This window comes from Teichococcus wenyumeiae, from assembly GCF_003696345.1.
In the GTDB taxonomy this organism is placed as follows: Bacteria; Pseudomonadota; Alphaproteobacteria; order Acetobacterales; family Acetobacteraceae; genus Pseudoroseomonas; species Pseudoroseomonas wenyumeiae.
On record NZ_RFLX01000010.1, the window covers coordinates 112,378 to 168,658 of the forward strand.

The window sequence follows — 56,281 nt, forward strand, 5'->3', positions numbered from 1 at the left end:
TCTGCAGGGGCGCCATATCAACGAGCCCGGCGCCAAGGGTGCCTCGCTGGTCACGGTGCGGGGCGGCCGGGTGGCGGATGTGGCGCACCAGCCGCTGGATGCCGTGCGCTGGGCGCGGCTGACGGTGGATTGCAGCGGCGCCGCCGACCTGCCCGCCGTGCTGGACCGCGCGCGGGATGCCATGGGCGCCGCCCTGGATGCCGCCGACGGCCGGCTGCTGGTGCTGCGCGTGGTGCTGGAAGGCGCCTGCCCCGCCCATGCCGAACTCAGCCGCGACCGCGCCGCGACGCGCGAGAATATCCGCGCCACCGGGCTGGAGCTGACGGAGGACGACCTCTGGATCGAGGCGGTGCGGATCGACACCCGCCCGGCCCTGGCGCCCGAAGCGCTGCGCAGCCGCGCCGATGCGGTGGGCAAGCTGGTCGGCGCCATCGAGGCCCTGGCCGCCCAGCCGGATGCGCCGCTCTCCGCCGCCATCCGCGATTATGCCACCGAGATGCTGAACCGCGCCCCGCGCGATGCCCTGCCCGCCGACCACCACGCCACGCTGGCGGCCGGCGGCGCCATCCCGCCCGAGCTGCTGGAGCGTGCCCGGGCCCTGCTGCTGGCCCGGCTGGCGGAAGGCTGATGCGCCTTACCCGCCTGACGCTGCGCCAATATGGCAGCTTCGCCGATGCCTCGCTGCGGCTCGACCCGGCGCCGGGGCGGATCAACCTGGTGCTGGCACCCAATGGCGCCGGCAAGTCGGTGCTGCGCCAGGCCTTCGGCGACCTGTTCTTCGGCATCGGCGGGCAGACGCCCATGGCCTTCCGCCATGGCTATTCCGGCATGCAGGTGCTGGCGGAAGGCATCGGGCCGGATGGCGCCTCCTTTGTGCTGGACCGCCGCAAGAAGGTCGGCGCCGCCGCGCTGCTGGGCGCCGACGGCCAGCCCCTGCCCCCAGCATCCCTGACGCGGCTGACAGGCCCCGCCGACCGGGCGCTGCTGGACCGGCTGTTTGCCCTGGACACCGAGAAGCTGCGCGCCGGCGGGCAGGCATTGCTGGCTTCCGGCGGCGCGCTGGCCGAGGCGCTGTTGCAGGCGGCGGGCGGCATGCGGCAGGCGCGCGACCTGCGGCAGGCGCTGGAGGGTGAGCGGGACCGCCTCGCCCCGCGCCGCAAATCGGCGCAGCGGCCTTTCTATCTGGCGCTGGACCGCCTCGCCGCCAGCCGCCGGCTGCTGAAGGAGAAGCTGGTGCGGCCCGAGGCCTGGCTGCAACGGGACGAAGCCCTGGCCGAAGCCACCCGGCGGCACGAGGCGGCGCATCAGGCATCGCGCGACGCCGCCGCCGCCATCCACCGCATGGAGCGCGCCCGCCGCATCCGCCCGCTGCTGGCCCGGCTGGACATGGCCCAGGCCTGGCTGGCCGCGCATCCGGGCGCACCGCACCTGCCGGCGGACCTGCGGGACAGGCTTTCGGCCGCGCTCCGTAGCGCCGAGCAGGCCGCCGAGGCGCTGAATGGCCTGCAGCGGCGGCATGCGGACCTGCTGCAACAGGCTTCCGCCCTGCGGCCCGACGCGGCGCTTCTGGCGGCAGCCGAGGCCATCCGCGCCTTGCAGGAAACCGCCGGCGCCGCGGCCCGGGCGCAGAAGGATCTGCCGGGGGCCGAGGCCGCGCTGCGGGCGGTCGAGGCGCGGGTCGAGGAACATCTCGCCGCCCTTGGCCTGCCCGGCCCCACTGCCGGGGCCGCTGCCCGGCTGCCTGCGCCGCTGCCGTTGCAGCAGGCCAGGCGGCTGGCGGAAGCCCATGCCCGCCACGCGGCGCTGCTGGCGGAACTCCCGGGCCGCATCGCATCGCAGGAAGCCGTGCTGGCCACCGCCCTGCGGGAGCTGGAGCAACTGCCCCCGCTGGGTGCGGCGGAGGACCTTTCCGTCCTGCTCACCGCCATCATGGCTGAAGGCGACCCGGTGCGCCTCACCACCGCCGCCGCGACACGACTGGCCCAGGCACGGGCAAAGCTGGATGCGGAGGTGGCGCGGCTGCCAGCGCCGCTGCGGGATCCGGCGACCCTGCGCGCCCTTTCGCTGCCTGGGCGGGCGGAACTGGAACGGCTTTCCCAGGCGCGCGACGCGGCGGTGGAAGCGGCGCGGCGCGCCGAGGCCGAATGCTCCCGCCTGGAAGCCGATGGCCGGCAGGTGATGGGTGAGCGCGCGGCGCTGGAAGGACAAGGCGCCCTGCCGGACGAAGCGGCCTTGCAGCGCGCCCGCGCCCGGCGGGATGAGGGCTGGCATCTGGTTTATCGCCGCGCCTTCATGCCGGGCGCGGCGGACGAAGCGGCGGAACGCGCCTTCGCGGGGGCGGAGCCCTTGCCCCTGGCCTATGCCCGCGCGGTGGCCGAGGCCGATGCCCTGGCCGACCAACGGCTGCTGGAAACCGCGCGGCTGGCACGGGCGGCAGAGATGGATCGCGCCATCGCCCGCCATCGTGCCGAAGCGGAAATCACCGCCACCGCCGCCGAGGCTGCCCGCCGTGCCGCTGCCGAAGGTGCTGCGCGCTGGGAAGCCACTATTCGCCCCGCTGGCCTCGGCGCCGGGACCCGCTGGCCGGAGGTGGAAGCCCTTCTTGCCCACCGGGAGACAGTGCTGGAAGCCGCCCTGTCGGTGGAGAATGCCGCGGCGGAGGTGGCCCAGGTCGAAGCCCGCCAGCGGGCTGAGGCGGAGCGGCTGGCGCGGGCCATGCGGCTGGAGGATGCCGTCGGCGCCGATCTGCGCGCCCTGCTGGACATGGCCGAAGCCCGCCAGCGGGCCGCCCGCCGCGACCTGACGGCGCGGGCCGACCTCACCGCCCGCCGCGATGCGGCTGCCCGGGCGCTGGAGGAAGCCCGGCGGGACCAGCAACAGGCGGAGGAACGCCTCGGCGCCTGGCAGGCCGAGTGGCGGGGGGCCTGGCAGGCCCTGGGCCATGATGCCGCGCCCTCGGCGGAAGACGGCCTGGCGCTGCTGGAGCTTTACGAGTCCCTGCGGGGGCTGGTTGCCCAGTCAGGCGAGGCGCGGGAACGCCTGGAAGCGATGCGGGCGGAAATCGCCGGCTTCGGCACTGCCTGCCTTGGCCTGTGCCAGTCGCTAGGGGTGGATGCCCAGGTGGAGGACACCTTCGTCGCGGCCCGCGCCCTGGCCCAGCGGCTGGAGCGGGAGGCGCAGGAGCAATCCCGCCTCCGCCTGCTGCGGCAGCAGGCGGAACAGGCGGCGCAGCAGGTGGCCGAGGCCCAGCAGGCCGCCGCCACCGCCGCCGCCGCGCTACGCGCCACGCTTGCCGAAGCCGGCGCTGCCACCGTGGCCGAAGCCGATGAGCGTCTGGCCCTGGCTGCCGAGCGCCACCGGCAGGAGGCCGAGGCCGCCGCCGCCGCGCAGGCGCTGGCACAGGAGGGTGATGGCCTGAGGCTGGAAAACCTTCGCGCCGAGGCCGCCAGCTACCCCGCCGAATCCCTGGAAGCCGCGCTGGCGGAAGCCCGGGCGGAGCAGCAGGCGATGACGCAGCAGATTTCCGAGGCCGCCACCGAGGCCGCGCGCCTGCGCGCCGAGCGGGACGCGCTGCATGCCGATGACGGCGTGGCCCAGGCGGCACAGGACCAGCAGGCCGCCATGGCCCAGCTTGGCCAGACGCTGGAGGATGCGCTGCTGGCACAGGTGGCCGCCAGCCTGCTGGATGCCGCCATGGGCCAGTTGCAGGAAGCGGGAGACGACGCGCTGCTGCGCCGCATCGGCGCCGTTTTCGCGGCGCTGACGGAAGGCGCCTATCCCGCCGTGCAGTCGCGCGAGGATGAGAAGGGGCTTGCCCATCTGGTCATCCGCCGCCGGGACTTTCCGGAGGAGGATACGGCGGTGGAAGCCCTCTCCGAAGGCACGCGGGACCAGCTCTTCCTGGCGCTGCGGCTGGTGGCGATCGAAGACCAGGTGGCCGGGGGCACCACCCTGCCCTTCCTGGGCGACGACGTCCTGCAAAGCTTCGACGACGGCCGCGCCGCCGCCGCCTTCCGCACGCTGCTGGACTTCAGCGGGACTACCCAGATCATCCTGCTGAGCCACCACCGGCACCTGGCGGAACTGGCCGCCGCCACCCTGCCGCCCGGCGCGCTGCACCTGCAAAGCCTGGAATCCGCGCTGCCCCTGCCGGCCTGACTGCCCCTGGGGGCGGAACGTTGCTACATGGCGCCGCCAAGCCACCCCGCGGCGCATCAACACGGAGCCACCACCCCATGCCATCCTTCTTCCCAAGCTGGCCGCTCTCCCGCGGCGGCGTTGTCGCGCCCGATGAGCGCCTGCCCTGGGGCACCACGGGGGTCATGGGGGTGCAGCACCTGGTGGCCATGTCGGGCTCCACCATCCTCGGCCCGCTGCTGATGGGCTTCGACCCCAACCTGGCCATCCTGTTCTCCGGCATCGGCACGCTGGTCTTCTTTCTGCTGACCGGCGGGCGGGTGCCGAGCTATCTCGGCTCCTCCTTCTCCTTCATCGCGGTGGTCATCGCCGTCACCGGCTATGCCGGGTCAGGGGCCAACCCCAATATCGGGCCGGCGCTGGGCGGCATCATCGCCTGCGGCGCGCTCTACGCCGCCATCGGCGTGCTGGTGATGTTCACCGGCTCCGGCTGGATCGAGCGGCTGATGCCGCCGGCGGTTACCGGCGCGGTGGGCGCCTCCATCGGCCTCAACCTCGCCCCCGTGGCGGTGCGCGGCATCGAGGGCACCGGGCCGCATCTGCTGGTGGCGCTGGGTACCCTGCTGGCGACGGCGCTGATCGCGGTCTATGCGCCGCTGCGCATCCGCCGCGTCTCCATCCTGGTGGGCATCGCGGCGGGCTATTTCATCTATCTGCTGCTGGGCAATGGCTTCGGGCTGCTGCCGCCGATCTCCTTCGTGGAAATCTCGGCCGCGCCCTGGCTTGGCCTGCCGCAGTTCCATACGCCGACCTTCGAGACCGGCGCGATGCTGCTGATCGCCCCCGTCGCCTTCATCCTGGTCGCGGAGAACCTCGGCCACATCAAGGCCATCGGCGCCATGACGGGCCGCAACCTCGACCCCTATGTGGGGCGCGGCTTCCTGGGCGATGGCATCGCCACCATGATCTCGGGCGCCGGCGGCGGCACCGGCGTCACCACCTATGTCGAGAACATGGGCGTGATGGCCGTCACGCGCGTCTATTCCACGCTGATCTTCGTGGTGGCGGCGGTGGCCGCCATCGCGCTGGGCTTCTCGCCCAAGTTCGGCGCGTTGCTGCGCACCATCCCCGGCCCGGTGCTGGGCGGGCTGGCCGTGGTGGTCTTCGGGCTGATCGCCTCGGCCATGATCCGGCTCTGGGTCGATAACCGCGTGGACTTCTCGGACCCGCGCAACCTGCTGACGGTGGGCGTGGCGCTGGTGATGGGCGCGGGCAACTTCTCCGTCACCATCGGCGGCTTCTCCATCGCGGGCATCGGCACGGCGACGATCGCGGCCATCGGGCTCTACCAGTTGCTCGGCATCGGGCGGCGGGAGCCGGTGGGCGTGGTCTCCGGCCTTTCCGAGACCGAGACCCGCCCGCCGCACTGAGCGGGCCGCTGGCCGGGGCGCATCCCGCTATGGGATGCGCCCTCAGCGCAGCGTCGGGTCCAGCCGGTCCCGCAGCCAGTCGCCCAGCATCGAGACCGCCAGCGTCGTCAGCACGATGACGACCGAAGGCGCCAGCAGGATCCAGGGCGCGCGCGTCAGGTATTCCCGCCCATAGCCGACCATGTTGCCCAGCGAGGTGCCCGGCGGCTGCACGCCCAGGCCCAGGAAGGACAGCCCGCTTTCTAGCAGGATTATTTCCGGGAAGGCCAACGTCATTGAGACGATCAGGGTGGAAGCGATATTCGGCAGCACATGCCGCCCATAGACCCGCCAGGGCGAGGCGCCGAGCTGTTGCACCGCCGCCGCATAGCCCTGCGCGGCGGCACTGATGGCCAGGCCGCGCGCGATGCGGGCATAGCGTTCCCAGCCATTGAGGCCGAGCAGGCAGACAAACAGCAGCAGCGAATTGCCGAAGAAGGCCAGCACCGCCAGCGCCAGGATCAGGAAGGGCATGGCGGCCTGGAAATCCACCAGCGCCATCACCGCCTGTTCCACGAAGCCGCGGAAATGCGCGGCCAGGAAGCCGAGCGTCACGCCCAGCACCGCCGAGATCACCGTGGCGCCGAAGGCGATCAGCAGCGACATGCGGATGGAGACGATCAGCCGGCTCAGCACATCGCGCCCAAGTTCGTCGGTGCCCAGCGGATGCGACCAGGGCCCGCCCATGAAGACCGGCACCGCCAGGCGGTTGCGCAGGTCCATGGCGGTATAGGCGTAGGGATTGATCCAGTCCGCCGCCAGGGCAACGAAGAGCATCAGACCCACCCAGCCCAGCGCCAGGATGATGGCCAGCGGCACCCTGGCGCGCTTGCGCTTCGGCGCGGCGACGGCGGGCGCGGCGGCCTCGATGGTGATATCGGACATCAGGCTTTCCCCGCCGAGATGCGAAGGCGCGGGTCGAGCACGCCGTAGAGCAGATCAACCAGCAGGTTGGCGGTGACCATGGTGGCGGCCACCAGCAGCAGGATGCATTGCACCACCGCGAGGTCGCGGTTGGCCACGGCCACCACCAGCAGGCGCCCGACGCCGGGCCAGGAGAAGACGCTCTCCACCACCACCGCGCCCGCCAGCAGAGAGCCCACCATGAAGCCGACGATGGTGACGGTGGGGATGGCGGCATTCGGCAGCGCGTGCCGGCGCACCGCGACATGCCAGGGCACGCCCTTGGCCAGCGCGGTACGCATATAGGGCTGCCCCAGCACTTCCAGCATGGCGGAACGGGTGAAGCGCGCCAGCACGGCGGCACCGCCCATGCCCAGGGTGATGACCGGCAGCACCGCATGCCGCCAGCTTTCCTGCCCGCCAGACGGCAGCCAACCCAGTTGCACCGCAAACAGCAGCACCAGCAGCAGGCCAAGCACGAAGGAGGGCACGGTGAAGCCCGCCACGGCCAGGAACATCACGGCGCGGTCGATCCAGGAATTGCGGTGCAGCGCCGCCTGCACGCCGGCCGGGATGCCGAGGCCGACCTTGATCAGCAGCGCAGGGATGGTCAGCGCCAGGGTGGCGGGCACACGCTCCGCCACCAGGTCGATGGCGCTGCGGCCGTCGCGCATGGATTGGCCGAGGTCGCCATGCAGGATGGCGCCGAAATAGCGCAGGTATTGCACCCAGAGCGGATCATCCAGCCCCCAGGCGCGGCGGAAGGCGGCGATGGCTTCCGGCGGCGCGTCGGCGGACATGATCAGCAACGCCGGGTCGCCGGACAGGCGAAGCACCACGAAGGCGAAGGTGACGACCAGCACCAGCGTCAGCAGCGCGCGCGCCAGGCGGGTGCCAAGGAAACGCAGCATGTCAGGCAGCCTTTCGCATCGGCGCGACATCGCCCTGGGCGACGTGGCAGGCGACCATGCGGCCATCGCCGGGGCGCGGCTTCAGCGCCGGCGCCTGTTGCGCGCAGAGCGGCACGGCCAGCGGGCAACGCGGGTGGAAGGCGCAGCCGGAAGGCCGCGCGGCGGGGTTGGGCGGGTCGCCCTGCAGCACGATGCGGTTGCCGCGCCGGGAGGGGTCGGGAATGGCGGAAACCAGCGCCTGGGCATAGGGATGCGCGGGCTCGTGCAGCACGGCGTCCGGCTCCCCTTCCTCGACGATGCGGCCGAGATACATGACGGCGACGCGGTGGCTCATCTGCCGCACGGCGCGCAGATCGTGGCTGATGAACAGCAGGGCGATGCCGCGCTGCTGCTGCAAATCCACCAGCAGGTTCATCACCTGCGCCTGGATGGACACATCCAGCGCGCTGATCGGCTCATCACAGACCAGCAGCACCGGGTCGGTGGCCAGGGCGCGGGCCAGCACGGAGCGCTGCCGCTGGCCGCCGGAGAGTTCGTGCGGATAACGCTCCGCCTGGTCCGGTCGCAAACCGACCTGGCGCAGCAGGGCGTGCACCCGGGCATCGTCGGCCGGAAGGCCATGGATCTGCAACGGCTCGGCCACCTGGGCGCCGATGGTCAGGCGGCGGTCCAGCGCACCAAGCGGGTCCTGGTAGACCATCTGCATCCGCGCGCGCTGGCGGCGCCAGGGCAGGCTGCCGGGGGGCGGCATCGGCGCGCCCTCGAACTGCACGTCGCCCTCATCCGGCGCTTCCAGGCCCAGCACCATGCGGCCGGTGGTGGATTTGCCGCAGCCGGATTCACCGACCAGTCCCAGCGTCTTGCCGGCCTCCAGCCGCAGCGTCACGCCATCCACGGCGCGCACCTCGACCGGGCGGCCCAGCATGCCCCGCCGCATGGAGTAGCGGCGCACCAGGTCGCGGGCTTCCAACAAGGGCGTCATGCGGGCAGCAGCTCCGGCGAGAGGGGCGCGCGGGCGGAAGCCGCGCCGGGGCGGATGCAGGCGGCGCAATGGCCAGGCGTGACCGCCACCAGCGGCGGCGGCGCGGCATCGCAGGCGGCGACATGGCGCGGGCAGCGCGGGGCGAAGGCGCAGCCGGGCGGCATGGCCCAGGGCTCCGGCACCGAGCCTGGGATGGCGGCCAGCGGGCGGCGTGGCCCGTGGATCGGCGGCAGCGCGGCCATCAGGCCCTGGGCATAGGGATGGGAGGGCGCCGCGAAGAGCCGCTCCGTCCGCGTTTCCTCGACGATGCGGCCGGCATACATGACGCAGACCCGCTCGCAGGTCTCGGCGATGACGCCAAGGTCGTGCGAGATCAGCACCAGGGCCATGCCGGTATCCCGCCGGATCTCAGCCAGCAGCGTCAGGATCTGCGCCTGGATGGTGACATCCAGCGCCGTGGTGGGCTCATCCGCCACCAGCAGCTCGGGCTGGCCGGCCAGGGCGATGGCGATCATCACCCGCTGGTTCTGCCCGCCCGAGAGTTCATGCGGATAGGCATCCAGCCGCCGGAGCGCATCGGGCATGCCGACCTGCTCCAGCAGCCGCCGCGCTTCCTCCCGCGCCGCGGCGCCGGAGAGGCCACGATGCAGTTGCAGCGCCTCGGTGATCTGGCGGCCGATGCGGTGCACCGGGTTCAGGCTGCTGGCGGGGTCCTGGAAGATCATGGCGACACGGCCGCCGCGCACGCGGTCCAGCGTGGCGGGCGGGGCGTGCAGGATCTCCTGCCCCGCCAGTTGCACGCTGCCGGTGACGCGGGCCTTGCGCGGCAGCAGCCCCAGCGCCGCCAGCCAGGTGACGGACTTGCCGCAGCCGCTCTCCCCCACCAGCCCGAGTGATTCACCCTTGCCGATGGAGAGCGAGACGCCGCGCAAGGCCGGCGTCCCGTCGAAAGCGACGGCGAGGTCGCGGATCTCGACCAGCGCGGCGCCGGCCATGCTCAGCCGCCCCAGTTGTTGGCGCGGAATTCCATCGCGAAGGCGGGCGCGGCCTTCCACTTGATGTCGCGCCGCTTGGCGGTGAAGGTCGCGTTCTGGTGCAGCACCTGATACACGGGGTCCTCGCGCTCGCAGATCTCCAGCATGCGGCGGAAGGCCTGCTTGCGCTGGGCGTGGTCGGTGCTGGTTTCCAGCACCACCGCCATGCGGTTGCTTTCCTCGTTGCTCCAGAGCCCGACCTGCTGCACCTGCCCATTGGCGCCGAACTGATTGACGATGCAGGAGACAGGATCGTTGAAGGGCGCGCTGGCCGACCAGTCGTAGACGCCGCGCTCGCCATTGCGGTCGAGGATCTGCGTCCAGTTCTCCTTCATCTCGATCTGGACGTTCAGGCCCACGGCCTTCCACATCTCCACCAGCACCTGCGCCGTCGGCGTCTGGTTGGTGTAGTAGTTGTTCAGCAGGCGGTAGGGGATCGGGTCGCCCTTGTAGCCGGCCTGCTTCAGCAGGTTCTGCGCTTCCTTCGGGTCATACTTCGGCGCGGCCCAGTCGGCGACCATCATATCGCCGTAGTAGTCCCACTGAAGGCCCTTCGGCACCAAGGTGCGGCCGGCCCAGAGGCTCTCCACGATCGCCTGCCGGTCGAGGGCATGGGTCATGGCGCGGCGCACCCGCGCATCCCTCAGCACCGCGTGGCTCTGGTTGAAGACGCTGATGCGGTGGTTCAGGATCGTGCCGCCCTGTACCTCGTATTTCGCGTCACCCTCGATGGCGCCGATCTGGTCGGGCGGGATGTCGCAGGCGAATTGCACTTCGCCGGAGCGCAGCATGTTGATGCGCGCCGGCACTTCCGGCACCTCGATGAAGCGGATGCGCTTCAGCGGCGGGCGGCCGCCCCAGTATTCGTCATGCGCTTCCAGCACCAGAAGTTGGTCCGGGCGGAATTCCACTACCTTGTAGGGGCCGGTGGTGACGGGCTTGCGCGCCCAATCGAACCAGGTCTCGGCTTCGGTGAAGGCGCGGCGGCTGATGATCTCGCTGCCATAGCGCGCGAGGCGGCCTTCCAGCGTCACGTCCGGCGTCGCGTTGTGGAAGCGCACCGTGTACTTGTCCACGACCTCCACCCGCGCCAGCGCCGGCCAGGAGCGGCGGGCGACGGCGGGTATCTCCGGCGGCAGTTCCCGCCCGGCGCGGGTGGGAATGCCATCGCCCCGCACGGGAATGGTGCGGCCCTGGGCCGTGGCCGGCGTGTCCCCGAACATGCGGCCGGAACCGAAGGAGAAGGCGACGTCCTCGGCCGTCATCTCATCGCCATTGTGGAACTTCACGCCCTCGCGCAGCTTCAGCTCGATGACGCTGTCGCTAACGCGCTTCCATTCGGTGGATAGCAGCGGGATGGATTTCAACTCATCCAGCCAGGCGCGGCCGATCAGCCCTTCCCAGAGCGAGGAAAAGAAGATCCGCTCGCCCACATTGGACTGTTCGCGCAGCACTTCCAGGGTGTTGGAGTTGCTGATCTTCTGCACGGCGATGCTGATGGTGGGCCGGTTGTCGGCCTGCGCGATGGCGAAGCGCGGCAGCAGGGCCGCGCCGGCACCGGCGCCCAGCAGCGCGCGGCGGGACAGGTTCATCATGGCTGTCTCTCCTCAAGGCCTTGTGGCGTGGAGCGGAAATGGGTCAGCGTGCGCTCCGCGTGCTTCATACGGTGTGACAGGGCACGCTGCGCGTAGCGGGCGACGATCTCGGCATAGGCCGGGTCTTCCGCCAGGTTTTGAAGCTGCGCCGGGTCTGCTTCCAGGTTGAAGAGCAGCGGCGGCAGCGCCGCGAAGTGCACGTATTTCCACTGCGCGTCCTGCACGACGCAGAGCGAGCTGTCGTCCATGCCGAGACCGAGCACGCCTTCCGGCTTGGAATAATGCACGTCGCGGAAATCGTATTCATAGAACAGGTGCTTCCGCCAATCGTCCGGGGCGCCGTCCCGCACCACCGGCAGCATCGAGCGGCCGTCGCAGGCGCGCGGCGGCGTGCCGCCCAGCCAGTCCAGGATGGTGGGCAGCACGTCCACGCTTTCGGTGAAGCAATCCTCGATCTGTCCGGCGGAGTCTGGCGCGTCGGGGTCCTTGATGACCAGCGGGATGCGAAAGCTTTCGTCGTGATAGCCGATCTTGCCGAGCAGGTAATGGTCGCCCAGCTGCTCGCCATGGTCGCTGGTGAAGATCACCAGCGTGTTCTTCCACTGGTCGGTCTCGTCCAGATAGTCGAAGACCTCACCCAGCGCCTGGTCGACTTCCGAGATCATGCCGGCATAGGTGGCGCGCATCTGCGCCACGGTGGCCTCATCCAGCTCGGAGGCCGCACCGCCGGCGCCGTGGAAGAAGGAACCCTGGCTGATACCGTTGAGGTAGAAGGAATGCAGCGGGTGCTGCTTGGCTTCCTCCTGCCAGGTCGGGCCGCGCACCAGCTTCGGCATCTCCGCCGGGTCGTACATGGTGTTGAAGGGCGCTGGCGCGATGAAGGGCGGGTGCGGCCGCCAATAGCCCAGATGCAGGAACCAGGGCTTCTCGCCCTTGCCCTTCAGGTAGGTCAGGGCGCGCTCGGTGAAATAGGCGGTGTCGGAGAGTTCCGCCGGGATGCGGCTGGGGCGCTGCGTGGCGCCGGGGACGGAATCCTCGCCTTCCGGCAGCCAGATATCCTCGCGGTTCTCCGGCAGATCGAAACCCTTCTGCGCCAGCCAGCCGAAATAGCCGTCCATGCTGGGCTCGAAGGCGCCGACGCTGCGGAAGCCTTCCATCAGGTCGCCCAGCAGGGTGAAGCGGAAGTCCTTGTCCGTGGTGCCGCGCGGGTCCGGCGTGGTGGTGGTGTAGCCGATCAGCGCCGGGTCGTAGCCGATACCCCGCAGCGCCTTGCCTAGGTTCATATGTCGGGAATCCAGCGGCACGGTGTTCTGCACCGCGCGGTGGTTCATCAGGTAGAGGCCGGTCAACAGGCTGGCGCGGGCCGGGCCGCAGGGCACGGCGGTGGTGACGTGGTTGCGGAAAGTCACGCCCTCCCGGCACAGCCGGTCGAGGTTCGGGGTCTTGAGGAAATCCGCGCCAAGCGCGGGCACGAAGTCGGCCCGCCACTGGTCCACCACGATCAGAAGGACATTACGTCTTTGCGCCACGCTCATCCGGCCCTCGCTTGTCTGCTGGCCGATTAGCGGCGCAGCGCGACAGGCGAATGACGGCCGTATGACAGATCCGGGACGTCAGGCCCGGCGATGCAACCTCAGACGTGCTGGCCGCCATTGATGTGGATCTCGGCGCCGTTGATGTAGGACGACTGCGCGGAGCAGAGGAAGAGGATGGTATTGGCCACCTCCGCCGGCTCCCCCAGCCGGTGCAGCGGGATCAGGCGCTGGATGATGTCCTCGGTGCCGGGGGACAGGATGGCGGTGTCGATCTCGCCGGGCGCGATCGCGTTCACCCGGATGCCGTGCGGGCCGAATTCATGCGCCATCTCCCGTGTCAGCGCCGCCAGCGCGGCCTTGGAGCAGGCATAGGCCGGCCCGGCGAAGGGATGGACGCGGGAGCCGACGATGGAGGTGACGTTCACGATGGTCCCCCCTGCCTCCTTCAGCGGCCCGAACAGCCCCTTGGCCAGCGCGGCGGTGGAGAAGAGGTTGACGTTGAAGACGCTCATCCAGGTCGAGGGGTCGGTGTCCAGCAGCCCCATGCGGCCGCCGCCGGGCAGCTTGGGGGAGATGCCGGCGTTGTTCACCAGCGCGTGCAGCCGGCCATCCGGCAGGCGGCGCTTCACCTCCTCCACCAGCGGGGCGATGGAGACAGGGTCGGCCAGGTCGGCCTGAAGGTGGCTCTCCCGCGCCTCCGGCCAGCGGCACTCCTCCGAGAAGGGCTGGCGGGAGACGGTGAGGATGCGCCAGCCCTCCGCCTGGAAGCGCTTCACCGTGGCATGCCCGATGCCGCGGCTGGCGCCGGTCAGCAGCATGATGGGTCGGCTGGGGGCCATGGGATCATCTCCGGCGGGTTCGGCTGCTTTCTGTGTGCCAGCCCTGGGCGGGCGGCGCCAGAGACCATGGAGGCGCCCGGGCGGGTGAAAACTCTCTCCACGGTTGCGGCTTTTATGGGGGAGGATTGGCAGGAGTGCGCGGCATGCAGTGCAGGCTGGACGGTCAGGTGGCGGTGGTAACGGGCGGCAGCTCGGGGTTGGGACGGGGCATCGCGCTGCAATTCGGGCAGGCCGGAGCCTCGGTGGTGGTGAATTATTTCAGCGGCGAGGAGAAGGCGAAGGAGGTCGTGCGGGAGATCGAGTCCGGCGGTGGCCGCGCCATCGCCGTGAAGGCCGATGTCGCCCAGCAGGAGGAGGTGAATGCCCTCTTCGCCAGGGCGGTGGAGCAGTTCGGCGCCGTGGACATCCTGGTGGCCAACTCCGGCATCCAGAAAGACGCCGCCTTCACCGACCTGACGCTGGACGAGTGGCGGAAGGTGATCGACACCAATCTCACCGGCCAGTTCCTCTGCGCCCAGACCGCCGTGCGGCAGTTCCGGAAGCAGGGCGACCGGGGGGTTTCCCGGGCACGCGGCAAGATCCTGCACATGAGCTCGGTGCATGAGGCCATCCCCTGGGCCGGGCATGCGAATTACGCGGCCTCCAAGGGCGGGGTCTCACTGCTGATGCGGACCCTGGCGCAGGAGGTGGCGGAGGAAGGCATTCGCGTGAACGGCATCGCCCCCGGTGCCATCCGAACCGCCATCAATGCCGATGCGCTGCAGGGCGAAGGCGAAAAGGAAGTGCTGAAGCTGATCCCCTACCATCGCGTCGGCGACCCGGAGGATGTGGCGCGCGCGGCGCTCTTCCTGGTCTCCGACATGGCGGATTACGTGGTGGGGGCCACGCTCTTCGTGGATGGCGGCATGACGCTCTATCCTGGCTTCCGCGACAATGGCTGATGGTGGGATGAAGGCGGGCTCCGAAGCAGCATCGGCGCCCGAGATGGCCGGGACCAGGGCTGAGATCCCCCGGCGGATCGAGGATCACTCGGCCATCGGCGACCTTTCCACGGTCGCGCTGGTCGGGCTGGATGGCACGATCGACTTCCTGTGCTGGCCCTGCTTCGATAGCCCCAGCATCTTCGCGGCGCTGCTGGACCCGGAGCGCGGCGGCCATTTCGCCCTGGCGCCGGATATCCCCGACGCCACCATCCGGCAGATGTACCTGCCGGACACCAATGTGCTGCTGACCCGCTGGCTGGGCGAGACGGCCAGCGCCGAGCTGCTGGACCTGATGCCGGTGGTTGAGGAGGATTGCGCCGCCGGCACCCGGCTGGTCCGGCGCATCCGCGCCACCCGCGGCCGTGTCACCTTCCGCCTGCGCTGCGCGCCGCGTTTCGACTACGGCCGCGTGGCTTCCACCGCCTCCGTCGAGGACGGGCATGGCTGGATGCGCCCGGAGCAGGGCGACCCCCTGCGCCTGAGCGGCCCCGCCACCTTCCGGGCCGAGGGCGGCGACCTAGTGGCGGAGATCGTGCTGGAAGCCGGGCAGCAGGCCGACTTCGTGCTGGACAGCAGCGGGGCCACCCTGGCCAGCACAGACGAGATCAGCGAGCTGCTGCGCCGCACCATCGAGCATTGGCAGGCCTGGGTGGACCATTCCACCTATCGCGGCCGCTGGCGGGACATGGTCATCCGCTCGGCGCTGGTGCTGAAGCTGCTGACCTCGCGCAAGGACGGCTCGGTGCTGGCGGCGGCCACCTTCGGCCTGCCGGAGGCACCAGGCGGCAGCCGCAACTGGGATTACCGCGCCTGCTGGATCCGCGATGCCTCCTTCACCGTCTATGCATTGATGCGCCTGGGCTATGCGCGGGAGGCGGATGCCTTCAACCACTGGGTGAATGACCGGGCGCGGGAAGCCGGGCCGGATGGGCGCCTGCGCATCATGTACGGCGTCAACGGCCATACCCGGCTGGAGGAGCAGGAGCTGGACCACTTGGCCGGCTATGGCGGCGCCCGTCCCGTCCGCATCGGCAACGAGGCCTTCGAGCAGGAGCAGCTCGATATCTATGGCGAGCTGATGGACTCCATCTACCTGAGCAACAAATACGGCCGCGCCATTTCCTACGATGACTGGCAGGGCGTGCGGCGCGTCATCGACCATGTCTGCGAAAGCTGGCACCTGCCCGATGCCGGCATCTGGGAGATCCGTGACAAGCCGCGTGAATTCCTTCATTCCCGCCTGATGTGCTGGGTGGCGGTGGACCGCGCCGTGCGGCTGGCGCTCAAGCGCTCCCTGGCCGCGCCTTTCGACCGCTGGATCGCCGTCCGCAATGCCATCCAGGACGATATCTGGACGAATTTCTGGAACGAGGAGCGCGGCCATTTCGTCCGCAGCAAGGGTGGCACGACCCTGGACGGGTCCATGCTGATGATGCCCCTGGTGCGCTTCGTCGCCGCCACCGACCCGCGCTGGCTGGCGACGCTGGACGCCATCGGCGAACAACTGGGCGACGAGGGCCTGATCTACCGCTACCGCGAGCCCGATGGGCTGGATGGGGAGGAAGGCGCCTTCGCCGCCTGTTCCTTCTGGTACGTGGAATGCCTGGCCCGGGCGGGGCGGATCGCCGAGGCGCGCTTCTGCTTCGAGAAGATCCTGCACCACGCCAACCACGTCGGGCTTTATGCTGAACAATTCTCCATGCGCGGCACATTCCTGGGCAATTTCCCGCAGGCCTTCACCCATCTGGCGCTGATCAGTGCCGCCGTTTACCTCGACCGCGAAGTGAGCGGAGGCAAGCCCGCGGAATGGCGGCCCTGATATCAGCCTCCGGCAGGGAGTTTGTTCCTGGCGCGATCCTGGCTAGGCTGTCCCTGAATGCGCCGAAGGGCGGCCGCAACGAGGAAACGGGGAAAAGCACCGATGTCAAACGGGCTGCGCAAGGGACTTACCAGCTACGGCGATGCCGGCTTCTCGCTCTTCCTGCGGAAGGCCTTCATCAAGGCCGCCGGCTATTCGGACGACGCGCTGGACCGGCCCATCATCGGCATCGCGGATACGGCCAGTGACTTCAACCCCTGCCACGGCAATGCGCCGCAGCTGGTGGAAGCGGTGCGGCGCGGCGTGATGCTCTCGGGCGGGCTGCCGATGGCCTTCCCGACCATCAGCATCCACGAGTCCTTCGCCCATCCGACCAGCATGTACCTGCGCAACCTGATGGCCATGGATACGGAGGAGATGATCCGTGCCCAGCCGATGGATGCCGTGGTGCTGATCGGCGGCTGCGACAAGACGCTGCCGGCGCAGGTGATGGGCGCCGCCAGCGCCGGCATCCCCGCCGTGGTGCTGCCGGTGGGGCCGATGGTGGTTGGCCACCACCGTGGCGAGGTGCTGGGCGCCTGCACCGATTGCCGCCGCCTCTGGGGCCAGCACCGCGCCGGCAAGATCGACGAGGCGGAGATCGAGGTGATCAGCGGCCGCCTCGCCCCCTCCGTCGGCACCTGCATGGTGATGGGCACGGCCAGCACCATGGCCTGCATGCTGGAGGCCATGGGCCTTTCCCTGCCCCATAGCGCCGCCATTCCAGCCCCCCATGCCGAGCGCCTGCGCTGCGCCGAGGCCACCGGCCGCGTGGCGGTGGAGATGGCCCGGCGCGGCGGCCCGGCCCCCGGGAAGCTGCTGACCAAGGGCTCGCTCCGCAATGCCATGGTGGTGTTGCAGGCGATTGGCGGCTCCACCAACGGGCTGGTGCATCTGGCCGCCATCGCCGGGCGGCTGGGGCTGGCGCTGGACCTGGAGGAATTCGACCGCATCGGCCGCGAGGTGCCAGTGCTGGTGGACCTGAAGCCCAGCGGCGACCACTACATGGAACACCTGCACCATGCCGGCGCCGTACCGCGCCTGTTGCAGGAACTGGAGCCGCATCTGGACCTGGATGCCCCCACGGTGCTGGGCGGCACGCTGCGCGACTACCTCGCCCTGGCCGAGGACGTGCCGGGACAGACCGTGATCCGCCCGCGCAGCAATCCGCTGAAATCCACCGGCGGCATGGCGGTGCTGCGCGGCAATCTCTGCCCCGGTGGCGCCGTCATCAAGCATGCCGCCGCCACCCCTGCCCTGCTGCGCCATACCGGCCGCGCCGTGGTCTTCGACAGTGTCGAGGACATGACCGACCGCATCGACGACCCGGACCTGGAAGTCTCGGCGGAGGATGTGCTGGTGCTGCGCAATGCCGGACCCAAGGGTGCGCCGGGCATGCCGGAAGCGGGCTACCTGCCCATTCCGAGGAAGCTGGCGCAGCAGGGCGTGAAGGACATGGTGCGGATCTCCGACGCCCGCATGTCCGGCACCGCCTTCGGCACCATCGTGCTGCACATCACGCCCGAGTCCGCCATCGGCGGGCCGCTTGCGCTGGTCCGTACCGGGGACCGCATCGCGCTGGATGTGGAGGCACGCAGCCTGGAACTGCTGGTGGAGGCGGAGGAGCTCGCCCGCCGCGCCACCGAGGCACCGCCGCCCCGCCCGGCGCCGCGTCGTGGCTATGCCAAGCTCTTCCACGACACTGTCTTGCAGGCCGACCAGGGCTGCGACTTCGACTTCCTGACCGGCCCGCCGGAGGAGCCCGGCGCCTAGTTCAGCACTGCCCGAGGCGGTCGAAGACCACTTCGCCGCCCCGGATCGTGATGTCGCAGTGGGCCTCCGAGCGCAGTTGCTCGGGGTCAATCGTGAAAAGGTCGTGCGACATCACGGCGATATCGGCGAAATGGCCGGGCACCAGCCGGCCCATCCGGTCCTCGGCGAACTGGGTATAGGCGCCGCAGGCGGTATAGGTGTGCAGCGCCTCGGCCATCGAAAGGCGCTGCTCCGGCCCCAGCAGTGTGCCGGCGCGGCTGCGGCGCGTGGTCATGGCATAAAGGTTCTTGAAGGGATCCGTGGCGCAGACCGGCGCATCGGTGCTGGCGGCCGGATGCAGCCCGGCCTCCAGCCAGCGGCGCATGGGGTGCGAGGCGTCCGTGCGGTCCGCGCCCAGGTTGCGGAGGTAAAGGTCACCGAAGTCATAGAGGAAGACCGGCTGCGGCACCGGGTCGATGCCCGCCGCCACCATGCGGCGAAGCTGGCTGTCGTTGAGGAAGCCGCAATGCTCGATGCGGTGGCGCCGGCCCAGCACCGGCTGTTCTGCCGTGCCGGCGCGCTCGATGCCCGAAAGCACCTGCTCGATCGCCGCGTCACCGATGGCGTGGATGGCGAGCTGGTAGCCCATGGCATGGTAATGGGCGAGATACTGGTGCATCTCCCGCTCCGGCAGGCAGAGCACGCCGTGGTTGCCAGCCTCGCCCACCAGATAGGGCTGGCTCATGGCGGCGGTGAGGCCGCCGGCGCTGCCATCGGCGAAGACCTTTATGGCGCCGTAGCGCAGCAGCCCCACCTCCCGCCCGAAGCGGTAGCCGGCGGCATGCGCTTCCTCGGCAATGCCATCCGGATTGCCGTAGAGGCAGGTCCAGGTGCGCAGCGGCAGGCGGCCGGTGCCGGCAGCTTCCTCGAAGGCCGCGATCTCCTCCATGCCGCCATTCATGCCGGCGGCGGCTTCCATGGTGCTGGTGATGCCCTGGGCCAGCATGCTGGTGCCGGCACGCTCGATGGCGGCGACCAGTTGCTCCCGCCCCGGCTCCGGCATGACGCGGGAGACCAGCCGCATGGCGCCTTCCGCCAGCAGGCCGGTCAGGGCGCCGTCGCGCCGCTCGATGAGCCCGCCCTCGGGCACCGGCGTCTCGAGGTCGATGCCGGCCGCCTGCAAGGCGCGGCTATTGGTGATGGCGATATGGGAGCAGGTGCGCTTCACATAGACAGGATGGTCCGGCGCCACGGCGTCCAGTTCCCGCACAGTGGGGTGGCGCTTCTCCGCCAGCTCGTTGTGGTCATAGCCACTGGCGACGATCCAGCTTCCAGGCGGCACCTGCCGCGCGGCGGTGGCGATGCGCTCCAGGATCACTGCGATGCTGTTGGCGCCGGTATCCGCGCGCAGCCCAACCTCCAGCATGCCGAGGCCCAGCGGCACCAGATGCATATGGGCGTCGTTCAGCCCCGGCACCGCCAGGCGTCCCGCGAGGTCGATGGTCCGGGTGCCTGGCCCGGCCAGGGTCGCGATCTCGGCGGCGCTGCCGGCCGCCAGCACCTTTCCGCCGGAGATGGCCAGCGCCTCCGTGAAGCCCACCGCGAGGCCGCGGAAGATACGGCCGCCGGTCAGGATCAGATCCGCAGAACTCATGCATCGCTCCTGTTGCGGGCGCCGCGCTTGGCGGCGGCCCGGGGCTTGCCGGCCCTGGCCGGCCCGCGCTTCAACGCCTCAAGCTGTGACACGCCGCTCGGCTGCGGCGGATCGTCGGCGAACTGGATCTCCGCCAGGAGAAAATCGGTGGTGCTCTCGATCTCGTCGCGGATGGCGGCACCGGCCGCCACGCCGTCGCCCGCGCGCAGCGCCGCCACGGCGGCCTTGTGGCGGGTGAAAGGCGCCTTCCAGCGCAGCAGTGCGGCGCGCGCGCCCCAGTACATCGGCCCGCGCCGCAGCCAGAGCGTCTCGATGATGCCCAGCAGCATCGGTGCGCGCGCAGCCCGGTAGATATCGAACATGAAGTGCTGGTTCTGCGTCAGCACCGCTTCCATGTCGCCGCGCGCCAGCGAGGCTTCCAGCGAATCGATCCATGTCTCCAGCCGCCGCAGGCCCGGCTTGTCCATGTTCGGGGCGGCGAGGCTGGCGGCCAAAGGCTCGAGCTGCGCGCGGATGGCCCGCAGCTCGATAAAGGAGGTGCGGGTCAGCAGCGGCACCACCGCGGTGCCGGAGGGCAGCACTTCCAGCACCTGCTCCGCCACCAGGCGTTGCAGTGCCGCGCGCGCCGGCATGGGGCTGGTGCCCAGTGCCGCCGCCACCTGCCGTATGGAGAGCCGGTCCCCGGGCACGAAGGTCCCGCCCATCAGCGCGCGGCGGATGCTGTCATAGGCGCGCTCCTCCAGCGAAGGTGCGGATTCTGTGACATCCGTGATTGCACTTGCAGGCATTTTGTTATCACATTATCAGCGTCAGCACGCCTTGTATCAGATGAAGGATACGAGCGCGACACTGAAGCCAGGCTTGACGGATATCTTTCGCGCGACCGCCCTGCGCCATGCCGGCGAGGCCGGCGCCAAGGGGGTGGTGTGGCCGAGAGCATTTTCTACGTCGTCGAAGTATCGCTTCCCGACAAGGACCTTCCCGAATTCGCGGAATGGTACGCGACGGTGCATGCACCGCACCTGTTCCAGGCCGGCTTCAACAACTGCACCTCCTATCTCGCCGTCTCCGGCGGCATGTCGGTGGTCGATATCTATCAGGCGGACGACTGGAGCATGTTCGAGGCCCCGGCCTTCGAACGCTACCGCGGCATCGTCTTCACCGAGCCCTACCGCCCCAAGGTGCTGGCGGAGGTGGAGAATACCCGCACCGTCTACGTCCACCACGCGCGGACTCCATTGCCCTCCCGCGCCCCGGATGCCCCCCTGGATGCCGACTGGATCACGATCTGGCGCTTCGCCGGGGATGAGGGCAGCGAAGCGAGGCTCGCCGCGTGGCTGGAGGAATCCGGCGCGGCGGCCCTGGGTGCGGCGCAGGTGCGGTTGCTGCACCGGGGCAAGGATGCGCCGACCGGCACGTCCTTCCGCCCACCGCTGGCGCTGGTGCTGGAATGGCCAGACCGGCCGCCAGAGGAGCAGGCCTTGCTGAACGCCCTGCCCGACTGGCTGCGCGCGGATATCGACACGGCGCAGGGCTTCACAGGATGCCGCCTCTACCCTTGGGCGAATAACCCGGCGCTTAAGGCGGAAGTCGCCCGCCGCGTCGCAGCAGCGGGACGTTGATGACCATGGCCAGCCAGCTTTTCTCTCCCATCCAGTTGCGCGGGCTGACGCTGCCCAACCGCATCGTCATCGCGCCCATGTGCGAGTTCAGCGCCGAGAACGGCAATGCCACGGACTGGCACCTGATCCATCTGGGCCATCTGGCACTCTCCGGCGCCGGCCTGCTGATCATCGAGGCGACGGGCGTGGAGCCGCGCGGCCGCATCACCCCGGAATGCCTCGGCCTTTACAATGACGAGAACGAGGCAGCACTGGCCCGCGTGCTGGAGGTGGCGCGCAAATACAGCAAGATGCCGATCGGGCTGCAGCTTGGCCATGCCGGCCGCAAGGGCTCCCTGCGCAACCCGGCCGATGGCCAGGGGCGCGGCCATGCCACGGAAGCCGAGGGCGGCTGGCAGACCATCGGCCCCTCGCCCCTGCCCTTCGCGGCCGATTGGCCCGCGCCAAAGGAAATGGACCGGCAGGACATGGACGAGGTCAGCGCCGCCTTTGTCCAGGCCACGGTGCGTTGCGAGAGGCTGGGCATCGACCTGTTGGAGATCCATGGCGCGCACGGCTACCTGATCAGCAGCTTCCTTTCCCCGCTCGCCAACCAGCGCCACGATTCCTATGGCGGCAGCCTCGAGAACCGCATGCGCTTCCCGCTGGAGGTGTTCGAGGCGGTCCGCGCTGCATGGCCGGAGCACAAGCCCCTGGGCGTGCGCTTCAACGGCACCGACTGGGACGAGCGCGGCATCAGCACCGAGGAAGCCGTGCTCTTCGGCCAGGCGCTGGCGGCGCGCGGCTGCGACTATGCGGATATCTCCTCAGGCGGCAATGGCTTCGCGAAGATCCCTAGCGGCCCGGGCTATCAGGTGCGCTTCGCCAGCAGGGTCAAGGATGGCGCGGTGATGCCCACCATGGCCGTCGGGCTGATCCGCGAGCCCGCGCATGCGGAGGCCATCATCGCCTCCGGCCAGGCCGATATGGTGGCCATCGGGCGCGGCTTCCTCAACGATCCGCGCTGGCCCTGGCACGCGGCCGAGGAACTGGGCGTGAGGATCGAGGTGCCCTTCCCCTATTCGCGCGCCGCCACCCGCGCCGACATCCCCTCCTACGCACGGTGAATGCCGCCATGGACTTCGCAGCCCGCAAGCAGCTCGACCCCGCCCGGCGACTGCAGATGCTGGAGGACGCGGAAGAGATCCGCTGGATGAAGGCCTATTACGCGCAGGTCTGCGACGATAAGTTCACCAAGGACCATGTGGCCAGGCCGCAGGAGGAGATCGACGCCGCCGTGCGCCCGATGGTGGAGCGCGTCTTCGCCGAGGACGCGGTCTGGGGTGGTTCCCCCAATGGCGAGCCGCCGATCCAGGGACGCGAGGCCATTTTCCAGCGGCTGCGCATCAGCACCTGGACCTTCGCCATGCACTACTACGTCAACCCGGTGATCGAGGTCGACGGCGACCGCGCCCATGCCCGCTGGATGCTCTGGGAGCCCTGCACGGCCGTGGACACCAACACCGCCATGTGGATGTCGGCCGTCAGCGAGGATGACTACATCCGCACGCCCGCCGGCTGGCGCCTGAAGAACTATGTTGTCCATTACAAGTTCCTGACGCCTTTCGACCGCCCCTGGACGCACCGCTGAAGCCCCCCTCCCTCTGACGCAAAGGCATCGTCATGAAGCGCCGTACGCTGCTGACAGGACTTTCCGCCGCCATCGCCGCGCCCCGGATCGGGCGCGCGCAGGGCAGCCGGGTGCTGCGCTTCATTCCGCAGACCGACCTGACGGTGCTGGACCCGATCTGGACCACCGTCTACGCCACGCGCGAACACGCCAACATGGTGTTCGACACGCTCTATGGCACCGACAGCCAGTACCGCGCTTCGCCGCAGATGGTGGATGGGCATGTCGTCGAGAACGACGGCAAGCTCTGGAAGCTGACGCTGCGCGAAGGGCTGAAGTGGCATGATGGGGAGCGCGTGCTGGCGCGGGACTGCGTGGCGAGCATCCAGCGCTGGGCCAAGCGCGACCCGTTCGGGCAGGCGCTGCTGGACGCCACGGACGAGCTTTCGGCGCCAGATGACAGGACCATCCAGTTCCGCCTGAAACGCCCCTTCCCGATGCTGCCGGCGGCGCTGGGCAAGCTGCCCTCGCTGATCCCGGCGATGATGCCGGAGCGGCTGGCGAAGACAGATGCCTTCACACAGGTCACGGAAATGGTGGGCTCCGGCCCCTTCCGCTTCCTGCCGGATGAGCGGATCTCCGGCGCCCGTGTCGCCTACGGGCGTTTCGCGGATTACGTGCCGCGCCCCAGCGGCACCTCGGACTGGACCGCCGGGCCCAAGGTCGTGCATGTGGACCGGGTGGAATGGACGGTGATCAACGATCCCGCCACCGCCGCGGCCGCCCTGCAAAGTGGCGAGCAGGATTGGTGGAACTACGCGGTCTCCGACCTCATTCCGCTGCTGAAGCGGGCGCCGAACCTGAAGGTGGAGGTGCTCGACCCCTCCGGCCTCTTCTGCCTGATGCGGCTGAACCACCTGCAGCCACCCTTCAACAACCCCGCCATCCGCCGCGCGCTCTTCGGCGCCATCAACCAGACGGACTTCATGACGGCGGTCGCGACGGATGACCCGTCGATGTACCAGGTGCCGACTGGCTTCTTTCCCCATGGCACGCCGCTGGCCAGCGATGCCGGCATGGGCGCCATCAGCGCCAGCCCGGACTACGACAAGGTGAAGCGCGACCTGAAAGCCGCCGGCTACAAGGGCGAGAAGGTCGTCTTTCTGGCGGCCACCGACCCAAGCTTCGTCAAGTCCCTGGCCGATGTCGGTGCCGACATGCTGCAAAGGGCCGGCATGAATGTCGATTATCAGGTCAGCGACTTCGGCACCATGATCACCCGCCGCACCACCCGCGCCCCGGTGGAACAGGGCGGCTGGAGCGCCTTCATGACCGCGCTGGCCGGCATCGACATGCTGAACCCGGCGGTGCAGGCGCAGCTGCGCGGCAACGGCGCGAATTCCTGGATCGGCTGGCCCGACAGCCCGCGTATCGAGCAGTTGCGCGGCGAGTGGTTCCAGGCGCCGACGCTGGAGGCGCAGCAGGAAGCCGCGCGGCAGATCCAGCTCCAGGCCTTCCAGGATGTGCCCTACCTGCCCGTGGGCCAGTTCTCCCAGCTCACGGCCTATAGCCGCAAGCTGAGCGATGTGCCGCGCGGCTATGCCCTCTTCTGGAACGTGCGCAAGAACGCCTGACCCGAAAGCTCTCTGCCATGAACCGTCGTGATTTCCTGAGGGTTTCCGCGGCGGGGCTCACCGCGCCGTCCCTCGCCCAGGCGCAGGGTAGCCGCGTGCTGAAGTTCATTCCGCAGAATGACCTTTCGGTGCTCGACCCGATCTTTGCCGCCGTCTATGCAACGCGCACGCATGCGCTGATGGTCTTCGACACGCTCTATGGCCAGGATGGCAGCTTCCGCGCCTCGCCGCAGATGGTGGAAGGTCATGTCACCGAGGATGATGGCCTGACCTGGCGCCTGACGCTGCGGGACGGGCTGAAGTGGCACGACGGGGAGCCTGTGCTGGCGCGGGACTGCGTGGCCAGCATCCAGCGCTGGGGCAAGCGTGACCCCTTCGGGCAATCGCTGATGGCGGCCACTGACGAACTGGTGGCGGGTGACGACAAGACCATCCGCTTCCGCCTGAAGCGCCGCTTCCCGCTGCTGCCGGATGCATTGGGCAAACTGCCGACGCTGCTGCCGGTGATGATGCCGGAACGGCTGGCCCGCACGGATGCCTTTACCCAGGTGACGGAGATGGTGGGCTCCGGCCCCTTCCGCTCCCTGGCGGATGAGCGTGTCTCCGGTGCCCGCGCCGCCTATGCGCGGAACGCCGATTACGTTCCGCGTTCCGGCGGCAGGCCGGAATGGACAGCCGGGCCCAAGGTCGTGCATCTGGACCGGGTGGAATGGACCACCATCACCGACCCCGCCACCGCCGCGGCCGCCCTGCAGAGCGGCGAGCAGGACTGGTGGGAATACGTGGCGAACGACCTGGTGCCGGTGCTGCGCCGCGCGCGCAACGTCAAGGTCGCGATGCAGGAATCCACCGGCATCCTGAATGCCCTCCGCATGAATCACCTGCAGCCGCCCTTCAACAACCCGGCCATCCGGCGGGCGCTGCTGGGTGCCATGAACCAGGAGGATTTCGTCATCCCCGTCGCGGGGTCGGACCCCGCCATGTGGCATGTGCCGACCGGCTTCTTCACGCCCGATACGCCCATGGCGAATGATGCGGGGCTGGAGGTGCTGACGGGGCCGCGCGACTACGACAAGGTAAAGCGCGACCTGGCGGCGGCTGGCTACAAGGGCGAGCGCGTGGTGCTGCTGCTTGCCACCGATCCTGCCTTTGTCGGCACCCTGGGCGAGGTAGCAGCGGATATGCTGCGCCGCGCCGGCATGAATGTGGATGCGCAGGTCATGGACTGGGGCAGCTTCATCAGCCGCCGCGCCAGCAAGGAGCCTGTGGAGCGGGGTGGCTGGAGCGCTGCCATGACGGCGCTGTCGGGCCTGGATATGGCAACGCCGGCCGTGCAGTCCGTGATCCGCGGCAATGGTGCCGCCGCGCTGTTCGGCTGGCCGGACCTGCCGAAGCTGGAAGCGCTGCGGGATGAATGGTTCATGGCGCCGGACCTTGCCAGCCAGCAGCGCCTGGCGCGGCAGATCCAGCAGCAGGCCTTCGAGGACCTGCCCTATATCCCTGCCGGGCAGTTCTTCCAGGCCACGGCCTATAGCACGCGCTTGAAGGATATTGTGCCGGGTTATTCCGTATTCTGGAACGTGAAGAAGGACGCGTAGAACGCGCCCTTCACCTTTTCAGCTGCCGCGCAGGCGCGGGCGTAACCTGCTCACCGCGCCACCACCACCTTCAGGGTGTCGCGGTTGCTGTCCCAGAAGGGCAGCGCTTCCTCGGCTTCCGCGAAGGGCATGATGCGGGAGATCAGCGCATCCGCCTTGTCGCCGATCTGCTCCAGATAGGCGATGACGGCATGGAAATCCTCCAGCGTCGCGTTGCGGGAGCCCATGATGTCCAACTCCTTCAGGTTGAACATCTGGGTTTCATAGGTCACCGGCGCCTTGGAATAGCCGACATAGACCACCCGCCCGGCAAAGCCGGCCAGCGTCACGCATTGCGTGAAGGTGGCCGGCGTGCCCACAGCCTCGAAGGCCACGTCCACGCCGTCATCCGCCGTCAACTCGCTGACCTTGGCGACGATGTCTTCCTTGCCGGCCTCGAAGGTATGCGCGGCGCCGAAGCGGCGGGCCAGCGCCAGCTTCTCCGGGCTCATATCCACGGCGATGACGTCCGCGCCGCGTGCCACGGCGCCGATCAGAACGCCCATGCCGATCATTCCGCAGCCCAGCACCACGATCCGCTCGCCCTTCTGCACGCGGCCACGCGCCACGGCATGGAAGCCGACGGACAGCGGCTCCACCAGCGCGAGATGCTGCGGTGCCAGCGTGTCGTTCAGGATCAGCTTGCTGGCCGGCAGCACGATCTCCTCAGCCAGGCCGCCATCCTGCTGCACGCCAAGGGTGCGGTTGTAGCGGCAGGCATTGGTGCGCCCCTTGCGGCAGGAGGCGCAGTGCCCGCAGCTGGTATAGGGCATGACGATCACGCGGCGGCCCGGCCTGAACTCCGGCGAGACCGAAGCGCCCGCCGCGATGACCTCGCCCCCGATCTCGTGGCCCGGAATGCGCGGCAGCTGCACCAGTGGGTTCAGGCCACGGAAGGTATTCAGGTCGCTGCCGCAAAGGCCGACATGACGCACGGCGATCCGCACATCCTCCGGCCCGGCCACGGGTACGGCCACGTCGTGGAACCGCGTGCGGCCCTCCTGCTCGATCATCAAGGCTTTCATCGTCATCCCGTCTCGGTCATTGCGGCGCCTACACGAAGGCTGGCTCACTCATGTCGTCGCAGCATCCCAGCGGCAGGCTGGCACCAGTGGGTGCCTTGTGGATCTTGTCGAGCTTGTCGCTGCAAGGGCCCATCCGTTCACCGCGCTGTGCCGCAGTGCCTCTTGTCCAGCCGCCGGCGACATGGGGCGCGCTGCATAAAAATTCTTGCTTTGTTGACCCTGACGATGTGGCCGCCTTAGGTGCGGGTCAAATGGTTTTTCAGTGTTAATAAACCCTCCCTGGAGTGCCGATGCGGACGAGGGCTGTCTACAAGCAGGTCCACAATGCCATGCTGGCGCGGCTGAAGGACCCGATGCTTGAAGAACTGAGGGGGTCAGAAGCCGCATTGGCACAGGAATTCAGGAGCAGCCGGACCACGATCCGCGCCGTTCTCGCCGCCCTGCAACAGGCCGGGTTCCTGGAAGGCCGCCACATCCTGCGTCGACCGGCGCCTGCGGATTTCTTCCCGTCCGGCGAGACCCAGTCCGCTGCCGCGCTGGTCGAGCTCCGCTTCATGAACTGGATTCTGCATTCCGACATCCGGCCAGGGCAGCCGGTCAATGTTACGCAGCTGTCGCGGCAGTTCGGCGTCTCGGCCACGGTCATTCGTGGCTACCTGCAACGTCTGCGGCATTACGGCCTGCTGGAGGCGAGGCCCAACAGCACCTGGATCTTCCGCGGCATCACCAGCGCCTTCGCCACCGAGCTTTGCGAGATCCGCGAGATCTTCGAGCTTCGATCCGCGCGCCACCTTGCCACGCTGGAGCCCGGCGCGCCGGCCTGGGTGGAACTGCGGCAAATCCGTGCCGAGCATCTCGCGCTGCTGCAGGATATCGAGGGACGCTTCCGGGATTTCTCAGCGCTGGACGAGCGGCTGCACCGGCTGATCTATGACGCCTCCGAAAACCGCTTTGTCATGGAATTCTACCACATCATCTCGATCATCTTTCATTACCACTATCAGTGGAACAAGGTGGATGAGAAAGCGCGCAACCGTTTCGCGATCCTGCAGCATCTCGATTATATCGATGCGCTGCACAGCCGGGATCTGGATGCGGTGGAGCGCAGCTGCCGCGCGCATCTGAACACGGGGCGGGAGACCTTGATGCTCTCCACCGGCATGCGGGCGGAAGCGGCGCGGGCCCCGTGACGGAGCGGGCCGCCATGGTGCCGGCACCGGCAACCGGCTAGACAGGCGGGGCAACCGCCTTGCCGGCGCTGGAGTTTCCGCATCATGTCCCCTGCCGCCGCCTCCCAGGCCATTGAAGACGCCCTGGCCCTGGCGCGGGATCTGGCGCCCCGGATGGCCGCCGTGGTGCTCACCCATTTCCCCGATGCCGATACCCTGGACCTCATGCGGCCCGGCGCCGGGCCTCTGGAGACCATTGCTGCCACCAACCGCGCCCTGGCGGCCGAGTTGGCGCAGGAAGGCGTGGAGGTTCTGGTGCAGGTGGCGGACCGTGCCGCCTTCCGCCGCTGGATGGACGGGCGCGCCGATACGCCGCAGGCCCGGCTCGCCTGGCGCAACCACCGGGGGCTGCTGCAAGGGCCCGCGGCCTTCCAGGCGCTTGGACTGGCCCCCGAGCCCACCAAGCCCCCCCGGCGCGGCAAGGCCTCCGGCACCCTCGCCGACCGGCTGATGCGCGCCTTCGCGGATGAGGAGGGGCAGGAGTTCGACGAACTGGCGGAGGAGCTGATCGCCACGGGTCGCGACGGCGTGCTGGACCAGGCCATCCGCAAGGTCGGTGCGCGCTTTGGTGAGGAAGCGGCGCAGGACCTGGCGCACGACCTTTTGGCGATGGCCGAGGGCGCCCGTATCGGCCCTTCCGGCTGGGCGACGCTGGTGGCCTTGCCGGTCGCGCTGCCGCCCGGCACGCCGCCCGACCCGGTCTTCCTGGGCGAAAGCCTGATCACCTCCGGCGCGCTGGCGGAGGAGCTGGAGCTGCGCTTCCTGCCGGAATGGCGCGCGCCGGAAGCGCTGGACGCCCTGCCCCCCGCTGCGCTGCGCCGCGTGCTGGTCGAGATGGTGGCGGGCGAGGAACCGACCGCCCTGCCCCCGGCCAAGCCTACGCAGTTGCAGGAGAGCGGCTTCGGCGTGCTGGTCGGCCTGCAATATGACTGGGCCATCCCGAGCTGGGAGGAGATCGTCGCCCAGGGCCTGCCCGAGCCGCCCGAGGAAGGCAAGGAAACGCCCGAGGAGGCCGCCCGCGCCCAGGTCTTCGAACGCTGGCGCGCCGCCGCCTATGAGGCCGGCGATGGCTGCGTGCCCCTGGCGCTGGTGCCCTTCTCCGAAGCCACGGCCGAGATCGCCGACTTCCTGCAAGAGGCCAGCGACCAGACCAGCGGCCTGGCCGAGATCCGCGATTTCGTGGACATGGCGCGAAGCGAGGCGCTGGGCGAGGAAGTGGTCTGCCACGCCACGGTGGAGGGAGAGCGGCTGCAGCTGGCGCTTTATACCCGCGCCGGCCGCTTCCTGGATGAACTCTCGCTGGAAGCCGGGCAACTGCCGGTCCCGGCGACGGAGATGCCGGAACTGCTGAGGACCTTCGTGCCGCTCGTATCGCAGCCCCCCGGGCGCTAGCTGCCGGTGCGCCGCCCCGCCGCCTCTCCCGCCATTCCGGCCGGTCTGCTGTCCCTGCGGCTGATGCTGCCCTTCCTGCGGCCCTACCGCTGGCGGGTACTGGGCGCGGCGCTGGCCATGATGACGGCGGCCGGGCTGACGCTGGGGCTGGGCCAGGGGCTGCGGCACCTGATCGATTCCGGCTTCGGCGATGCCGGCCCCGGGGCGCTGGACCGGGCGGCGCTGGGCATGTTCGCGGTGGTGGCCGGGCTGGCGGGGGCCACGGCGCTGCGCTTCTTCCTCATCTCCTGGCTGGGGGAGCGGGTTGCCGCCGATATCCGCCGCGCGGTCTTCAACCACGTCCTCACCCTCTCGCCAGCCTTTTTCGAGACGGCGCGTACCGGCGACATCCTTTCCCGCCTCACCGCCGATATCGGCATCCTGCAAACCCTGGTGGGCACCGCGATCTCCCAGGGGCTGCGCAGCGTGCTGATGGTGGCGGGCGCCTTCGCCCTGCTGGTGCATACCAGCCCCAAGCTGGCAGGACTGGTGGCGGTGGTGGTGCCCTTCGTGGTGGCGCCGCTCATCCTCTTCGGCCGGCGGGAGAAGGCGCTCTCCCGCCTGGCGCAGGAACGTGTCGCGGACCTCGGCGCCCGGGCGGAGGAAGTGATCAACGCCATCCGCACCGTGCAGGTCTTCACGCATGAGGCGCGGGAGCAGGCGCGCTTCGCGCAGGAAAGCGAGGCCGCCGTCGCCGCCACCCTGCGCCGCATCCGCACCCGGGCCGTGCAGATCCTGGTGGTGATCCTGCTGGGTGTCGGTGCCATCACCCTCAGCCTCTGGGTCGGTGGGCGGGATGTGGTGGCGGGGCAGATGTCGGGGGGCGACCTGTCCGCCTTTGTCTTCTACGCGGTGCTGCTGGCTTCCTCCGGCGCCAGTGCCAGCGAGCTGTGGGGCGAGGTGCAGCGCGCCGCCGGCGCGGCGGAGCGGCTGCGGGAACTGCTGGCGGTGCCACCCGCCATCACCGCGCCCCAGCAGCCGCAGGCGCTGCCCAGCCCGCTGCGCGGCCGCATCGAGTTCCAGAATATCCGCTTCACCTACCCCACCCGGCCTGACCACCCGGCATTGGACGACTTCTCCCTGGTGGTGGAGCCGGGGGAGACCGTGGCGCTGGTCGGCCCCTCCGGCGCCGGCAAGACCACGTTGCTGCAACTGCTGGTACGGTTCTACGACCCGCAGCAAGGACGCATCCTGGTGGATGGCGTCGACATCGCGCAACTGCACCCGGCGGCGCTGCGCGCCTGCATCGGCGCCGTGCCGCAGGACCCGGTGATCTTCAGCGCGGATGCCGCCAGCAACATCGCCTATGGCCGCCCCGATGCCACGCCTGCCGAGATCCGCGCCGCCGCCGAGGCCGCCGCCGCGCTAGGCTTCATCGAGGCCTTGCCGCAAGGCATGGCGACGCATCTGGGCGCCAAGGGGGTCACGCTTTCCGGCGGGCAGCGGCAGCGCATGGCCATCGCCCGCGCCATCCTGCGCGACCCTGCCATCCTGCTGCTGGACGAAGCCACCAGCGCGCTGGACGCGGAATCGGAGCAGGCGGTGCAGCAGGCGCTGGCCACCCTCTCCCGCGGCCGCACCACGCTGGTGGTGGCGCACCGCCTGGCCACCGTGCGCCGCGCCGACCGCATCGTGGTGCTGGATGGCGGGCGCGTCGTCGCCACCGGCACGCATGACGACTTGGTGCAGCAGGGCGGCCTTTATGCCCGCCTTGCCACCCTGCAGTTCGGCGAGTTGTCCTAGGCCAGCATCTCCCGCACCAGCGGCATCACCTTGTTGCCGTAGAGTTCGATGCTGCGCATCATCGCCGCATGCGGCAGCGGCCCGGCGCTGTACTTCATGTCGAAGCGGGAGAGCCCCAGCGTCCGCGCCGTCTTTACGATCTTGCGGGCCACCGTCTCCGGCGCGCCGAGGTAGAGCGAGCCGCCTTCGATCTCGCGCTCGAATTCCGCCGGTTGCAGCGGCGGCCACCCCCGCTCGGCGCCGATGCGGTCGCGCATGGCCTTGTAGTGCGGCCAGAGGATCTCGCGTGCCGCTGCATCGCTTTCCGCCACGAAGCCGTGTGAATGGACACCGATAGGCGGCACCGGCCCGCCGAACTGGGCGCAGGCCTTGTGGAAGAGGTCCACGAAAGGCCGGAAGCGCACCGGGTCGCCGCCAATGATGGCCAGCATCAAGGGCAGGCCGTAGCGCGCCGCCCGCACCACCGATTTCGGGCTGCCGCCGACGCCGACCCAGGTGCGCAGCGGCGCCTGCTCCACCAGCGGGAAAACGCGCTGCTCCGTCAGGGCCGCGCGGGTGCTGCCGCTCCAGGTCACCGGCTGCTGCGTCAGCAGCGCGGCGAAGAGATCCAGCTTCTCCTCGAACAGCGTCTCATACTGCTGCAGGTCGTAGCCGAAGAGCGGAAAGGATTCCGTGAAGGAGCCGCGCCCCAGGATGACCTCGGCCCGCCCGCCGGAGGCGGCATCAAGGGTGGAGAAGCGCTGGAAGACCCGCACGGGGTCATCGGAGCTGAGCACCGTCACCGCCGAGCCCAGCCGGATGCGCCGTGTGCGGCCGGCGATGGCCGCCAGCACCACCTCCGGCGCGGAGATGGCGAAATCCTCGCGGTGATGCTCGCCAAGCCCAATGAAGTCGACGCCGACCTCATCGGCCAGCACCGCCTCGGCGATCACGTCACGGATGACCTGGGCGTGCGGCAGCAGCCGGCCATCCACGCCCGCCGTCACATCGCCGAAGCTGTCCAGCCCCATCTCAAGCTGCTGCGCCAAGCGACCCTCCACAGGATTGACTGGCGGCAGAGATGGCACCGCCGCGCGGGGACGTCGAGGCCCGCCGCGCGGCGCTGCCGGCGGCTCAGTCCGCCGTGGCGCCCGAAGCCTTCACGATCGGCACCCAGACATCCACTTCGTTTTTCACGTACTGGGCGAAGCGTTCCGGCGTGTAGCCGCGCATGGCCGGGGTGCCCATCTCGTTCAGGCGCTGCTGCACGGTGGCATCGCCCAGCGCCTCGTTGACGGCGGCGTTCATGCGCTCGACGATGTTGGAAGGCAGGCCGGCGGGCCCGAAGATGCCGTACCAGGAATAGGCCTTGTAGCCGGGCAGGCCCACTTCCGCCGCCGTCGGCACGTCCGGCATCAGGTTGGAACGCTCATCCGTCGCGACGAACAGCGTCTTGACCTGGCCTTCCTTGTTGAAGGGCAGCATCAGGCTGGGAATGTCGCTGTTGAACTGCACCTCGCCAGCCAGCATGGCCGAGAAGACCTGCCCGCCGCCGCGATAGGGAATGTGCACCGCCTGCGCGCCGATGCGCTGCAGGAAGCTGGCGGAGGCGAGATGGCCGGTGGAGCCGACGCCGCTGCTGCCATAGGAGAACTTGTTCGGGTTCGCCTTCAGCTGCGCGATCCAGTCCGCCGTGTCGCGCACCTTGAGGCCCGTGGTGGTGACGCTGTGGCAGATGGGAATGAAGTTCGTCGGCACCACCGCCGTCAGATCCTTCACCGGATCATAGGGCAGCTTGCTGTAGAGGCCGGCGGCGACACCCGTGGAGGAAAGGGTCGCCAGCACGAAGTTGTAGCCATCGGGCGCAGACTTCGCCACGAAGTCGGTACCCAGCGTGCTGCCGGCACCGGGGCGGTTCTCGACCACGATGGTCTGGCCCAGGATCTCCGACAGCTTCGGCGTCAGCAGGCGCATCGTGATATCGGTGCCGCCGCCCGGGCCGAAAGGCACGATGACGCGGATGGGCCGGTTCGGCCAGTTGCCGGTCTGCGCGCGCAACACGGCGGGCGTCATCAGGGTCGCGGCGGTCAGGCCCATCAGCCCGCGGCGCGTGGTGGCCGCGAGGCGGCGGCCGGCGAAGGTATTCGTCATGCTATCCACTCCTGCTCAAGGTCGCGGTGCGTCAGGCGTTCCCGCCGGCTCTTGCGGCCGGCGTGGCATTCAGAAAGATCCGCCATTCACGGGCAGGATCTGCCCGCTGACGAATTTGGCGAGGTCGGAGGCGAAGAACATCGTCGCATCCGCGATGTCCTGCGCGTCGCCCAGGCGGCCGAGGGCGATGCCGGTCAGGGCGGCCTTGCGGCGCTCCTCGCCCATGCTGTCCCAGCCGCCCTGCTTGTCGGCATCGGTCAGCACCAGGCCGGGTGCCACGGTGTTCACCGTGATGCCGAAGGGGCCCAGCTCCATGGCCAGCTGCCGCGTCAGCCCCAGCACCGCGTGCTTCGCCGTGGCATAGGCCTGGATGCGGGTGCGCGAGGGGCGGAAGGCGGCGCCGGAACTGATATTGATGATGCGCCCGGCGCCCACGCGCTTCATGCCCGGCGCGGCCGCGCGCACGGTGGCGAAGCTGGCATTGACGTTGAGCGCCATGATGGCGTCCCAGTCCGCATCGGGCACTTCCTCCACCGGGCGGTGGTGCTGGCCCATCATGCCGCCAGCATTGTTGACCAGGATGTCGATGGCGCGGCCGGCCTGGCGCTCCACCTCACCGATCCAGGCGCCGGCGGCGGCGCGGTCGGTCAGGTCCACAACGGCAGTGCGGATGGCATGCTCCCGCGCCGTCTCATCCAGGCCGGCGACGTCGATATCGGTGGCATAGACCTCCGCGCCCCGCACCGCGAAGCTGCGGGCGATAGCGCGGCCAAAGCCCATGGCGGCACCTGTGACGGCGACGACGCGCCCCTCGAAATCCAATGTCATCCGGCTTTCGCCTCCCCTATATTCTTGGACTCGGATTCCGCCAGGATGCGGAGCGCGGTAGTCAGCCCGGCATCGTTGTGGCGGATGCAAAGTGCCTCGGCCCGCGGGGCATCGCCGTCATGGATGGCATCGCGGATGGCCTGGTAGGCGGTGATGCCGTCCCGCACCCGTGCCGGCCGCGCCATGGACAGGTTGCGCAGCAGCGCCAGGCGGTTGTGCACGGAGACGAACATCCCCTGCAGTACCGGATTGCCGCTGCCTTCGGCGATGGCATGGTGGAAGGCATCGCCCGCCGCGACGATGCGGCGCGTATCAGCCGCAGCGGCGGCCGCCTCAAGCTCCGCCGTGGCATCGCTGATGGCTTCGAGGGCAGCCGGCGGGCGCAGCTCGGCGCAGAGCCTCGCGGCATAGCCCTGCAGCACGCCGCGCACACCGAAGAGGTGGCGGGCATCCTCGGCGCTGATAGCGGTGACGGAGGGGCCGCGATGCGGCCGCATCACCACCAGCCCTTCCGCCTCGAGCTGCCGCAGCGTCTCGCGGACTGAGGCGCGGCTGGCGCCGGTCAGCTCGCACAGTTCACGCTCCACCAGCCGCTGCCCGGGCGTGAAATGCCCGGACAGGATCGCGGCGCGCAGCGTGTCGCCCAGCGCGGAGCGCAGCGTCACGACCTGTGTGGCGACCTGGAGGCTGGCGGTATCCATAACGTGAAGTGTTAAAGATTGTCAGACAATCCGTCAATCGGGTTGACGCCCCCGGCGGGCTGGCAGATGACAGGGCGGCATTCAGCCGAAGGGGGAATCAGCCATGGCGGAACCGGTGGTCATCTGGGGTTCGGGGGCGATCGGCGGCACGATCGGTGCCTGCCTGCGCCGCGCGGGGCACGAGGTGCTCTTCGTGGACGTGGTGCCGGAACATGTGGAGGCCATCGCCGCCGGCCGGCTGCACATCGAAGGCCCCGTGGTCGATTTCACCATCGGCGGGCCGGCGCTGCTGCCGGAGCAGGTCCAGGGCCAGCACAAGCTGATCATCCTGGCCGTGAAGGCGCATCACACCGAGGCGGCGACGCGCGCGCTGCTGCCGCACCTGGCCGAGGACGGTGCCGTGGTGTCTTGCCAGAACGGGCTGAACGAGCTGACCATCGCCGAGATCGCCGGCCGGCAGCGCACGATCGGCGCCTTCGTGAACTTCTATGCCGACTACATGGGCCCCGGCCACATCAGCTACGCCAAGCGCGGCGCCGTGGTGGTGGGCGAGCTGGATGGCAGCCGGACGCCGCGCCTGGAAGCGCTGCACCGCATGCTGCAGGACTTCGACGAAGATGCCGTGCTGAGCGATAATGTCTTCGGCTATCTCTGGGGCAAGGCAGGCTATGGCGCCATCCTGAAGGCCTCGGCGCTGACAGACGACACCATTGCCGACTTCATCGCCGCCCCGGCCCGCCGCGTGCTGATCCTGCGGCTGGTGCAGGAGATCCTGGCTGTCGCGGCGGCCAAGGGCGTGACGCCGCTGGGCTTCGATGGCTTCGACCCCATCGCATTCATGAAGCGCGACGAGGTGGCCATCGAGGCCTCGATGCAGCAGATGGTGGCCTTCAACCGCGGCTCCGCCAAGCCCCGCAGCGGCATCTGGCGCGACCTGGCCGTGCGCAAGCGGCAGACCGACGTGGCGGCGCAGCTCGCGCCGGTGCGTGCCGCCGCCCGCGCCCATGGCCTGGGCACGCCCATCGCCGACAAGCTGGTGGAGCTGATCGGCGAGATTGAACAGGGGCGCCGTGCCATCGGGCAGGATGCCGCCGACGTGCTCACCCGCGTCGCCCAGCAGCAGTAAGAGGAAGGACACCAATGTCCGAAGGCAAGAAGCACCCCGCCGGCGATCCCTGGGACTGGCCCGAGCCCACCTGGCGTGGTGTGGTCGAGCGCGCCCGGGCCGGCCGCAGCCTGCGCCCGCGCGCCTGGCCGAACGGCGCGCGCTGCGCCGTCGCGCTCTCCTTTGACGCGGATCACGAGACCATCCCGCTGCGTGATTCCGATGAGAGCCCCATGCGCATCAGCCAGGGGCAGTATGGCGCGCGCCAGGGTGTGCCCCGCATCCGCCAGCTTCTGGCGCGGGAAGGCGTGAAGGCCACCTTCTTCTACCCCGCCGTCGCCGCCCTGCTGCATCCGGATGAAGCGCGCGGCGTGGCCGAGGAAGGCCACGAGATCGGCATCCATTCCTGGATTCATGAGCGCAACACGGTGCTGCCCTATGAGGTCGAGCGCGACCTCGCCTTCCGTGCCGCCGAGACGCTGGAGAAGGTGACGGGCCAGCGCCCCGTTGGCATGCGCACGGCGAGCTGGGATTTTTCCCTGCGCACGCTGGACATCATCCGGGAAATGGGCCTGCTCTACGACAGCAGCCTGATGGCCGATGACGATCCCTACGAGCTGAACTCGGGCGGCACGCCGACCGGCATTGTCGAGCTGCCGCCAGAATGGATTCGTGACGACGCTGTCTACTTCAACATGAACCGCTTTGGTGGGCTGCGTCCCTATACGCCGCCCTCCAGCGTGGCCGAGGTCTTCCTGGGGGAGCTGGAAGGCGCCCATGCCGAGGGCGGGCTCTTCCTGCTGACGATGCACCCGCATCATATCGGCCACCGCAGCCGCATGCCGGTGCTGGAAAAGGTGATCGCCGCCGCCAAGGCCAAGGGCGACTGCTGGTTCGCCACCCATGCCGAAGTTGCAGCCTGGTGCAAGGAGAATGCGGAAGCGCCGGCCGCCTGACCGGCGCCGCGCGGCGGCCCGGCGCTAAGGCAGCCGGGCCAGCCGCGTGAAGAGCAGGTTGAAGAAGCGGTCCGCATCCGCCTCGTTCAGCCAGAGCGCGTTCTGCGGCCGGCCGGTGACATGGAACCAGTCAGCCACGCTCATGCCCAGCGAGATGGGGCTGGCCGTTTCCACCGCCACATTGATCCGGCGCCCCTTAAAGAGCTCGGGGTCCAGCAGATGTGCGATGACGCAGGGGTCGTGCAGCGGGATGCCGTCCTTCTCGCGTTCCCGCTGCGGATTGCCATCGGCGTCGCCGAACATCACAGCTACGGCACGGGCGGCCGCGGTGCCGACCTTTCGCAGCGCCAGCAGGCGGTCGCGTGTCATCAGTACCTGATGCGTCAGGTCCAGCGGCAGCATGGTCAGCAGCACGCCGCTGTCCAGCAGCACGGCGGCGGCTTCCGGGTCCGCGTAAACGTTGTATTCAGCGGCGGGGCTGACATTGCCGCCCTCGCTGCGCGCGCCGGCCATCCACACCACCTCGCCAATACGCGGCGCGATCTCCGGCGCCTTCACCAGCGCCATGGCGAAGTTGGTGGCGGGGCCCAGCAGGCAAAGGGTGATGCTGCCGGCGGGCTCGCGCAGCAGCACCTCGATCAGATGGTCCACCGCGTGCTGTCGTTGTGCGGGCGCCTGGGCATCCGGCAGCACCAGGCCCTGCAATCCGGTTTCGCCATGCACATGCTCGGCGGTGACGGGCGGGCGGATCATCGGACGCGCGCAGCCGGGGAAGACCGGCACGCCGGGTCGCCCGCCCAGTTCCAGCAGCGCCAGGGCATTGGCCGTGGTGCGGGAGAGCGGCACATTGCCGGCTACGGTGGTGACGGAGACCAGTTCCAATTCTTCCGGCGCCGCCAGCGCCAGCAGGATGGCCACAGCATCGTCCTTGCCGGGATCGGTGTCGATGATGATCCGGCGCATCAGCCAGCCTTCCCCAGGTGGCGCGCCGCCAGGATGGCGCAGGCCTCGAACATCTCCAGTGAATCGAAAGGGCGGTCCTGCCCATCGGCGGGCACCACCATCGGGTGGCCGCCGGCCTGCAACACGGCACCAGGAATCATCAGGTTGTCCGGCAGGCCGAAGCCTTCGACGCTGAGACCGGGGATCGGGTCCGGCAAGGCGGCTGCATAGGCGCGGCAGCGCTCGGCGAAGGAGGCGGCACTGTTGGAATAGCCGAAAACCGGCTTCCCGCGCCCCAGGAACCAGCCGATCTCGACCAACGTGCCGCTGTCGGCGGAAATGCCTCGGAAGGGCGTGAGGTTGGCGATGACGATGTCGCAGGCCTCCATCATCGCCACATCCTTGCGGTAGATGGTCTGCCAGGCCTCCTCCTCGGCCATGCTGGAGAGGGCGGCGACATCCTCGTTCAAGGGCGGCTGGCCTTCGAAGCCCAGGCGGGCGCAGATCTCCACCTTGCGGCGGGCATGTTCGACGGCATTCGGCAGGAAGACATCCGGCCCGGCGAGATAGGCTTTCATGCGCCGCTCCCTGCCAGATTATCGGGGCCGAAGGAATGTGGCAGCAGCGCCTCCAGCGTTGTGGTCAGCAGCAGCTGGCCGGAGGGGTCCACCATCCGTACCGGCATGCCCGGCCCAGCGAACTCGCGGATCTTCTGGCGGCAGCCGCCGCAGGGCGTGCAGGGCATCTCGCCGCCGCCCGCCACCACGATCTCGGCGATACGTCGGCCGCCGGCCAGCACCATGGCGGCGATGGCGCCAGCCTCGGCGCAGGTGCCCTCGGGATAGGCGGCATTCTCGACATTGCAGCCGGCATGGATGGCCCCCTCCTCCGTCCGCAATGCGGCGCCCACCAGGAAGCGGGAGTAAGGGGCATAGGCGCGGGAGCGGGCGGCCAGTGCGGCTTCGACGATCGCGTCGGGCATCAGCGTTCCTTTACGTATGGGGTGCCGCTTGCCTTGGGCGGAATGGCCCGGCCGACGAAGCCGGCCAGCAGCACCACCGTCAGCAGGTAAGGCAGGGCCTGGATGGCCTGCACCGGGAAGGCGCCGATGCCAGGCAGCACCACGCCTTGCAGGCGGATGGCCACCGCATCCAGCAGCCCGAAGGCCAGGCAGGCCAGCAGGATCGGCCAGGGGCGCCAGCCGCCCAGGATCATGGCCGCCAGCGCGATATAGCCGCGCCCGGCGATCATGTCCCGCTGGAAGCCGGCACCCTGGGCCGTGGCGATATAGGCCCCCGCCACGCCGCAGAGCACGGAAGCAATCAGCACCCCCGCATAGCGCAACCGGGCCACGGAGATGCCGGCGGTGTCGATGGCCGCCGGGTGTTCGCCACAGGCGCGCAGGCGCAGCCCGAAGCGGCTGCGGTAGAGCACCCAGGCGGAGAGCGGCACCAGCAGCAGCGCCAGATAGACCAGTGCCGTCTGCCCGCCGATCAGCGCGGCATAAACGCGGCCCAGCACCGGCACGCCCGCCAGCGCCTCGCTGCCCGGCAGGGTGATGGGCAGGAAGCGCGCGCTGGCAGGCAGCGGCGGCGTCTGCCCGCCCATGGAGAACCAGGCCAGCGCCAGCGTCGCCGTCAGACCCGAGGCGACGATGTTGATGGCCATGCCGGACACGACCTGGGAGCCACGCAGCGTGACGCAGGCATAGGCATGCACCAGCCCCAGCAGGCAGGAAGCGCCGATACCCGCCAGCAGGCCCAGGAAGACATTGCCGCTGACGGAGGCCGCCGCCGCAGCGGCGAAGGCCGCCACCAGCATCTTGCCTTCCAGCCCCACGTCGATGATGCCGGAGCGTTCCGAGAACAACCCGGCCAGCGCCGCCAGCAGCAGCGGCGTGGCGACGCGCAGCGTGGCGGCCAGGATGGGGATGAGGTCGAAGCCCTCCATCACGCCGGCTTTCGCTGCAGCAGGCGGGAGAGGCCCGGGCGCAGCATATTGCCGAGCGCCCCGGCGAAGAGGATCACCAGCCCCTGGATCAGCACCACGATCTCGGAAGGCACGTCCGGTACCTCGAAGGCCATCTCGGCGCCGCCCTGGGTCAGCGCGCCGAAGAGCAGCGCCGACAGCAGCACGCCGCCGGGATGGTTGCGCCCCATCAGCGCCACCGCGATGCCTGTGAAGCCATAGCCACCTGTGAAGCCCAGCAGCAGCTTGTGCTGCGCGCCCAGCAGCTCGTTCACCGCCACGCCCCCGGCCAGGGCGCCGGAAAGCGCCATGACCAGCACCGTCATCCGCCCTTGGTCGATGCCGGCGTAGCGGGCGACCTCCGGGCTTTCGCCCATCACGCGCAGGGCATAGCCCCAGGGCGTTCGCCAGATCAGCAGCCAGACGCCGCCGGCCGCCAGCAGTGCCAGCACCAGTGCAAGGTTCACCGGCGCCGAGGAGGGGAAGCCGAAGGATGCCAGCCCCGGCAGGTCCGCCGCGGTGGTGAAGCGCCGCGTCTCAGGCGACATGGAGCCCGGTGCGATCAGCACATTGACGATCAGGTAGACCATCAGCGACGCGGCCAGGAAGTTGAACATGATGGTGGTGATGACGATGTGGCTGCCGCGCTTCGCCTGCAGCCAGCCCGGGATGGCAGCCCAGAAGGCGCCGAAGCCCGCGCCGGCCAGAATGGCCAGCGGCACCAGCAGCGCCGGCGGCAGGAACTCCAGGTTCAGCGCCGCCAGTGCGACGCCGAGCCCGGCCAGATAGGCCTGCCCTTCCGCGCCGATATTGAACAGCCCACCCTGAAAAGCCACAGCCACCGCGAGGCCGGTGAAAGCCATGTTGGTGGCGTAGTAGAGCGTATAGCCGATGGCATCGGCGGAACCGAGGCTGCCCACCGCCAGCGCCGTCAGCGCCGCCACGGGGTCGGAGCCGGTGGCCAGCACGATCAGCGCCGTTAGCCCGAGGGCCAGCAGCAGGTTGATCAGCGGCAGCAGGATCAGGTCGGCCCAGCGGGGCAAGGCCGCGTTCATGCTGCCACGTCCTGCACGCCGGCCATCAGCAGGCCCAGGCGCTGCTCCGTGGCCTCGGCCGCCGTCAGCTCACCCATGATCCGTCCATCGAACATCACCAGAATACGGTCAGCCAGCGCCAGGATCTCGTCGAGTTCCACCGAGACCACCAGCACCGCCTTGCCCGCCGCGCGGCAGGCCAGCAGGCGCTGATGAATGGCGTCGATGCCGCCGATGTCGACACCGCGCGTGGGCTGCCCCACCAGCAGCACCGCCGGGTCGCGCTCAATTTCCCGCCCCAGGATCAGCTTCTGCTGGTTGCCGCCGGAGAAGAGGGAGGAACGCAGCGAGGGGTCGGCCGGCCGCACGTCGTAATCCCGCATCAGCCGCGCGCCATGCGCCAGGATCTTGTCGTGCGACAGCAGGCCGAGCCCGGTGCGATAGGCAGGGTCGTGCTGGTAGCCCAAAATGGCGGTCTCCGCCGCGCGCGCGGTACGCACCAACCCGCTGCGCAGCCGGTCCTCTGGCACATGGCCCAGGCGCTGGCGGCGCAGGCTGGCGGCATTGAAGTCGCGGCCCGGGAAGACGGTGCGGCCGTTCAGTCGGATCTCGCCGGCCGAAGGGGTTCGCATGCCGGCAAGGGCCTCCAGCAGCTCCCCCTGCCCGTTCCCGGCCACGCCAGCGATGCCGAGTATCTCACCGCCTCGCAGTGCCAGATCGACACCCTTCACCCGCTCCACCCCCGCGGCGTCACGCAGGGAAAGGCCACGAGCTTCCAGCAGCGTCTCACCCAGCCGTGGCGCCGGGCGGGGGGCCGGGGCGGAAAGGCGGCGGCCGATCATTAGCTCCCCCAGTTCGGCGATGGAGGTTTCCGCCGTGTTCCGGTGCGCCACCATCTGCCCGGCACGCATCACGGAAACCCGGTCCGTGATGGCCATGATCTCGCGCAGCTTGTGCGTGATCAGCAGCACCGTGCGGCCCTGGTCCCGCAGCGCGCGCAGCACGCGGAACAGGTCATCCGCCTCCTGCGGCGTCAGCACGCCGGTGGGCTCGTCCAAAATCAATACCTCGGCGCCGCGATACAGCGCCTTCAGGATCTCCACGCGCTGCTGCGCGCCGACGGGTAGGTCCTCGATGCGCGCATCGGGGTCCACCGTCAGCCCGTAAGCCTCGCCGAGGCGGCTGAGTTCCGCCCGCGCCCTGGCTGCACCGGGAGCCAGCCTGGCGCCGCCCTCGGCGCCGAGCATGACATTTTCCAGCACCGTGAAACGCTCCACCAGCATGAAGTGCTGGTGCACCATCTCAATCCCGAGGCGGATGGCGTCGCGGCTGTCGCGGATCGTGGCCTCATGCCCGTTCACACGGATGGTGCCGGCATCGGCCTGATAGAAGCCATGCAGGATGGCCATCAGTGTCGACTTGCCGGCGCCATTCTCGCCGATGATGCCGTGGATATGGCCGCGGCGGACCACAAGGTCCACCGCGCGATTGGCATGGACGGCGCCGAAGCGCTTGTCGATGCCGACCAACTCGATGGCGGGAGCCGCCGCGTCCGAAGCGGCCATCAGTTCGGGCAGGAATTGTTGCTCATGTAGTCATGCACCTACACCTTGCCGGCGATGATATCGGCCTTGGCCTGATCGATCTTCGCGCGCGTCTCGGCCGTGACGATGGAGGCGTTGTTGCTGTCGAAGGCCAGGCCCACGCCATCTTCCGCCAGCCCCAGCACCTGGGTGCCCGGTTTCCAGCTGCCGTCACGCGCCTCCATCAGCGTCCTGTAGGTGGCGACATCGAGCTGCTTCACCATGCTGGTCAGCACATGGCCTGGATGCAGGTGGTTCTGGTTGGAATCGACGCCGATGCCGAACTTGCCGGCATCCGACGCCGCCTGGAGAACGCCGATGCCGGTCGCGCCCGCCGCGTGGAAGATCACATCCGCGCCACGCTCGATCTGCGACCGCGCCAGCTCGCCGCCACGTACCGGGTCGTTCCAGGCGGAGGGCGTGGAGCCGGTCATGTTCTGCAGCACCTCGATGCCCGGCTTGCCGGCCTTCGCGCCCTGCACGTAGCCACAGGCGAACTTGCGGATCAGCGGCACGTCCATGCCGCCGACAAAGCCGACCTTGCCCGTCGTGCTCTTCAGCGCCGCGAGCATGCCGGCAAGATAGGAGCCCTGCTCTTCCCGGAAGACGATGGACTGCACATTGGGCGCCTCCACCACCGAATCGATGATGACGAATCGCAGCTTCGGGAATTCGGCGGCCACGGTCTTCACCGCGCTGGCCTGGTTGAAGCCCACGGCGATGATCGGCGTCTGGCCACGGCGGGCGAAGTTGCGCAGCGCCTGCTCACGCTGCGTGTCGTTCTGCGGCTCGAATTCCCGTACCGCGATGCCGGTTTCCTTGGTGAAGGATTCCGCGCCGTCATGCACGCCCTCGTTGAAGGACTTGTCAAACTTGCCGCCCATGTCGAAAACAACGGCGGGGGAGATCTCGGCGGCCTGCGCGGCACCGATGGTCAGCAGGGCGGCGGCCATCGCCGTGGCGAGCATCTTCTTCATGGTGGAGCTCCGTTCTCTGTGCTGCGCCGCGTCAGCCGGCATGGCCGAGGCGATACTTGGTGAAGCCTTCCGGCGTGTGGCCCATCTCCTCCACGCTCAGCCCGGCGGGGCGGAAGGCCGCGGCCCCCGGCCCCGTGACATAGCTGACTACGGCATCCTTCGGCCAGGGCGCCAGCGACCAGTTGCTGTCGGCCGTGGGGTCGATGCTCTTCTGTGCGATGATGTAGCGTACCACCACGTCGCGGTTGAGGTCGGGCGCCTCCATCACGATGGTCTTGCCATCCGCTCCCGGGAAGTTGCCGCCGCCACCGGCTCGGTAGTTGTTGGTGGCAACAAGGAACTCCTGCGCCTCATCGACCGGCTGGCCATTGAAAGCGAGGTCGCGGATGCGATGTGCCTCAGGCGCCGCCACCTTGCCCTCGTTGTCGTATCGTGCGGGCTGGGTGACGTCGATCTTGTAGCTGATGCCGTCGATGACATCGAAATTATAGGAAGGGAACTTGCCGTTGATCAGCGCCTGCTCAGCCTTCGAAGCCGGATCGATATGGTTGAACAGGCCCGCGGAACGCTCCAGCCATTCCCGCACCTGCGCGCCCGTCACCTTCACCACGCGCACGGTATTTGGATAAAGGTAGATATCCGCGACATCCTTGATGGCGATCGGCCCGGGCTTCACGTCCGTGAAGTAGTCCGGCCCACCGCGCCCGCCTGCCTTGAAAGGCGCGGCGGCGGAAAGCAGCGGCAAGTGGCCCAGGCCGGCATTCCGGGCCAGTTCCTTGACGTACCAGGTCTGCGCATTGGAAACGATCTGCACCGAAGGATCATCCGCCACCAGCGCCCAGTAGCTGTTGATGAAGCCCTTGGTCTCGCCCACCGGCTGGCGCACATAGGCCAGCGTCGCCTCATGTGCGGTGCGCGCGGCAGCCAGCACGGCGGCGGTGGCATCGACCTTCGAGACGATCTTGCGGTCCGGCGTGCGTTCGTAGATCGGGCGTGCCTCGGTGCGGAAGCCGACGACCTTCCAGGCGCTGCCCTGGCGTTCCAACTCTAAGTCGATCACGCCAAGGTGGCTGCCCCAGAAGCCGGCCATGACCGCCGGCACACCGTGCAGCGTGCCGCGCTTGGCATCCACGCCAGCGATATTGGCGAAGTCACTGCCAGGAAAAACCAGGTGCTGATGGCCGGTCAGGATGGCGTCGATTCCCGGCACCTGCGCCAGATAGAGCGCGGCATTCTCGGCGCCCGCCTTCGGCTCGCCCCCGGCGATGCCGGAGTGGCACAGCGCCACGACCACATCCGCTTCCGCCCGCAGCTTCGGCAGATGCTGGCGCGCGGCCTCCACGATGTCGATGGTGGTCAGCCTGCCGTTCAGGTTGGCCTGGTCCCACCGCACGATCTGCGGTGGCACGAAGCCGATGACGCCGATCCGCAGGCTGTGCTTCTGCCCCGCCTCATCCACCATCTCCCGCGTGAAGACGCGGGTGGGCGGCACCAGCGTGGTGCCATCCGGCTTCAAAGCATTGGCGCAGACGCTGGGGAAGTTCTGCCCGGCCAGCGAGGTTCCGAGATAGTCCAGCCCGTAATTGAACTCATGGTTGCCAAGCGTGCCGCAGACATAACCTAGCTCGTTCATAGCCGCGATGATCGGGTGCACCTGCCCCGGCTTCAGCCCATGTGAATAAGCCATGTAGTCGCCCAGCGGGCTGCCCTGGATGACATCGCCGTTATCAAACAGCAATGCATTTGGAACCTCCGCCCGCGCCGCAGCGATCAGCGACGCGGTCTTGGCCAGCCCAACCGTATCGTCCGCCCGGTCCCGGTAGTAATCATAGGGATAAGCATTGACGTGCAGATCAGTGGTTTCCAGCAGCCGCAGCTTCAGCTTGGCAGGATTCTGAGCATGGGCCACGGGCGCACGGGAAAGCGCCAGCGGAAGAGCGGCGCCGCTCAACAGCAAGGCACGGCGGGAAATCGACGTCATGGGACCTGCCCAGCTGTGTTGATTACGCGGCGGCATTGTCGCTGCCGGAAGCGTACCGATCAACCGGGAAGGCGCGAAGCGGCTAGGCTGGTTCCGCGAGGAAGCGGAGGAGCTCGGCATTGAAGGGCGCCGGCTCCACCACGGTGAAAGCATGCCCTCCTTCCGGCACAAGCCAGAGCCTGGCCTTTGGCAAGGCTCTGGCCATGGCCTCGGAGGCTGTCCAGGGCACCAGCACGTCATCCCGCGCGGCAGCAACCAGCACGGGCGTGGCAACTCCGCCGGCGGTGCCGCTGGCATCATAGGCCAGCAAGGCGCCAATGCGCGCCAACAGATTGGCCTCGCCCTGGAAGTGCGCGAGACCGTGCGCTTCCTCGGCCTCCACCCGCAACGCATGGGCCGAGAGCCAGGCGGCGGGATAAAGGAAGATCGGCTGTGCCCGGACATAGGCGCCCGGGCCGCCGCCCCGCAGCGCGGCCAAGCGCGTGTCGAAGCAGCGGCGGGTGTGGCTGTCCGCCTTCAGCCAGCCATTGACCACAACGACGCGGCCGACGCGCCCAGGGTGCCGCAGGGCTACTTCCAGCGCCACCAGCCCACCCAGCGCATGGCCAAGCAGATGCGCCCGCGGGGCGCCGAGCGCATTGAGAATCTCGATCACATCCTCGGCCATGTGGCCGATGGTATAGCCGCCCGGCAACGGCCCGGCATTGGCGCCGGTGCCGCGATGGTCGTAGAGCACCACACGATAGTCACGCGATAGCGCCTCGACCTGCGGAGCCCAGAAGCTGCCGGCACCGCCAAGGCCTGCCGAGAGCAGCACCGTCTCGGCCGCATCGGTTCGGCCCAGCACCTGGTACTTCATGCGCGGGGCAGATGCGCGAAGCTGGCGATCTCGACCAGCGCCTCCGGCTTCACCAAGCCGCACTGGATGCAGTAGCGCGCCGGCTTATCGCCCGGAAAGTATTCGGCATAAACACTGTTGATAGCGGCGTAGTTCGCCCAGTCGGTGATGAAGATGGAGTTGAAGGTGACATCCGCCATGCTGCCGCCGGCGGCTTCGACAACACCCTTGATGGTCTCCAGCACATGGCGTGTCTGTGCCGCGGCATCGCCGGCATGCACCACGTTGTTGTCGTGGTCGAAAGGCAGCGTGCGGGAAACATAGAGGACGTTGTCCGCCATCACGCCGGGGGAGAAGGGCGCGATGGGCTTGCCGCTGCCAGGAGGAACGATGGGCTTCATGGGCATGGAGGCTTTTCCTTCAGGCCGATGGCTGCTGGCCGATGGCGCCGCAGAAATCGGCCACGGTGGACACCCAGCCGAAGAAGGTCTCCACGTTGTAGACCGTGGCCTTCTGGATGTAGTCGGGCCCCGCGTGGTGCGTCGCGTCCTCCAGCATCACCGGGAAGTATTCCAGGTGGAAGGCGTCGCGCAGCGAGGATTCGACGCAGACATTCGTGGCGATGCCGGTGAAGATCAGGTTCCGGATGCCGCGTGCGCGCAACAGGCTATCCATGTTCGTGTTGAAGAAGCCGCTGTAGCGCGTCTTCGGCACCACGAAGTCACCAGGCTGCGGTGCCAGGGCATCCACCAGGGCGTAGTCCCAGCCGCCCTTGGCCAGGAACCGGCCTTCCAGTTCCGGGCGCCTGCGCATGGTCTTCAGCGCGTTCGACTTGTGCCAGTTGGGTGAGCCTGGTCCACCCGCCTCGGCATAGTCAGCGTCCCAGCCGTTCTGGAGATAGAAGACCGGAATACCGGCCGCCCGGGCCGCTTCCGCCGCTTTGGCGATGGCGGCGATGGCGGCTTCCGCGCCGGAAACATCGAAGCCCGCGAGGTCGAGGTAGCCCCCTGCCGAAGCATAGGCATTCTGCATGTCCACGATGATCAGCGCCGTCTCGGAAGCCCGCAGGCGCAGCGGTTCCGGCCGCGCCGGCAGGGTCACGGCGGGGCGGAGGACACTCTCCGGCGCGAAGCCGGCGGCGGCTTGCGGCATCAGGCCAGCTCCATCACATGCCGGCGGCTTTGCATAAGCGGCTGGATATGCTGCCCGAAGGCCTCGATCCCTTCCAGGAAGTCGTCGAAGGTCAGCATCACGCCGCCGGCGCCTGGCACTTCCGCGATCTCGTCCAGCAGCCGCGCGCAGGTGGCATAGGACCCGACCACGGTTCCCATGTTGAGGTTCACCGCCGAATCCGCCCGCGCCATGTTGCGTACGTTGGCGTCTTTTCCGGCATTCTTGTCGGCTTCCGTCTGCGACACCATCCATTGCAGCGCCTCGGTATCGGCACCGGCCTTGTAGCGCTCCCACTTCGCCATCGCGGCCTCGTCCGTCTCGTCGGCGATAACCATGAACAGCGGGAAGGCAGGCACCTCGCGCCCCTCCTTCGCGGTAGCGGCGCGCAGGCGTTCGGTCGTGGCGGCGAAAGCCTTGGGCGTGTTCAGGCCCAGCCCAAAGCAGAAGTTGTAGTCGGCATATCTGGCGGTGAATGCCAGCCCCGCTTCGCTGGTGCCGGCGCAGATGATCTTCATATCCGCCTGTGGCCGGGGGCTGAGGCGGCAATCTTCCATCTGGAAGAATTCGCCCTTCAGGTCGCTGCGGCCGGTTTCCCACAGGTCGCGCAGAACCTGCACATATTCGGCCAAATACTGGTAGCGCGTCCGGAAGAACTCGTCCCCTGGCCAGAGGCCCATCTGGCTGTATTCCGGCTTCTGCCAGCCGGTGATGACATTCAGCCCGAAACGGCCATGGGAGATGCTGTCGATGGTCGATGCCATGCGCGCGACGATGGCGGGCGGCATCACCAGCGTCGCCGCCGTGGCATAAAGCTTGATGCGGGACGTGACCGCCGCCAGCCCCGCCATCAGCGTGAAGGTCTCGAGGTTGTGGTCCCAGAACTCGGTCTTTCCGCCGAAGCCGCGCAACTTGATCATGGAGAGCGCGAAATCGAAGCCGTAGCGCTCCGCCTTCTCCACGATGGCACGATTGAGATCGAAGCTGGGCTTGTATTGCGGCGCCGTCTCCGAGATCAGCCAGCCGTTGTTGCCGATGGGAATGAAGACGCCGATATCCATATCCGCTCCTCCGTGATCCGACCATGCGCCCGGCAGCCGGGCGGCTCCCGAAACTCAGCACGCGGCGTGCCAAAGGCAGCCGGGATGAGAGTTTTCACGGCAATTCAGGCTGTTTGTTCGGAATCAGCCTAAACATGCCGCTTTCGGGCGGCTCTTTGCCCTCTTCTTGGGCTGCGGTGTGGAGAAGTGCGGGAGCGCGAGGCGCCGCATCCCTCCTCGTCGTGGGTTGGTGAACCTTTCTCAAGCAGCCATCACGCGGCCGTGGCCAGCGGTGGTGGGCAGCATGGCTTGAGCAGGTGTCGGTTCGCCCGATATCATGTGCCCATGCGCAGACCGAAAGCGAAATTGCCACGACGGCCGGGCTTCCTCGCCCCGCGCCGCCGCTGGTGGTGGGTGCTTGCGGCGGCTGTCGTGGCCATCGGCCTGGGGGCCTATGCTCTTTCCGCACCCGTCAAGGCCTTCGAAGAAGCCGATGCGGAGCGCTTCGAGCATGGCGATGCCACACGCGGCCAGGTGATCTTCGCGCTGGGCGACTGCGCCTCATGCCATTCCACGCCGGGGCAGCAGGACCGGCTTCGGCTGGGTGGCGGCATGGCGCTCACTTCGCCCTTCGGCACCTTCCGGCCACCCAACATCTCGCCCGATCCGCAGGATGGCATCGGCCGCTGGCGTGGCATCGATCTGGCGAATGCGCTCGTATCCGGCGTCTCGCCGGCCGGGCAGCACTATTACCCGGCGCTGCCCTATACCAGCTACGCGCGGATGCGGCCGGAGGACGTGGCAGATCTCTGGGCCTACCTGCGCACCCTGCCGCCGGTCCAGGGCCGCGTGCCCCCGCATGAATTGCCGCTGATCTTCAAGTTGCGCCGCGCCATCGGCTTCTGGAAGCTGCTGTTCCTCGAACGCGAACCCATCGTCGAGGACCCGTCGAAGGATGCTGCCTGGAACCGCGGCCACTACCTGGTGGAAGCGGTGACGCACTGCGCCGAGTGCCATTCCTCCCGCAACATCCTCAACGCCATCAAGCCGGAAACCCGCTTTGCCGGCGGGCCTGACCAGGAGGGTGTCGGCTTCGTGCCCAATATCACGCAGGCGAAGCTGGAAGGCTGGTCGCGCGAGGACATGGTGACGCTGCTGACCACCGGCTGGACGCCGGATGGGCGCAAGGTCGCTTCCTCGATGGCCGATGTGGTGGTCAATACCGCCAGCGTGCCGCGCGAGGAGCGTGAGGCGATTGCCGCCTATATCCTGTCCCAGCCGCCCCGGCCGACGCCGAAGCCCTGAGGCTCAGTGGGCGTAGAGCCAGGCGGCAACATCGCGCGCCTCGGCCTCGGTGATGCCGGTCGCCGGCATGGCGGTGCGGGGTGAGAAGGCGCGCGGATTCACCATCCACGCCACCAGGTTCTCCGGCGTGTTGCGGAGCACGCCGCCGAGATAAACCCGCTCCCGCAGGCCAGCCAGCGGCCCGGCCACGCGGCCATCTGCGCCGGGCGCGCCGGGAATGGCATGGCAGCCGCCGCAGCCATAGCGGGTGATCAGCACCGGGGCGCGGGCGGGCTCTCCCCCCGTCAGGGCGCGGGCGATACGCTCGGCCTCCCTCCCCGCGCTCCATTGCGCGAAGGCCGCGGCGGCCACCGCCAGGCCCAGTGCGCCGCTCAGGCCGAGCAACCAGCGCCGGCGCTGGCGCAGGGGCAGCGGCGTGGAACCCTCCCGCGCCGGCGCCATGGCGGGGCGGTGCCCGCGCAGCCAGCGGTCCAGCGCCCAGCTGACAGGCAGCAGCACCGCCAGCAGCCGCAACAGGCTAAGAAGCATGGAGGGCATCGCCACCATCCTTCCAACCGCCACTGCGGCGGACCCAGAGCGCGACGAAAGCCAGCGCCGCGCCGACATAAACGATGCCGCCGGGCACCCACATCACCAGCCCCGCCAGTTGCTGGTCCTCCAGCGGCGTCAGGCCCCAGAGGCCGGCCTGCGCCGTCTGGGCGCGGAACAGCACACGCGGCGCGAAGCAAAGCACGGCGCCCAGGATGCCGGTATGCACCATGGTGACGAAGAGATGCGCGGCCGCCGTGCCGGGATGCGCCCTTTGCAGCATGGCCCACCAGAACAACAGCGCGCTGAGCAGGAAGCTGAGGTGTTGCAGCCGGTGCAGCCCGGTGCTGGTGACCGTGGCGTCGAATAGCGCCGGCACATGCCAGGCCCAGATGGCGACGGCATGCAGCAGCGATGCCACCGCCGGCCGTGTCAGCAGCCGCCAGGGCAGGCCGGCTGCCCCTCCTCCCTGGGCCATCTGGCCCAGCCACCGGCGCGGCGTGGCCGGCCAGGCCCAGAGCCCCGCCCCCAGCGGCCGCCCCAGAACCAGCAACGGGGCAGCGACGATCATCGCCACCTCATGCTCGATCATATGGACGGTGAAGAGATGCTCCCCCCACCAGTGCAGCGGCGAAAGAAGGGCACCGGCCAGGGCAAGCCAGCCGGCCAGGTAGCAGCCCGCCCGCCAGAAGCGGATGCCATGCCCCAGACCCGCTCGCCGCCACAGCGCCGCCAGCCCGCCGAGATAGAGGGCCAGTGCCGCCAGCAAGGGCAGCACCACCCAGGGGTCGAAGGTCCAGACCGGGACCTCGCCGTGCGGGTCGGCGCCATGGGCCAGCGCGGCGGCAGGCGCCAGCAGCAAGGCCGCCGGCAGTGCGGGGGCTAGCGCTCGCATCCGGAGAGCACCAGGGTGGCCGCCGCCTGCAACAGCAGCGCGAAGGCGAAGAGCAGCCCCATCAACGCGGCCATCTGGCCGGTGAAGCGCATCGCCTCCTCCTTCCGCAGGCCCGCGGCACCGCGCCATGACAGCCAGGCCGAACCCAGCGACAACAGGGCGCCCAGCCCGGCGAAGATGGTGCTGGGGCGGATGCTGGCGCCGCATTCCGCATAAGGCAGGATCTGGCCCAACTGGGTGCTGAGCGCCCAGATGCCTGGCCCCACGGCCAGGCCCGCCAGCAGTGCCAGAAGCCGCCAGGGATCATGCCGTGCCGTCATAGCCGTGGTATCCCGTAGAGACAGGCATAGATCGGCAGCCAGGTCAGCACCACGAAATACCAGTAGAGCACGCCATCCTGCACATCGCCGAAGCGGCGGGGATTGTTGGCATGGCGGCTGAACATCATCGCGCAGAGCACGAAGGTCTCGCCCAGGTCGGTGACGATGTGGGTGGTATGCAGGCCCAGCAGCACCCAGACCGTGGAACCATAGGCATTGGCATCCCAGCTCACGTTAAGGGCGGCGAATTCCCAGATCCGCAGCACCATCAGCGCGATGCCGAAGGCGGCCATCAGCAGCAGGCCGATCCGCACCCGCCGCAGATCCTCCGCCGCCGCCCAGCGGCCGAGCAGCCAGTTGGGCACCAGGCTGGCCAGCAGCAGCAGCGTGACGCCGGTGCCCGGCCCGAGGTCCGGCGGCGGGGCGTTGATCGGCCATTCCGGCGCCAGGCTGGCGAAATAGAGATAGACGCCGATCATCAGCGCGAAGCCGGTGCCTTCGATCAGCATGAAGGCCAGCGTGCCCCACCAGGTCATGCTGGCGCTCTTCTGGCCATGCAGGGGAAGGTCGCCGAGGTCGGCGACGATATGCTGCCTCATGCCTCCTCCTCCGGGCTGCCCTTGGGCCAGAACCAGGCGGTCAGCGCGGCCGCGACAGGGATCATGCCCCAGACTACCGCCCAGGGCGTGAAGATGGAGGCCAGCAGCATGGAGCAGGTGCAGATCGCGGCGATCAGCGGCCAGATGGAATCGCTGGGGGAGGCTTCCCGCGCCTCAGGCCTGGCCTCGGTGACGCTGGTCACCAGCAGCTCACGCCGGTCCACGCGCAACCCCGTGGCCACGGGCAGGCTGTCCGGCGAATCCCACAGCGGGTTGGCGCTGCGGACCACGGGAATGCGCGCGAAGTTATAAGGCGGCGGCGGAGAAGCGGTGGCCCATTCCAGCGTCGCGGCGCCCCAGGGGTTCTCGCCGGCCTCGGGCCCGTGGCGTGCGGCGCGGAACACGTCGATAAAGAACAGCAGGAAGCCCGCCGCCAGCACCACGGCGCTGAGGCTGACGAAGAGGTTCATGCCGCCCCACCCCATTTCCTCCGGATAGGCGTAGATGCGCCGGGTCATGCCCTGCAGCCCCAGGATATGCATGGGGAAGAAGGTCAGGTTGAAGCCCACCAGCAGCAGCCCGGCCACCCAGCGGCCGATGCGCTCGCTCATCATCCGCCCGACGAACTTGGGGTACCAGTAATAGACGGCGCCGATCAGCGGGAAGACGGCGCCGCCGACCAGCACGTAATGGAAGTGCGCCACGACGAAATAGGTGTCGTGCACCTGCGTATCCAGCGGCACCGAGGCCACCATCACGCCGGTGAGGCCGCCGGGGATGAAGGTGAAGAAGAAAGCCAGGATCATCAGCATCGGCGTCTTCAGCACCGGGCGGCCGTACCAGATGGTCGCCAGCCAGCAGAAGATCTGGATGCCGTTCGGCACCGCGATGGCCATGGAGGATGCGGTGAAGAAGCTCTCCCCCATCCGCGGCAGGCCCGTGGTGAACATGTGATGCACCCAGAGCCCGAAGGCCAGAATGCCCGTGCCCACCACCGCCAGCACCAGCGGCAGGTAGCCGAAAATCGGCCGCCGGCAGAAAGTGGGCAGCATGGAGGAGATCATCCCCACCGCCGGGATGAAGATGATGTAGACCTCCGGGTGCCCGAAGAACCAGAAGAGGTGCTGCCAGAGCAGCACATCCCCGCCTTCCGCCGGGTTGAAGAAATGCGTGCCCACGAGCCGGTCCAGGATCAGCGCGGTGCTGGCCACCATGACAGCCGGCATGGCGAGGATGATGACAAAGGATGTCACCAGCATCGACCAGACAAAGAGCGGGACACGGTTCAGCGACATGCCCGGCGCGCGCTGCTTCAGCACCGTCACCACGATTTCCACCGCCACCGCCAGGGCCGATATCTCGGTGAAGGTGATCATCTGCGCCCAGATATCGGCGCGCTTGCCAGCGGCGTATTGCGGGCCGGAGAGCGGCACATAGGCGAACCAGCCGACATCCGGCCCGGTATCGAGGATGAAGGCCACCCAGAGCAGGATGCCGCCCGCCAGATAGACCCAGTAGGAGAAGGCATTCAGGCGCGGGAAGGCGATGTTGCGCGTGCCCACCATCAGGGGCACCAGGTAGACGGCGAAGGCCTCCATCACCGGCACGGCGAAGAGGAACATCATGTTCGTGCCATGGACGGTGAAGATCTGATTGTAGAGGTCGGGCCCGATCACCCGTGCCTCCGGCCGCGCCAACTGCCAGCGCATCAGCAGCCCGAGGATGCCGCCCAGCGCCAGGAAGACAAAGGCCGTCGCGATATAGCGGCGGCCAATGATCTTGTGGTCCACCGTGGAGAGCGCGCCCAGCAGCCCGGCCGGTGTCCGCCAGGTGCGCGTCAGCCCGTGCGCCAGCGATGCCTCCGCCAGCATCGTGTCGCGCAGGTCGTGCGGCGGGCGTTCGTCGCTCATTTCAGGCTCACCAGATAGGCCGAGAGGGCCTGCAACTCGTCCGCCGTCAGCGGCACCATGGGCATGTTGTTGCCGGGCTTCACGCCCTGCGGGTCCGCGATCCAGGCTGCCATCGCGCCACGCGTCATCGGCAGCATTCCTGCGGCGAGATATTGACGAGAGCCCAGATGCGTCAGGTCCGGCCCCAATGTGCCAGCCGCCGTCGTGCCGCGCACGGTATGGCAGGCGGAGCAGGCCTTGGCCTCCAGCAGCCGCTGGCCTTCCGCCTCCACCTCGTCGGCCGGCGGGCGGGCCTCGGCGATCTGCGCCTCGCGCCAGCGGTCGAAGGCCTCGGGCGGTTCGGCCACCACCAGCAGTGCCATATGGGCGTGCTGCAAGCCGCAGAACTCGGCGCACTGGCCGCGCCAGATGCCGGGCTGCTGCGCGGTGAAGGTGATGGCGTTGTCGCGGCCCGGGATCATGTCCTGCTTGCCGGCGAGATTGGGCACCCAGAAGGAATGGATGACATCGGCGGCGGCCAGCTCGATCCGCACCGGGCGTCCGACGGGGATATGGATCTCGTTGGCGGTCAGGAAGCCGCGGTCCGGTGCCTCGTCCTGGTAGGTCGCTTCCCACCACCACTGAAAGCCACGCAGGCGGATGACCAGCGCATCCGGCGCGTCGCTGGCCAGCGGGCGGGTGGCGAGATAGCTGGCCAGTGTCAGGCCACTGATGATCACCACGGTCGCGGCGACGGCGGCGCCCACGGCGATGCCGGCGCGGCGGTCGGCCACCGCCTGCGGCAGCCGCGCCCGCCGCCACAGCCCCAGCAGCAGCACCAGCATCACCGCCAGCCAGATCACCACGGCGGTGATGGTGAAGAGCCAGAAGAGCCCGTCCAGATGCCGCGCCACATCGCCTTGCGGCTCCAGCGCCGACTGCCAGTTGGAGGAGCAGCCGGTGCAGAGCAGGCCGATCGCCAAAAGCCAGGGGCGAGGCATGACTAGCGCGGTGCCGGGAAGGTGGCCGGGGCGCGGTTTTCCGCCGGGCGGGACTGCATGCGGTCGCTGCGCGAGGGTGCCGCCACCGAGATCGCGGTCGCGCCCATGGACTGGATGTAGCCGGTGAGCTGCCAGATCTGCTCGGTGGTCAGGCGGTCGCGGAAGGCGGGCATGCCGTTGGGACGTCCGTCACGGATGGAGACAAAGATGGAGACCGCATCGGGGCCGTAGCGCCACCAGCCGTCGAGAAGGGCGGGGCCGGTATTGCCGCCGCCATCGGCATGGCAGCCCCGGCAGTTGAACCATTCATAGAGCCGCTTCCCCTGGCTCAGTTGATAGGCATTGCTGCGATAAGGGCTGCCCAGCGCGGGGTAAACCTCGGGCGGGCGGCCGCCGATGCCGACGGGCAGCACCGCCACCTTGTCCAGCGCCTCGGCCACTGGCGGGTCCAGGCGGGTGGCGCGCTCCTCCCGCTTGCAGGCGGCCAGGGTCAGCGCGAGCAGGATCAGCGTGGCGGCGCGTGCCTTCGCCGTCATGGCAGGGCAAAGACGTAGAGCATGCCGCCGGCCTCCGGCGGCTGCGGCAGGCGGCGCATGGCGAGGGCCCGGCCCTCAGCGGCGGTTGCGTCGCGGATGTCGATCTCCCTCCCCGCCGCGGCGCCGGGAAAGCCACCTGTCCCGGCTAGGACCGCGACAAATTGCCGCCCATCCGGCCCCTGGTAGCTGACCGGCGGCGCGATGATCCCCGAGGCCGCCTGGAAACGCCAGAGCTCGGCGCCGGTGTTGGCATCCAACGCCTTCAGCACGCCTTCCGCGGTGCCATAGAAAACCAGCCCACCCGCCGTGGCCAGCGCACCGCCTTCCAGCGGCAGGGCTTCGTCCTTTGTCCAGGCCACGCGTGCGGCGCCCA

General features: G+C 69.0%; 51 protein-coding genes (2 of these 51 running past the window's edge). 17 read left to right on the forward strand and 34 right to left on the reverse strand.

What is annotated here, in order from left to right:
• The 3 genes from EBE87_RS14735 to EBE87_RS14745 all read left to right on the forward strand — a co-directional run.
• Nucleotides 1-628, forward strand: the end of a protein-coding gene (locus tag EBE87_RS14735; protein ID WP_120639593.1) for a metallophosphoesterase family protein. It extends 641 nt beyond the left edge of the window; the window shows 628 of its 1,269 coding nt (coding positions 642-1,269); its start codon lies beyond the left edge, outside the window; its stop codon occupies nt 626-628.
• Nucleotides 628-4,158, forward strand: coding sequence for an AAA family ATPase (locus EBE87_RS14740; RefSeq protein WP_120639594.1), 3,531 nt, complete (start codon nt 628-630; stop codon nt 4,156-4,158). Before EBE87_RS14735 ends, EBE87_RS14740 begins: the two co-directional genes overlap by 1 nt.
• A 77-nt stretch (nt 4,159-4,235) precedes the next feature.
• Nucleotides 4,236-5,567, forward strand: coding sequence for a solute carrier family 23 protein (locus tag EBE87_RS14745; RefSeq protein WP_120639595.1), 1,332 nt, complete (start codon nt 4,236-4,238; stop codon nt 5,565-5,567).
• A gap of 42 nt (nt 5,568-5,609) precedes the next feature.
• Here the strand turns inward: EBE87_RS14745 and EBE87_RS14750 are convergent, their stop codons facing one another.
• From EBE87_RS14750 to EBE87_RS14780, 7 genes are all read right to left on the reverse strand, one after another.
• Nucleotides 5,610-6,491 (reverse strand): ABC transporter permease, encoded by an 882-nt coding sequence (locus tag EBE87_RS14750; protein WP_120639596.1) that lies wholly within the window; start codon nt 6,489-6,491, stop codon nt 5,610-5,612.
• Nucleotides 6,491-7,420, reverse strand: coding sequence for an ABC transporter permease (locus EBE87_RS14755; protein ID WP_120639597.1), 930 nt, complete (start codon nt 7,418-7,420; stop codon nt 6,491-6,493). Before EBE87_RS14755 ends, EBE87_RS14750 begins: the two co-directional genes overlap by 1 nt.
• A gap of 1 nt (nt 7,421) precedes the next feature.
• A complete protein-coding gene (locus EBE87_RS14760) occupies nt 7,422-8,402 on the reverse strand; it encodes an ABC transporter ATP-binding protein (protein WP_120639598.1) in 981 nt (326 codons plus the stop codon).
• Complete coding sequence (locus EBE87_RS14765) at nt 8,399-9,397, reverse strand: ABC transporter ATP-binding protein (RefSeq protein WP_122140054.1); 999 nt, start codon at nt 9,395-9,397, stop codon at nt 8,399-8,401. Before EBE87_RS14765 ends, EBE87_RS14760 begins: the two co-directional genes overlap by 4 nt.
• 2 nt (nt 9,398-9,399) lie before the next feature.
• Nucleotides 9,400-11,028 (reverse strand): ABC transporter substrate-binding protein, encoded by a 1,629-nt coding sequence (locus tag EBE87_RS14770; protein ID WP_199707156.1) that lies wholly within the window; start codon nt 11,026-11,028, stop codon nt 9,400-9,402.
• Nucleotides 11,028-12,560 (reverse strand): phosphoric/sulfuric ester hydrolase PehA, encoded by a 1,533-nt coding sequence (gene pehA / locus EBE87_RS14775; protein ID WP_199707148.1) that lies wholly within the window; start codon nt 12,558-12,560, stop codon nt 11,028-11,030. The genes EBE87_RS14770 and pehA overlap by 1 nt, the downstream gene beginning before the upstream one ends.
• A gap of 104 nt (nt 12,561-12,664) precedes the next feature.
• The gene (locus EBE87_RS14780; protein ID WP_120637020.1) at nt 12,665-13,405 is read right to left on the reverse strand and encodes an SDR family NAD(P)-dependent oxidoreductase; all 741 of its coding nucleotides are present in this window, start codon (nt 13,403-13,405) and stop codon (nt 12,665-12,667) included.
• 143 nt (nt 13,406-13,548) lie between these two features.
• Here EBE87_RS14780 and EBE87_RS14785 point away from each other — a divergent pair, with 143 nt between their 5' ends.
• The 3 genes from EBE87_RS14785 to EBE87_RS14795 all read left to right on the forward strand — a co-directional run bounded on the left by EBE87_RS14785 (nt 13,549) and on the right by EBE87_RS14795 (nt 18,019).
• A complete protein-coding gene (locus EBE87_RS14785) occupies nt 13,549-14,346 on the forward strand; it encodes an SDR family oxidoreductase (protein ID WP_120637019.1) in 798 nt (265 codons plus the stop codon).
• Nucleotides 14,347-14,389: 43 nt separating this feature from the next.
• Nucleotides 14,390-16,207 (forward strand): glycoside hydrolase family 15 protein, encoded by a 1,818-nt coding sequence (locus tag EBE87_RS14790; protein ID WP_199707146.1) that lies wholly within the window; start codon nt 14,390-14,392, stop codon nt 16,205-16,207.
• 102 nt (nt 16,208-16,309) lie between these two features.
• Nucleotides 16,310-18,019 carry an IlvD/Edd family dehydratase gene (locus EBE87_RS14795; RefSeq protein ID WP_120637017.1) on the forward strand — a complete coding sequence of 570 codons (1,710 nt, stop codon included), beginning with the start codon at nt 16,310-16,312 and terminating at the stop codon, nt 18,017-18,019.
• A 1-nt stretch (nt 18,020) separates the two neighbouring features.
• Here the strand turns inward: EBE87_RS14795 and EBE87_RS14800 are convergent, their stop codons facing one another.
• A complete protein-coding gene (locus tag EBE87_RS14800; protein ID WP_120637016.1) occupies nt 18,021-19,652 on the reverse strand; it encodes an amidohydrolase in 1,632 nt (543 codons plus the stop codon).
• Nucleotides 19,649-20,440, reverse strand: a complete 792-nt coding sequence (locus EBE87_RS14805; protein WP_120637015.1) for a GntR family transcriptional regulator — start codon at nt 20,438-20,440, stop codon at nt 19,649-19,651. Before EBE87_RS14805 ends, EBE87_RS14800 begins: the two co-directional genes overlap by 4 nt.
• A gap of 138 nt (nt 20,441-20,578) precedes the next feature.
• Here EBE87_RS14805 and EBE87_RS14810 point away from each other — a divergent pair, with 138 nt between their 5' ends.
• Genes EBE87_RS14810 through EBE87_RS14830 form a run of 5 tightly spaced genes read left to right on the forward strand, consistent with a single transcriptional unit; the run spans nt 20,579 to nt 26,115 of the window.
• On the forward strand, nt 20,579-21,274 hold the full coding sequence (locus EBE87_RS14810) for a hypothetical protein (protein ID WP_120637014.1): 696 nt from the start codon (nt 20,579-20,581) through the stop codon (nt 21,272-21,274).
• Complete coding sequence (locus EBE87_RS14815) at nt 21,274-22,380, forward strand: NADH:flavin oxidoreductase/NADH oxidase (RefSeq protein ID WP_233553075.1); 1,107 nt, start codon at nt 21,274-21,276, stop codon at nt 22,378-22,380. The genes EBE87_RS14810 and EBE87_RS14815 overlap by 1 nt, the downstream gene beginning before the upstream one ends.
• An 8-nt stretch (nt 22,381-22,388) precedes the next feature.
• A complete protein-coding gene (locus EBE87_RS14820; protein WP_120637013.1) occupies nt 22,389-22,904 on the forward strand; it encodes a nuclear transport factor 2 family protein in 516 nt (171 codons plus the stop codon).
• Nucleotides 22,905-22,936: 32 nt separating this feature from the next.
• Nucleotides 22,937-24,517 carry an ABC transporter substrate-binding protein gene (locus EBE87_RS14825; protein WP_120637012.1) on the forward strand — a complete coding sequence of 527 codons (1,581 nt, stop codon included), beginning with the start codon at nt 22,937-22,939 and terminating at the stop codon, nt 24,515-24,517.
• A 17-nt stretch (nt 24,518-24,534) separates the two neighbouring features.
• Complete coding sequence (locus EBE87_RS14830; RefSeq protein WP_120637011.1) at nt 24,535-26,115, forward strand: ABC transporter substrate-binding protein; 1,581 nt, start codon at nt 24,535-24,537, stop codon at nt 26,113-26,115.
• A gap of 50 nt (nt 26,116-26,165) precedes the next feature.
• Here the strand turns inward: EBE87_RS14830 and EBE87_RS14835 are convergent, their stop codons facing one another.
• Complete coding sequence (locus EBE87_RS14835; protein ID WP_199707144.1) at nt 26,166-27,167, reverse strand: zinc-binding alcohol dehydrogenase family protein; 1,002 nt, start codon at nt 27,165-27,167, stop codon at nt 26,166-26,168.
• Between the two features lie 302 nt (nt 27,168-27,469).
• Here EBE87_RS14835 and EBE87_RS14840 point away from each other — a divergent pair, with 302 nt between their 5' ends.
• From EBE87_RS14840 to EBE87_RS14850, 3 genes are all read left to right on the forward strand, one after another.
• A complete protein-coding gene (locus EBE87_RS14840) occupies nt 27,470-28,369 on the forward strand; it encodes a GntR family transcriptional regulator (protein ID WP_120637010.1) in 900 nt (299 codons plus the stop codon).
• A gap of 84 nt (nt 28,370-28,453) precedes the next feature.
• On the forward strand, nt 28,454-29,800 hold the full coding sequence (locus EBE87_RS14845) for a hypothetical protein (protein ID WP_120637009.1): 1,347 nt from the start codon (nt 28,454-28,456) through the stop codon (nt 29,798-29,800).
• Between the two features lie 6 nt (nt 29,801-29,806).
• Nucleotides 29,807-31,582 (forward strand): ABC transporter transmembrane domain-containing protein, encoded by a 1,776-nt coding sequence (locus tag EBE87_RS14850; RefSeq protein ID WP_233553074.1) that lies wholly within the window; start codon nt 29,807-29,809, stop codon nt 31,580-31,582.
• On the opposite strand, the gene EBE87_RS14855 is transcribed toward EBE87_RS14850, so the two are convergent.
• From EBE87_RS14855 to EBE87_RS14870, 4 genes are all read right to left on the reverse strand, one after another.
• Entirely contained in the window at nt 31,579-32,610 is a 1,032-nt protein-coding gene (locus tag EBE87_RS14855; RefSeq protein ID WP_120637008.1) for an LLM class flavin-dependent oxidoreductase, read from the reverse strand. The two genes, EBE87_RS14850 and EBE87_RS14855, sit on opposite strands and share 4 nt — an antisense overlap.
• An 85-nt stretch (nt 32,611-32,695) precedes the next feature.
• A complete protein-coding gene (locus tag EBE87_RS14860; RefSeq protein ID WP_120637007.1) occupies nt 32,696-33,712 on the reverse strand; it encodes a Bug family tripartite tricarboxylate transporter substrate binding protein in 1,017 nt (338 codons plus the stop codon).
• A 69-nt stretch (nt 33,713-33,781) separates the two neighbouring features.
• Nucleotides 33,782-34,540 (reverse strand): SDR family NAD(P)-dependent oxidoreductase, encoded by a 759-nt coding sequence (locus tag EBE87_RS14865; RefSeq protein WP_120637006.1) that lies wholly within the window; start codon nt 34,538-34,540, stop codon nt 33,782-33,784.
• Complete coding sequence (locus EBE87_RS14870; RefSeq protein ID WP_120637005.1) at nt 34,537-35,241, reverse strand: GntR family transcriptional regulator; 705 nt, start codon at nt 35,239-35,241, stop codon at nt 34,537-34,539. The genes EBE87_RS14865 and EBE87_RS14870 overlap by 4 nt, the downstream gene beginning before the upstream one ends.
• 103 nt (nt 35,242-35,344) lie before the next feature.
• Between EBE87_RS14870 and EBE87_RS14875 the strand changes: the two genes are divergently transcribed.
• Nucleotides 35,345-36,367 (forward strand): ketopantoate reductase family protein, encoded by a 1,023-nt coding sequence (locus EBE87_RS14875; protein ID WP_120637004.1) that lies wholly within the window; start codon nt 35,345-35,347, stop codon nt 36,365-36,367.
• Nucleotides 36,368-36,381: 14 nt separating this feature from the next.
• Nucleotides 36,382-37,302 (forward strand): polysaccharide deacetylase family protein, encoded by a 921-nt coding sequence (locus EBE87_RS14880; RefSeq protein WP_120637003.1) that lies wholly within the window; start codon nt 36,382-36,384, stop codon nt 37,300-37,302.
• A 24-nt stretch (nt 37,303-37,326) separates the two neighbouring features.
• On the opposite strand, the gene EBE87_RS14885 is transcribed toward EBE87_RS14880, so the two are convergent.
• The 12 genes from EBE87_RS14885 to rutA all read right to left on the reverse strand — a co-directional run bounded on the left by EBE87_RS14885 (nt 37,327) and on the right by rutA (nt 48,856).
• A complete protein-coding gene (locus tag EBE87_RS14885) occupies nt 37,327-38,265 on the reverse strand; it encodes a nucleoside hydrolase (protein WP_120637002.1) in 939 nt (312 codons plus the stop codon).
• On the reverse strand, nt 38,265-38,822 hold the full coding sequence (locus EBE87_RS14890; RefSeq protein WP_120637001.1) for a nucleoside 2-deoxyribosyltransferase: 558 nt from the start codon (nt 38,820-38,822) through the stop codon (nt 38,265-38,267). The genes EBE87_RS14885 and EBE87_RS14890 overlap by 1 nt, the downstream gene beginning before the upstream one ends.
• Nucleotides 38,819-39,226, reverse strand: a complete 408-nt coding sequence (locus EBE87_RS14895) for a cytidine deaminase (protein ID WP_120637000.1) — start codon at nt 39,224-39,226, stop codon at nt 38,819-38,821. Before EBE87_RS14895 ends, EBE87_RS14890 begins: the two co-directional genes overlap by 4 nt.
• A complete protein-coding gene (locus EBE87_RS14900; RefSeq protein ID WP_120636999.1) occupies nt 39,226-40,194 on the reverse strand; it encodes an ABC transporter permease in 969 nt (322 codons plus the stop codon). Before EBE87_RS14900 ends, EBE87_RS14895 begins: the two co-directional genes overlap by 1 nt.
• Nucleotides 40,194-41,267 (reverse strand): ABC transporter permease, encoded by a 1,074-nt coding sequence (locus EBE87_RS14905; RefSeq protein WP_120636998.1) that lies wholly within the window; start codon nt 41,265-41,267, stop codon nt 40,194-40,196. Before EBE87_RS14905 ends, EBE87_RS14900 begins: the two co-directional genes overlap by 1 nt.
• The gene (locus EBE87_RS14910; protein WP_120636997.1) at nt 41,264-42,811 is read right to left on the reverse strand and encodes an ABC transporter ATP-binding protein; all 1,548 of its coding nucleotides are present in this window, start codon (nt 42,809-42,811) and stop codon (nt 41,264-41,266) included. The genes EBE87_RS14905 and EBE87_RS14910 overlap by 4 nt, the downstream gene beginning before the upstream one ends.
• Before the next feature lie 38 nt (nt 42,812-42,849).
• The gene (locus EBE87_RS14915) at nt 42,850-43,806 is read right to left on the reverse strand and encodes a BMP family lipoprotein (protein ID WP_120636996.1); all 957 of its coding nucleotides are present in this window, start codon (nt 43,804-43,806) and stop codon (nt 42,850-42,852) included.
• Nucleotides 43,807-43,837: 31 nt separating this feature from the next.
• A complete protein-coding gene (locus EBE87_RS14920; RefSeq protein ID WP_120636995.1) occupies nt 43,838-45,787 on the reverse strand; it encodes a bifunctional 2',3'-cyclic-nucleotide 2'-phosphodiesterase/3'-nucleotidase in 1,950 nt (649 codons plus the stop codon).
• A gap of 82 nt (nt 45,788-45,869) precedes the next feature.
• Nucleotides 45,870-46,634 carry a pyrimidine utilization protein D gene (gene rutD / locus EBE87_RS14925; protein WP_233553073.1) on the reverse strand — a complete coding sequence of 255 codons (765 nt, stop codon included), beginning with the start codon at nt 46,632-46,634 and terminating at the stop codon, nt 45,870-45,872.
• A gap of 8 nt (nt 46,635-46,642) precedes the next feature.
• Nucleotides 46,643-47,032: a pyrimidine utilization protein C gene (gene rutC, locus EBE87_RS14930; RefSeq protein WP_120636993.1), complete on the reverse strand. Its 390-nt coding sequence runs from the start codon at nt 47,030-47,032 to the stop codon at nt 46,643-46,645.
• 13 nt (nt 47,033-47,045) lie between these two features.
• On the reverse strand, nt 47,046-47,777 hold the full coding sequence (rutB, locus tag EBE87_RS14935; RefSeq protein WP_120636992.1) for a pyrimidine utilization protein B: 732 nt from the start codon (nt 47,775-47,777) through the stop codon (nt 47,046-47,048).
• Entirely contained in the window at nt 47,777-48,856 is a 1,080-nt protein-coding gene (gene rutA, locus EBE87_RS14940) for a pyrimidine utilization protein A (protein ID WP_120636991.1), read from the reverse strand. Before rutA ends, rutB begins: the two co-directional genes overlap by 1 nt.
• Before the next feature lie 324 nt (nt 48,857-49,180).
• Here rutA and EBE87_RS14945 point away from each other — a divergent pair, with 324 nt between their 5' ends.
• Nucleotides 49,181-50,140 (forward strand): c-type cytochrome, encoded by a 960-nt coding sequence (locus EBE87_RS14945; protein ID WP_120636990.1) that lies wholly within the window; start codon nt 49,181-49,183, stop codon nt 50,138-50,140.
• A 3-nt stretch (nt 50,141-50,143) separates the two neighbouring features.
• Here the strand turns inward: EBE87_RS14945 and EBE87_RS14950 are convergent, their stop codons facing one another.
• The 8 genes in view from EBE87_RS14950 to EBE87_RS14985 are tightly spaced (at most 2 nt apart) and all read right to left on the reverse strand, a layout consistent with a single transcriptional unit that may run on beyond the window.
• On the reverse strand, nt 50,144-50,677 hold the full coding sequence (locus EBE87_RS14950; protein ID WP_199707140.1) for a c-type cytochrome: 534 nt from the start codon (nt 50,675-50,677) through the stop codon (nt 50,144-50,146).
• Entirely contained in the window at nt 50,658-51,563 is a 906-nt protein-coding gene (locus EBE87_RS14955; RefSeq protein WP_120636989.1) for a cytochrome c oxidase assembly protein, read from the reverse strand. Before EBE87_RS14955 ends, EBE87_RS14950 begins: the two co-directional genes overlap by 20 nt.
• Nucleotides 51,551-51,883: a hypothetical protein gene (locus EBE87_RS14960; RefSeq protein WP_120636988.1), complete on the reverse strand. Its 333-nt coding sequence runs from the start codon at nt 51,881-51,883 to the stop codon at nt 51,551-51,553. Before EBE87_RS14960 ends, EBE87_RS14955 begins: the two co-directional genes overlap by 13 nt.
• The gene (locus EBE87_RS14965) at nt 51,880-52,482 is read right to left on the reverse strand and encodes a cytochrome c oxidase subunit 3 (RefSeq protein ID WP_120636987.1); all 603 of its coding nucleotides are present in this window, start codon (nt 52,480-52,482) and stop codon (nt 51,880-51,882) included. The genes EBE87_RS14960 and EBE87_RS14965 overlap by 4 nt, the downstream gene beginning before the upstream one ends.
• Nucleotides 52,479-54,392 (reverse strand): cytochrome c oxidase subunit I, encoded by a 1,914-nt coding sequence (ctaD, locus tag EBE87_RS14970; RefSeq protein WP_120636986.1) that lies wholly within the window; start codon nt 54,390-54,392, stop codon nt 52,479-52,481. Before ctaD ends, EBE87_RS14965 begins: the two co-directional genes overlap by 4 nt.
• Nucleotides 54,389-55,372 carry a cytochrome c oxidase subunit II gene (gene coxB, locus EBE87_RS14975; RefSeq protein WP_120636985.1) on the reverse strand — a complete coding sequence of 328 codons (984 nt, stop codon included), beginning with the start codon at nt 55,370-55,372 and terminating at the stop codon, nt 54,389-54,391. The genes ctaD and coxB overlap by 4 nt, the downstream gene beginning before the upstream one ends.
• 2 nt (nt 55,373-55,374) lie before the next feature.
• A complete protein-coding gene (locus EBE87_RS14980) occupies nt 55,375-55,908 on the reverse strand; it encodes a c-type cytochrome (protein WP_120636984.1) in 534 nt (177 codons plus the stop codon).
• Nucleotides 55,905-56,281: the 3' end of an outer membrane protein assembly factor BamB family protein gene (locus EBE87_RS14985; RefSeq protein ID WP_120636983.1), read on the reverse strand. Its footprint extends 1,357 nt past the window's final position; the window shows 377 of its 1,734 coding nt (coding positions 1,358-1,734); the start codon falls outside the window, past its right edge — the gene reads right to left on this strand; the stop codon is at nt 55,905-55,907. Before EBE87_RS14985 ends, EBE87_RS14980 begins: the two co-directional genes overlap by 4 nt.

Bases quoted from the DNA above. Each gene is read 5' to 3' on its own strand.
- rutA (WP_120636991.1), bottom strand. From the start codon at position 48,856: ATGGATATCGGCGTCTTCATTCCCATCGGCAACAACGGCTGGCTGATC.
- EBE87_RS14895 (WP_120637000.1), bottom strand. From the start codon at position 39,226: ATGCCCGACGCGATCGTCGAAGCCGCACTGGCCGCCCGCTCCCGCGCC.
- EBE87_RS14845 (WP_120637009.1), top strand. From the start codon at position 28,454: ATGTCCCCTGCCGCCGCCTCCCAGGCCATTGAAGACGCCCTGGCCCTG.
- rutB (WP_120636992.1), bottom strand. From the start codon at position 47,777: ATGCCGCAAGCCGCCGCCGGCTTCGCGCCGGAGAGTGTCCTCCGCCCC.
- ctaD (WP_120636986.1), bottom strand. From the start codon at position 54,392: ATGAGCGACGAACGCCCGCCGCACGACCTGCGCGACACGATGCTGGCG.
- EBE87_RS14760 (WP_120639598.1), bottom strand. From the start codon at position 8,402: ATGACGCCCTTGTTGGAAGCCCGCGACCTGGTGCGCCGCTACTCCATG.
- EBE87_RS14755 (WP_120639597.1), bottom strand. From the start codon at position 7,420: ATGCTGCGTTTCCTTGGCACCCGCCTGGCGCGCGCGCTGCTGACGCTG.
- EBE87_RS14980 (WP_120636984.1), bottom strand. From the start codon at position 55,908: ATGACGGCGAAGGCACGCGCCGCCACGCTGATCCTGCTCGCGCTGACC.
- EBE87_RS14965 (WP_120636987.1), bottom strand. From the start codon at position 52,482: ATGAGGCAGCATATCGTCGCCGACCTCGGCGACCTTCCCCTGCATGGC.
- EBE87_RS14860 (WP_120637007.1), bottom strand. From the start codon at position 33,712: ATGACGAATACCTTCGCCGGCCGCCGCCTCGCGGCCACCACGCGCCGC.
- EBE87_RS14830 (WP_120637011.1), top strand. From the start codon at position 24,535: ATGAACCGTCGTGATTTCCTGAGGGTTTCCGCGGCGGGGCTCACCGCG.
- EBE87_RS14885 (WP_120637002.1), bottom strand. From the start codon at position 38,265: ATGCGCCGGATCATCATCGACACCGATCCCGGCAAGGACGATGCTGTG.
- EBE87_RS14875 (WP_120637004.1), top strand. From the start codon at position 35,345: ATGGCGGAACCGGTGGTCATCTGGGGTTCGGGGGCGATCGGCGGCACG.
- EBE87_RS14910 (WP_120636997.1), bottom strand. From the start codon at position 42,811: ATGGCCGCTTCGGACGCGGCGGCTCCCGCCATCGAGTTGGTCGGCATC.
- EBE87_RS14945 (WP_120636990.1), top strand. From the start codon at position 49,181: ATGCGCAGACCGAAAGCGAAATTGCCACGACGGCCGGGCTTCCTCGCC.
- EBE87_RS14840 (WP_120637010.1), top strand. From the start codon at position 27,470: ATGCGGACGAGGGCTGTCTACAAGCAGGTCCACAATGCCATGCTGGCG.
- EBE87_RS14825 (WP_120637012.1), top strand. From the start codon at position 22,937: ATGAAGCGCCGTACGCTGCTGACAGGACTTTCCGCCGCCATCGCCGCG.
- EBE87_RS14835 (WP_199707144.1), bottom strand. From the start codon at position 27,167: ATGATCGAGCAGGAGGGCCGCACGCGGTTCCACGACGTGGCCGTACCC.
- EBE87_RS14865 (WP_120637006.1), bottom strand. From the start codon at position 34,540: ATGACATTGGATTTCGAGGGGCGCGTCGTCGCCGTCACAGGTGCCGCC.
- EBE87_RS14770 (WP_199707156.1), bottom strand. From the start codon at position 11,028: ATGAACCTGTCCCGCCGCGCGCTGCTGGGCGCCGGTGCCGGCGCGGCC.
- EBE87_RS14780 (WP_120637020.1), bottom strand. From the start codon at position 13,405: ATGGCCCCCAGCCGACCCATCATGCTGCTGACCGGCGCCAGCCGCGGC.
- EBE87_RS14960 (WP_120636988.1), bottom strand. From the start codon at position 51,883: ATGACGGCACGGCATGATCCCTGGCGGCTTCTGGCACTGCTGGCGGGC.
- EBE87_RS14890 (WP_120637001.1), bottom strand. From the start codon at position 38,822: ATGAAAGCCTATCTCGCCGGGCCGGATGTCTTCCTGCCGAATGCCGTC.
- EBE87_RS14955 (WP_120636989.1), bottom strand. From the start codon at position 51,563: ATGCGAGCGCTAGCCCCCGCACTGCCGGCGGCCTTGCTGCTGGCGCCT.
- EBE87_RS14920 (WP_120636995.1), bottom strand. From the start codon at position 45,787: ATGACGTCGATTTCCCGCCGTGCCTTGCTGTTGAGCGGCGCCGCTCTT.
- EBE87_RS14900 (WP_120636999.1), bottom strand. From the start codon at position 40,194: ATGGAGGGCTTCGACCTCATCCCCATCCTGGCCGCCACGCTGCGCGTC.
- EBE87_RS14870 (WP_120637005.1), bottom strand. From the start codon at position 35,241: ATGGATACCGCCAGCCTCCAGGTCGCCACACAGGTCGTGACGCTGCGC.
- EBE87_RS14950 (WP_199707140.1), bottom strand. From the start codon at position 50,677: ATGCCCTCCATGCTTCTTAGCCTGTTGCGGCTGCTGGCGGTGCTGCTG.
- EBE87_RS14805 (WP_120637015.1), bottom strand. From the start codon at position 20,440: ATGCCTGCAAGTGCAATCACGGATGTCACAGAATCCGCACCTTCGCTG.
- EBE87_RS14915 (WP_120636996.1), bottom strand. From the start codon at position 43,806: ATGAAGAAGATGCTCGCCACGGCGATGGCCGCCGCCCTGCTGACCATC.
- rutC (WP_120636993.1), bottom strand. From the start codon at position 47,032: ATGCCCATGAAGCCCATCGTTCCTCCTGGCAGCGGCAAGCCCATCGCG.
- EBE87_RS14800 (WP_120637016.1), bottom strand. From the start codon at position 19,652: ATGAGTTCTGCGGATCTGATCCTGACCGGCGGCCGTATCTTCCGCGGC.
- EBE87_RS14815 (WP_233553075.1), top strand. From the start codon at position 21,274: ATGACCATGGCCAGCCAGCTTTTCTCTCCCATCCAGTTGCGCGGGCTG.
- EBE87_RS14785 (WP_120637019.1), top strand. From the start codon at position 13,549: ATGCAGTGCAGGCTGGACGGTCAGGTGGCGGTGGTAACGGGCGGCAGC.
- EBE87_RS14765 (WP_122140054.1), bottom strand. From the start codon at position 9,397: ATGGCCGGCGCCGCGCTGGTCGAGATCCGCGACCTCGCCGTCGCTTTC.
- EBE87_RS14790 (WP_199707146.1), top strand. From the start codon at position 14,390: ATGGCCGGGACCAGGGCTGAGATCCCCCGGCGGATCGAGGATCACTCG.
- EBE87_RS14740 (WP_120639594.1), top strand. From the start codon at position 628: ATGCGCCTTACCCGCCTGACGCTGCGCCAATATGGCAGCTTCGCCGAT.
- EBE87_RS14745 (WP_120639595.1), top strand. From the start codon at position 4,236: ATGCCATCCTTCTTCCCAAGCTGGCCGCTCTCCCGCGGCGGCGTTGTC.
- EBE87_RS14795 (WP_120637017.1), top strand. From the start codon at position 16,310: ATGTCAAACGGGCTGCGCAAGGGACTTACCAGCTACGGCGATGCCGGC.
- EBE87_RS14905 (WP_120636998.1), bottom strand. From the start codon at position 41,267: ATGAACGCGGCCTTGCCCCGCTGGGCCGACCTGATCCTGCTGCCGCTG.
- coxB (WP_120636985.1), bottom strand. From the start codon at position 55,372: ATGCCTCGCCCCTGGCTTTTGGCGATCGGCCTGCTCTGCACCGGCTGC.
- EBE87_RS14820 (WP_120637013.1), top strand. From the start codon at position 22,389: ATGGACTTCGCAGCCCGCAAGCAGCTCGACCCCGCCCGGCGACTGCAG.
- EBE87_RS14750 (WP_120639596.1), bottom strand. From the start codon at position 6,491: ATGTCCGATATCACCATCGAGGCCGCCGCGCCCGCCGTCGCCGCGCCG.
- EBE87_RS14880 (WP_120637003.1), top strand. From the start codon at position 36,382: ATGTCCGAAGGCAAGAAGCACCCCGCCGGCGATCCCTGGGACTGGCCC.